This window comes from Nocardia sp. NPDC058705 (genome assembly GCF_042749305.1).
Lineage (GTDB): Bacteria > Actinomycetota > Actinomycetes > Mycobacteriales > Mycobacteriaceae > Nocardia.
Map to the genome: position 1 here is coordinate 1 of NZ_JBHYRN010000023.1, position 56610 is coordinate 56610.

Here is a 56610-nt window from a genome sequence, read left to right on the forward strand (position 1 = left end):
CTTGGCGCATGCGCAACGGCGGCTAACTCGCGGCCGGGCCGCTACCGCCGCTGCGCGGCGGACCCTCCCCAGGGGTCGGGTGTGCGGGGCTGGGAGTGCGGTCATGGCGGGTTCGGGGTGTGCGTTGTGGCTGGGAGTGCGGTGGTGGTGGATTTGGGGTGTGGGGTGCATGGTGTGGGTGGGGGTGTGGTGGTGGTGGATTTGGGGTTCACCTCTGTGTCGGGAGTGTGGTTGTCGTTCAGGTGGCTGATGCCCGGGGGGTGGGCTGGTTCGTGGCGCGCATAGAGTTGGGGCGTGCCTGGTTTTGCTGATGTTGCCGCTGGTCCGCATACTGCCGCGCGTGTGGGGGGGGAGGCGGGGTTTCCGTTCTCGGCTGTGGTGGGGCAGGAGCGGCTGCAGTTGGCGTTGATCTTGTCGGCTGTGCATCCGGGGATCGGTGGGGTGCTGGTGCGGGGTGAGAAGGGGACGGCGAAGTCCACTGTGGTGCGGGCGTTGGCGCAGTTGTTGCCGCCGGTGGTGGATGAGACCGGGGCTCGGCCGGCTCGGCTCGTCGAGTTGCCGGTGGGGGCTACCGAGGATCGGGTGGTCGGGTCGTTGGATCTCGAGCGGGTGCTGAGGGACGGGGAGCAGGCGTTTCGGCCCGGGTTGCTGGCGGCGGCGCATCACGGTGTGCTCTATGTGGATGAAGTGAACCTGCTGCACGATCACCTGGTTGATGTGTTGCTGGACGCGGCGGCGATGGGGCGGGTGCACGTCGAGCGTGACGGTGTTTCGCATTCGCATCCGGCGCGGTTCGTGCTGGTCGGGACCATGAATCCCGAAGAGGGGGAGTTGCGGCCGCAGTTGTTGGACCGGTTCGGGCTCACTGTCGATGTGGCGGCTTCGCGTGAGGTGGATGTGCGGATGGCGGTGGTGCGTCGTCGGCTCGACTACGAAGCTGATCCCGACGCGTTCGCTGCCCGCTATGTCGACGCGGATCAGGTTGTGGCCGAACGGATTCTGACCGCGCGGGACCGGCTGCCCGAGGTCGCGCTGGACAATTCGGAGCTGCGGCGGATCGCAGCGCTGTGTGCGTCGTTCGATGTGGATGGGATGCGGGCGGATCTGGTTGTGGCCAGGACCGCGACCGCGCATGCGGCGTGGCGGGGGCGCGATCGGGTCACCGAGGACGATGTGCGGATCGCGGCGGAGTTGGCGTTGCCGCATCGGCGGCGGCGGGATCCGTTCGACGAGCCGGGGATCAGTGAGCAGCAGCTCGACGAGGCGATGGAGGCTGCGGCCGCCGAGGTCGAAAAGGCTTCGGGGGATGAGGAATTCGATGGTCCAGGCGGATCCGGGAACGGGCGTCACCGTGCCGACGACGAACTCGATGCCGACGGTCCGGATGGGTCTCGCGGGCGTATCGACGAGAGCAAGGGGCGCGGAGGCGTAGATCCAGACGGTCGGGGGCTGGATCGCGGGGATCCCGACGGCGGGCCGGACGACCAGGGGCCCGGCGATGGTGGTCCTGATGGGCGAGGTCCCGATGACGGTGGTCCCGACGATGGGGGGCCGGACGGCGGTGGTCCCGACGATGGGGGACCGGATGGCGGTGGTCCCGACGATGGGGGACCGGATGGCGGTGGTCCCGAAGGTGGTGGGCCCAACGGCTCTGGTTCCGGCGGCGACCGCTCGGACAGCTCGAGTGCCGACGGCGCCGGCAACGGTTCGCGCCCTGGACCCGAAAGGTTCTCGGGCACACCGACTTCGGCGGCGAAGCCCATCCCACGCTGGGAAGTACCCGGCATCGGCGAAGGCGCACCCGGCCGACGTTCGCGCGCCCGGACTCGAACCGGCCGCACTGTCCGTGCCGACGCTGATCCGACTACCGGTCTGCACCTGCTCGGCACCGTATTCGCCGCCGCCCCCAAGCAATTCGAGCGCGGTCGGCTCAGTGGTCCACTTGCCTTGGCCGCCGAAGATCTGCGTGGCGCGTATCGCGAAGGGCGAGAAGGCAACCTGGTCGTCTTCGTTGTCGACGCCTCCGGCTCGATGGCTGCCCGCGACCGCCTCACCGCGGTGACCGGCGCCATCGTCACCCTGCTGCGCGATGCCTACCAGCGCCGCGACAAGGTGGCCGTGATCAGTGTCCGCGGTAGCGAAGCCGAACTCGTCCTGCCGCCGACGTCCTCGGTCGACATCGCCGTCCGCCGCTTGGCCGGTATGCGCACCGGCGGTAAAACCCCCCTCGCCGCAGGTCTGCTGAAGGCCCGCGAAGTGATCGCCCGCGAACACGTCCGCGACCCGCGCCGTCGCCCGATGCTCGTCCTGCTCACCGACGGTCGCGCCACCGGCGGCACCGACCCCCTCCCACGCGCCCGCACCGCCGCGAAGCTACTGGCCGCCGAAGGCCACACCGCGATGGTCATCGACTGCGAACGCGGCATGATCCGCCTTGGCTTGGCCGGCGAACTGGCCCGCGACCTGCGCGCCCGCTACCTGCGACTCAACGAACTCACCGGCGACATCGTCGCCGACGTAGTCCGCGCCACCGGCCGGCCCCGTGCGGCGTAGCCCGGCGTAATCGACCAATTGGCGCGTTCAGAATCAGTTTTCTGACACCGAGGCGTCGAAGTGGGCGATTACGCCGGGCCACAGGCGCGCGAGGAGATTCCGGCGCTGCTCACCGTGTCGGGGTCACCGGGTGCGCCCTGATAGAAATGGTGGCGGACCGGCGTGGCCGCTACGAACGGATATCGACCGCGAGGTCGAGGAACGCGCACACGGCGTGCGTCGAGAAGAGGAGTTTTCTGTGCCCAAAGGTGTTCCGGAGAGCGTCCCCGAGGACGGTCTGACCACTCGGCAGCGGCGTAATCAGCCGGTGCTGGCCGTGCACACCGGGCCGGGCAAGGGCAAGTCCACCGCGGCGTTCGGGATGGCGTTGCGGGCCTGGAATCAGGGCTTCGACGTGGCGGTTTTCCAGTTCGTGAAGAGTGCCAAGTGGAAGGTCGGCGAGGAAGCCGCGTTCCGCACGCTCGGCACCCTGCACGAGGAGACCGGTGTGGGTGGGGCGGTCGAGTGGCACAAGATGGGCGAAGGCTGGTCCTGGACCCGCAAGCACGGCACCGAGGAAGATCACGCGGCCGCCGCGCTGTCGGGCTGGCAGGAGATCTCCCGCCGTCTCGCCGCCGAACAACACCGCTTCTACGTCCTCGACGAGTTCACCTACCCGCTGAAGTGGGGCTGGGTCGACATCGACGAGGTCGTCGAAACCCTCACCAACCGCCCCGGCAACCAGCACGTCGTCATCACCGGCCGCGACGCACCCCCGGCGCTGATCGAGGCCGCCGATCTCGTCACCGAGATGACCAAGGTCAAGCACCCCATGGACGCGGGCCGCAAGGGCCAGCGCGGCATCGAGTGGTGACTGTGACGGCCGCCCGGACGGTCGTGGTCGTCGGCGCGCACTACGCCGTCGGTGCTGTCGGTCGGCGCGCGACGGATCGCGCGGCTCCCTCTGCCGCCGCGTCGTCCAGCCCGAATCTTGCGCGTTGCCGTCGAATCGCTGTGGGTGGCGTCATCGGCGAGGTGCGGTGATGAGCGCTCCCGCGGTGGTGATCGCCGCACCGGCATCAGGCAGTGGGAAGACCACCTTGGCGACTGGGCTGATCGGTGCGCTGCGGCGGGCCGGGCACCAGGTGGCGCCGTTCAAGGTGGGGCCGGACTACATCGACCCGGGGTATCACGGGCTCGCCGCTGGACGGCCGGGGCGCAACCTGGATCCCGTGCTGGTGGGCGAGGATCGGGTGGTGCCGCTGTATCGGCACGGCGCGCAGGGTTGCGATATCGCGATCGTCGAGGGCGTGATGGGCCTGTTCGACGGGCGGATCGACGAGAACCGCACCGACGCGATAGCCGAGGGTTCCACCGCGCAGGTTGCGGGCTTGCTCGGTGCGCCGGTGGTGCTGGTTGTCGACGCTCGTGGACACTCCCAGAGCCTCGCCGCCCTGCTCCACGGCTTCGCCACCTACGACTCCTCGGTCCGGCTCGGCGGGGTGATCCTCAACCGGGTCGGTAGCGAACGCCACGAACAAGTCTTGCGCGCAGCCTGCGACCGCGTCGGGCTTCCGGTCCTCGGCGCCCTCCCTCGCATGACCGAATTGGAAGTCCCCTCACGCCATCTCGGCCTGATCCCCGCCGTCGAACACGGCAGCGCCGCCACCGCCGCCGTCGACGCGATGACCGAACTCGTTGCGGCACACGTTGATCTGCGCGCGATCGTCGCGATGGCGGGCGGCTCGGTCAGTGGTGACGCCTGGGATCCGGTAGCCGAACTCGCTGCCGCCGAGCATTCCACGCGTGGGGTAGAGCTGGTGCGGACGGTCGACTCCGCCTCGCACGAAGCGCGAACGTCGCAGGCACCTGATCGTCTCGCCGCTGCGGGACTGCCACCGAAATCCGCACCCCTTGCCCTGTCCGATACCTCGCTGGTCGGGATGGCGGGTGGCCTGCCGGCCGAACCCACGCGCTTTGCTTCCGAAGGTCCGTTGGTCGCGGTGGCGGGCGGTCCGGCCTTCACCTTCGGTTATGCGGAGCATCGGGAACTCCTGGACGCGGCCGGTGCTCGGGTGGTGGTTTTCGATCCGCTGTCCGACGAACTTCCTGTCGGCACAGGCGGATTGGTGCTTCCAGGCGGCTTCCCCGAGGAGCACGCCGGGCAACTGTCAGCCAACGAGCGTCTACGGACCGCAGTGGCTGAGGGTGCGGCGCGGGGCCTGCCGATCCACGCCGAATGCGCGGGGCTGCTCTACCTCACGCGGTCCCTCGACGGCCACCAGATGGCGGGGGTCGTCGACGCCGACGCCGAATTCGGGCCGCGCCTGACGCTGGGGTATCGCGACGCCGTTGCCCTGCATGATTCGGTGCTCTGGCGTGCTGGTGCCCGTGTGCGCGGTCACGAGTTCCACCGGACCCGCTTGGTACGCGCCGGAGGCGAGAGCGCCGCATGGGGTTGGCGCACAACGGGTTCTGTCGCCGAGGGTGCCGTGGTCCGGCAGGTCCATGCCTCCTACTTGCACACCCACCCGGCTGGAAACCCCGACGCGATCGCCCGATTTGTCAGCGCCGCACGACATTTCAGCCGCTGATGGCGAGCAATCGATGACGGAAGGTGCACCGTCGGTTTCGGCGGAGAACCCGGGTTCGGCGAGCGCCGCCTCGACCAGTTCTTCGGGAAAGCGGCAACCCACCGGAGATTCTGCGGCCGTTGATGATTCGCCACGTCCGATCGGCAGTGTGGCTGTCGGTATCGGCATCCGGCCGGGGACCGACCGCGAGCGCATCGTCCGGGCCATCGAAGCAGTGGTCGGCGACCTCACCATCGCCTGCTTGGCGACGCTCGAGCGACGAGCCACTGAACCCGCAGTCCGCGCCGCCGCAGCCTCCTTCGGGGTGCCCGTCATCGCCTTCTCCGCCGAGCAGTTGGCCGAGGTCGAGGTCGGGCACAGTTCCGAGCGGGTAGCGTCGGCGGTCGGTACCGCCAGTGTCGCCGAAGCCGCGGCATTGCTCGCGGGCAGTGGTGAACTCGTGCGTGGCAGAACAATTGTCGAAGGGATAGTCGTCGCTGCTGCCTCGGCGTAGCAGGGCGAATTGATCATGTGCGGATGCGAGGCCAGAAACGGGCCAAACCGTCGGACCCGCCCGTCGGCGTGTGCTGGAAATGAAGCTCACCGAGTTGCGACCGACTGCTGCGTGGTTGGCTGGTCTGTTGGAGGGCGAAGGGTCATTCCTCATGATCAGGAACAGTCCGGGCGCAGATAACCGGTTCAAGGGCGGCGCAATGGATGATCGATCTGTACCCGTGGCTCGGTGAACGTCGACGTTCAAGGATTGACGAAGTCTTGGCGGAGTATCGGGCGCAGGAGCCGACCCAGGTTCGCCGCCAGCGAGCGTGCTTTGAGGCTGCGGCCAAGCGCCTGAGGAGCAATTCCAACGGACAATTCGTGGCTGTCACCATGCTGGACGTTTGAGGCGGTGCCGTCGCTAATTGCCGACTCGCCATTGCCGCATAGGAACACGGCCGCACAATAAATCGGAGCCGCCGCGACCTCGTTGTCGCGGCGGCGCCTTTTCTTCTCGCGCGAGAAGCTCCGTCAAGGGGCGACGGAGGACCAATCGGCGAAACCTGTGGGGTCGTGGCGACCCATGGAGGCGTGTTCGAACAGGCCCCAGCCTTCGGCGTCACCGCAGCGGGCGTGGCCGATGTGGTCGATGACGCCGTAGGGGGTGCGGGCTTTGATCGCGGGGTCGGTGAGGTCGTAAGTGCTTGACAGCGACCAGTTCTCGCCCATCCAGCGCCCGTGGGTCCAGTCGGGGTCGGCGCCGTAACCGCAGCCCACGTGCAGGGCGATGCCGGGGCGCGATTCGATCTCGACCTCGATGGGTTTGCCGTCGGGGGTGGTCATGTCCAGGCGCACCGACTTCGGGTGCCGGGTGCCGGATTCGTAGGTCCAGTGCATGCGGGGCCAGCCGAGTTGTTCTTTGCGGCCGTCGTTCCAGATCCGCACCGCGTTGTTGAGGGTGCGAGTGCCGTCGGGTTCTTCCTGCACGATCACCACGATCGAGAAGTCGGCGAACCGCAGCGGCGCGTACAGCCACCAGAAACCGTCCATGCCGGTCGGTCGGCCTGCGGGTTCGGGCTCGCCGGAGGGTCGGATGCCCCACGAGCGGTCGCGGCTGCCAGTCCAGACCGCCGGGTCGATCGTGTAGTCGATGCCGTCGACCGCGAGAGTGCCCTCCCACGAACCCAATTGGGCGAAGCGGGAGGCCTCGATGATCGGGCGGGTGCCCGACAGAATCAGGTGCGGCTGCTCCTGTACAGGAGCCTGCGCGCCGGTCCAGGTGAGATCGAACCCGAGATCGTCGTGCTCGCACACCACACGCAACTTCCGCAGCGGCTCGATCACCTCGATCCGATAGCCACCGACGGCGGTGTTCAGATCGCGTGTGGTGAGCACGTCGGAGAACCGCACGCTGCGCTGGACGTCGCCGTGGCGCACGGTCGCGAACGCGTCGACCGCACCGAGGTTCGGGTACACGCCGAAACCGGTGATCAGCATCGTGTCACCGGCGGGGTCGAAGGCGTTGAAGTAGTAGCGGTCGTAGAAGTTCCGGTCGCTGGTGGCCACGCGGGCCAGTGACAGCGGGGTCTGGTGGACCGGGTATTCGTCGAGGGGGACGGGCATTGTCGCGTTCATCGGTCCCACTCGTAGGTGCCGTCGAGCAGCGCCTCGAGGCTGAGGCGATGCATCACGTAGTCATCGAGTTCGGCGGGCACGGTGTCCTCGCCGAAGTGGATCATCCGGCACTTGATCCTGGCCATCACGATCGCGTGTCGCAGTGCCGCGTAGATGATGTAGAAGTCGAGATCGCGGACCGAATATCCGGTCAGCTCTTTGTATTTCGCTACGACCGCGTCACGGCGCAGGAAGTCCGGGAGACCCGGCTGGTCGAAGCGGGTGGCGATGTCCTGGAAGAACCGGTGGATGAAGATGATCCACCCCAGATCCAGTTCGCGCGGTGCGAACGTCGCCATCTCCCAATCCAGCACCGCGGCCGGGGTGAACCCGTCGAACAGGATATTTCCGGGGCGGGCGTCGCCCCAGTTCAGCACCTCGGGTCCGGGATCTTTCGGCCAGTTCGCCTCGAGCCAGTCGAAAGTCCGCTCGATCAGCGGCACTTCGACGTCGTGGTCGGTCAGCGCCCACTTGTACCAGGCGCGCTGCGCCTCGAAATGCCTGCGCAGGCCGGTACCTTCGCCGTCGAGCAGCGGAAAGCGTTGGGTCACTGCGTCGATCGCGTGCACCTGGGCGATCACCTCGATGGTCGCGTCGGCGATCAGCGCGCGCTCGGCGACGGTCGCGTCGAACAACCAGCCGAAGAAGACATACGGCGGATTGTCCGACGGCGCCCTGCCCTCGACCCGCTCCATCACGAGGAAGGGCGAGCCGAACACGGACTCGTCGAGTTCCAGCCAGTGCAACGGCGGAACAGCGACTGTCGACGCCGCGCCGACACCGGCCATCACCTCATACTGCATCGCCAGGTCATAAGACTCGAACACCGGAAACGAGCTGTCCTCGGGCGCCATCCGGATGACAAACGACCCCTGCTCGCTGCTCCCGTCCGCCGACCACTCGGCGTCGAACAGAATCGTGGTGCTCGACATGCCGCCGGCGGACGGCTTGTCCAGATTGCTGACCGCCACCTCCGCACCGACCTTGCCGCTCAGCCAACGCGCCAGCTTCCCCGCGAACTCGTCCAGATCCCGCTCACTGACCGTGAGCGACATCTGAGCGGCCGGATCCTGATCCTCGGACATCTGCGCGGGTACCCCTGTCGGCAAAACTGTAACGTGTGTCACCTCTGGGTACCGGAAGACCGCCCGGAATGTAAGCCCCGCGTCGGTGAGTGGGACCCGGCTTGACAAACCGTCGTCGATTGAAACGCGGCACAGGAAGGGCTCGGCGAGTTCAGGGTTGACGGGGGTGAAAGTCAGGGTTGTCCCGGACGCGCTGGGCAGGGTTCGCCGATTAGGTTCGGTAACAATCGAACTCGACGGGGAGGCAACAGGTGGCCGTGACGTCCATGGAGCTCACGCACGACGACATCGCGAGCCCTGCGCCACCCGCTGCGGCCTGGCGACCGGTCACCCGGATCGCTTTCCGGTTCACCGTTGCCTACCTGGGGCTGTTCTGTTTGTGGATGGCGCAGATCACCTTCGTTTTCCTCGGTGTTTTCGCGCTGAAGGTGCCCGAGGAGGCCATTCTCTGGCAGATGATCGCGCTCGATCCGGTGAGCACCTGGATCGGCGAGCAGGTGTTCGGGGTGCGGGCGGAATTGACCATGAACGGCAGTGGCGATCAGGCGGCGATCTGGATCCAGTGCGGTCTGATCCTGGTGGTCGCGGTGCTGATCACGGTCGTCTGGTCGGTGCTCGACCGACGTCGGCGCGCGTATCCACGGTTGTGGAGTTGGTTTCTCACCGCGATGCGGCTGTTCGCCGGCGGGCAGATGCTGTTCTACGGATTCGCGAAACTGATCCCCACCCAGATGCCGGAACCCTCCCTGATCGCTCTGCTGACTCGGGTGGGCGATCTGACACCGATGGCGATGCTGTGGACACAGGTCGGATCGTCGCCCGCCTACGAAATCGCTTTGGGCGCAGCAGAAGTACTCGCCGGTCTGCTGCTGTTCTGGCCGCGCACCGCGACGGTGGGCGCGATGTTGTCCGTGATCAGCATGGCGCAGGTGTTTCTGCTCAACCTGACCTTCGATGTGCCGGTCAAGATGCTCGCCGGGCACCTACTGCTGATGGGATTGGTGCTGCTGGCGCCGCAGGCCCGCAGGTTGGCGAATTTCCTGATCCTGGAACGGGACTCGGGGCCGGCGGTTCAGCCGCCACTGTTCTCCACTCGGCGCGCGAACCGCTGGGCCGCGGTGGTGCAGATCGCCGCCGGACTGTGGATCGTCGCGGGGTGCCTCACGGTCGGGATCCAAGGGTGGAACGAATACGGCGGTGGCGCAACGAAACCCGAGCTGTACGGCATCTGGGAGGTCGGTGAGTTCACCGTCGACGGGACCGCGATCCCACCGCTGACCACCGACCAGGTGCGCTGGCAGCGTCTCGTCATCGACGTGGGTGCGGCGGGCTACCAGCGGATGGACGACACGATCGTGCCGGTACAAGCCACCACCGACCCGACGTCCATCACGCTCGTCGCGGCACCGCAAGCCTCGAACGAAACACCCGAGCCCTACGCGACATTCACCGTCGAGCGCACCTCCGACGACGCGCTGACCCTGCGCGGTGAACTCGAAGGCCGCCCCGCGACGGTCACGCTGAGCCGCCTCGACCTCGAGCGATTCCCGTTGCGCAGCACCGGGTTCCGCTGGGTGCAGAACCAGCCGCACTTCGGCTGAGTTCGCCGCCACCGGATCACCCATGGGGCGAGGATCAGCTGACGGTGATGGCATCCAGGCGGACGCGCAGGAAGTCGGCCGACACGACCGGCGGGCCCGGTGCCACCTGCCCGATCGGCGGTGCCAGCGGAGTGACCACCGCATCGTGGTCGAGTTCGTAGAAGTAGATGAGCGAGACCAGGTCCTCCTCGGGGGCGTCGGGCTGCGGCGGGAGGACGCGATGGCGCCCGGACGGCCAGCGCTCGCCGCTCCAATAGGCGAGCAGGTCGCCGATGTTCACCGTCAGCGCCGCCGGATCGTAGGGGGCGTCCGCCCATCCCTCGGCCTCGGTGTACACCTGCAACCCGCCCGCGCCGGGTTCGCGGTCGAGCACGGTGACGGTGCCGAAATCGGTGTGCGGGCCGATGCGGAACTGGCCGGGTTCCGGCGCGCCGACCTCCGACATCGGCGGGTAGTGGTTGATGTTGCAGGTCCAGGTCGGTCGTGCGGCCAGGTCGGCGAACGGGTTGGCAGGCAGCGCGAGGGCCGCGGCGAACAGGGCGAGCAGTTCGTCCGAGAGCGTGCGCACGGCGGCGGTGTACTCGGTGAGCAGTGTCCGCAGCTCGACGACCTCGGCGGGCCAGACATTGGGCAGGAACCACACCTCGTCGACCGTGGGATCGCCCGTCGCGGTGTCGGCGCCGACGGCGAAGGTCTCCTTGAGGTCGGGCGGGGTCTCGGTGCCCTCGGCGTAGCCGTTGGCCTCGCGGCCGGGACCGATCCAGCCGCGACCACCGACCGTCACCGCGTAGCGCTGCTTGACCGAATCGGGGAGTGCGAAGAACCGGCGTGCGGCCGCCCGGACCGCGGCGGGTAGCGCGGGATCGATGCCGTGGCCGTGCACCAGGAGGAACCCGGCCCGCCGCAAGCCTTCGTCGACCTCCTGTTCCACGGCGCGGGCCGCGTCGCCGCCGGCGCGCCAGCGGGCCAGGTCGACCGAGGCGATGGTGCTCATGCGGGGGTCTCCTTTGTCGGTGCGACACCGATGTCCTCGAACCACAGGTCGGGTCGCTCGGCGATGAAGTCGGTCATCAGGGACACGCAGCGCGGATCGTCGAGGACGAGAACCTTCACCCCGTGTTCGGCCAGCCAGTCGTGGCCGCCGTGGAAGGTCCGTGCCTCGCCGATGATCACGGTGCCGATCCCGAACTGGCGGACCAGACCGCTGCAGTACCAGCACGGGGACAGCGTGGTGACCATGATCGTCGGCCGGTAGTCGCGGCGGCGGCCCGCGGCGCGGAAGGCGTCGGTTTCGGCGTGCACGCTCGGGTCGTCGTTCTGGACGCGGCGGTTGTGGCCGCGCCCGAGCAGGGTGCCGTCAGCGTCGAACAGGGCGGCGCCGATCGGGACACCGCCCTCGGACAGCCCGCGCAGGGCTTCGTCGTAGGCCACGTCCAGGAGTGCGTGCGGCTGGGTCATGGCCTCCACTGTCCTGCCCGCGGGCCCGCTCGGCAACGTACATTTCGTCCGTACGCGCGCGGTCGATCAGTGACAGGATGACCGCATGTTGCCCACCGTCCGTCAGTTGCTCGCAGACCAGTTCCTGGCCGCCGACCCGCTGGTGCTGTCCGGGCGCTCCTCGCTCGACCGGGCCGTGCGGTGGGTGCATTCCAGTGAGATCTTCGAGATCAGCCCGTTGCTCTCGGGCGGTGAGCTGCTGCTCACGACGGGGCTCGGGCTCGCCGGGGTCGACGCCGGAACCCGACGCCACTACCTGCGTGAGATCGCCGATCGTGGGGTGGCCGGGGTGGCGATCGAGTTGGGCCGCACCTTCGATACCGTCCCGCCGGACATGGTCGCGGAGGCCTCGCGCGCCGGGCTTCCGCTGATCGCGTTGCGCAGGGTGGTGCCGTTCATCGAGCTGTGCCGGGCGGCCAACACCGAGATCGTGTCGCGGGAGGTGGGGATGCTGCGCGTGGTCGATCGGTTGACCCGCGACCTGCTCGCCGAACTCGTTGCCGGACACGGGCCCGCGCCGATGCTATCGAAGATCGGTGCGGTGACCGGATGCCCGGTGGTGCTGACCGCGGCCGGTGGGGCGCTGGTCGCCGCGCACGGTGTCGACGATGACCGATCCGCCTGGGCCGCAGTCGAATCCGCCGCCGCGTCGGCGCCGATCGTGGTGCGCGAGGGCCACTGGGGGACGCTCACCGCCGGACCCGGCTCGCCCCTTGACCCCACCACGTTGGCGGAAGTGCTGACGCGGGCAGTCGCCGCGCTCGGTCCGTCGCTCGCGCAGTCCGCCGCGCCGACCGGTCGACCGCGCCGAGCGGCCACGCGACTCCTCGCGGATCTGTTGGCGGACAAGCAGATCCGCTCCGCTGACCTGCGCGCACGGTTGGTCGCGGCAGGGGCAGGCACGGCGGCCGGGCTACGGTTGGTGCCGGTGGCGATCGACGCTCCCGACGCCAGAATCGCTGTCCGCCTACTCGACGGGGCGGTCAAGGAACTCAGCAGACCGGGCTTGATCGGGGAGGTGCACGCCACGGTGTATGGGGTTCTCACACCGGATCCCGCGGCGGTGGACCCTGTCGCCGAGATCGCGGGCCTCCTGCGAAAAGTGTGTGCCACCAACAGCATCGACGGTGTCACGCTGGTCGTCGGTGACCCGGCCGAGTCGACCGCGGTGAGCCTGTCCGCCGCACTCGTCGCGACGGGCCCCGCTCTCCGGCTCGCCGTCCGCTGCCGCCGCGACCGCTCCGGCCGCAACGGCCCGGTGACCACCCGGCGCGAATGGGCCGGAGATCTCCTCGTCGAGGCCATGCCCGCCGCCGAGCGAACCCGCCTCGTCGAAACCACCCTCGCCCCGCTGATCGCCTGGGACACAGCACATCACAGCGAACTGACCCACACCCTCGAGGTGTTCCTACGTCACGGCGCCAGCGCCACCAGCTGCGCCACTGCCCTCCACATCGGCAGACAATCCCTCTACCAACGCCTCGACCGCATCAAATCCCTCCTCGGCTTCGACCCCGCCACCCCAGAACTCACAGCCACCCTCCTCCTGGCCCTCGCGGCACACCGTGTGCATTCCACTGGCAGCGGCGAGTAACCCGAACGCGCTCAACGATGGCAGTCCACGCAGCTGATCGTGGTGTCGTCGGGCAGTCGGGCTATTTCCTCTTCAACGAAGGTGCGCCACTGCATGATTCGCTCCTCGCCGACGTCGCAGGCGTAGCCGAGGTCGCCTCGCTCGTACCAGACGCCGTCGATGACGAGGAACGTCGGATGCCAGCTGCGTTGCGCCACGAACTGCTCACGGGTGAGGTCGCCGATGATTCTGGTGGTCAACGAGTCCGACTGGCCGGTCGCGACCTTGCTGCGATGTTCATCCCACCGCTGACCAGCTTCGGCAACGGCGCGCGTACGCATCGCATCGAAGTCGACACTGCCTTTGATCGCCTCCGCGTCATACCGCAGGGTCGTCCCCTTGATGATCAGATGCTCGGACCAGCGGCCGCCGAGGGTCCAGTAGTCCCACCTGGCTCGCCAATTGTCTGTGGTCCAGAAGAACCAGCCCGTCTCGTCGTGACCGATCTCGGCACCACTCGCGCCCCAACGCACGACCGCCGCGGCATCCGAGGGGTCGACACCGTCCACCGGGTGTTCGCGCAGGACCCGTTGGTCGACTTCCAGCTCCGCGGGGGAGACATAACGTCGGTACGGGGGAAGCGTCGCGCGGTCCCCGTATGCTGCCAGCTGATGTTCGACATCGGCCCCGAGAACCAGCACCAGGAAATGCATGGTGCTGAGACTAGTTCGAAGGCGGTCCGGCTACTGCCTGCTCGGCGATCGGGGCGCGGACCCAAGGGTCAGGCCGGTGCGGTTGACCGGTTGGGTGTGATCTGGCGGCGTGCCAGGAGTAGGTACAACCCGCCTGCCAGTGTGAAGCCGACGAAGACCGTGATGTCGCCCAGGTTCGGGAATTCGCGGACCAGGTAGCCGGTGAATTTCGCCTGGTTGGAGAACAGGAGGACCGAGACCACCAGGCCGGTCGCGAAGGCTGCGACGCCATTCCAGTTGGTGTAGGCGCGGTTGTAGAGCAAGGGGCGGATGTCGGTGCCTCGGCGTAGGTATTGGTCGGCGAACATCACGCCGAGCCAGGGGCCGATCCAGTAGGCCACGATCAGCAGGAACGCCTCGTAGCCGACGGCCGCGTCGGGCAGTGCCCACCAGGCCACCAGGAAACCGGTGACGCCGAACACCGCCGAGACGAGTGCGCGCTGGGTGCGTACCGGCAGTTTCACGCCGATCGTCACGAATGCCATCGCACCGGAGTACACGTTGAGCGCGTTCGCCGCTATCGCGCCGAGGGTGATCGCCAGCAGGGTCAGATTCGCCAGCGCGCCGGGCAGACTCGCGGTGAACACATCGGTGGGGCTGCCGGTCGCGGTGCTCACGATCGTCGCCGAGGCTGCGCCGAGCGCCGACAGCCACAGGCACGAGACGAACAGGCCGGTCGCCGCGTATCCGCCGGTCGCGACCTTCGACACCGCGGTCGGCAGGTAGCGGGAGTAGTCCGCCGCGTAGGGGTTCCAGCCGCCCGCGTAGCCGAACGCGGTGCCGACGGTGAGCAGGAACCCGGCGATGCCGCCCACGCCGCCCGCCGGAGCGGCCCCACCGAGATCGGCCTTGCTGAAGATCACCACGGTCACCAGCACGAAAACCACTGCGAGCAACGGGAACACGAACCGTTCGAAGGCGTGCACGAGATTGTGTCCGAAGACCGCGAACCCGGTCTGCAACACCACGATCAACACCAGCGACGGCACCTTCGGCAGCCCGGTCAGCGTGTTCAGCGCGAACGCACCCGACACGCTGTTGGTGGCGAACCAGCCGACCCCGCACATGATCGCCATGAAGGTGGCGGGCAACGCGTTACCCCGATATCCGAAAGCCGTGCGCCCCAATACCATCTGCGGCACGCCGTACTCGGGCCCCCGCGCGGACAATACGAAATGCGCACCGGCGCCGAGCCCGATGCCCACCGCGAGTCCGAGCGCCGCCTGCCAGAAATTCATGCCGAACACGGTCACCGACAGCACACCGATGAAGATCGTCGCGAACTCGAGGTTGGGCGAGGTCCAGGTCCACAGGAGCTGGCGTGGGGTGCCGTGCCGGGCGGACTCGGGGATGGTCTCGTTGCCGCCCGGCTCCACCGCGATCACGCGATCGGCGTAGCTCGCGGCAGGCGCGTTGTCTTCGGTCGTAGCCATTCTTGAACATTCGTCGGGTCCCGCACCGCGGACAACCGACGGAACGTCCGTCATGACACCTGCGTGGGCGGACAGATCGTCGACATTCTCGCCAGGCATGGGCCCATTCGGGCCGCATCGGACCAGGAACTAGGCTGGGACACTGTGCCGAACACCGTTGACACCGCATCGACCCCGCCCGCAGGCGACCCGAACTACCTGGTCGGGCTCGATCTGCGAGGACGCAGAGTGGTGGTGGTCGGCGGTGGAACCGTTGCCCAGCGCAGGCTGGGGTTGCTCGTGGCCGCCGGTGCCGATGTGCACGTGGTCAGCCGGGCGGTCACGCCTGCCGTCGAAGGGATGGGGACGGCGGGGCAGTTGAGCATCGAACTGCGCGCCTATGCCGACGGGGATCTCGACGGCGCCTGGTACGCGATGGCGTGCACCGATGAACCCGAGACCAATGCCGCCGTGGTCGCCGAGGCCACCGCCAAGCGGATCTTCTGCGTGCGCGCCGACATCGCTCGCGACGGCACCGCAGTCACCCCCGCGACCGCGCGCTACGACGGGCTTTCGCTCGGCGTGCTGGCCGGTGGTGCCCACCGCCGCTCGGCTGCTGTGCGCAACGGGCTGCTCGAAGCGCTGCAATCCGGTGTGGTGACCGATGATTCGGAACCGGTGACCCCCGGCGTCGCGCTCGTCGGCGGTGGTCCCGGCGATCCCGACCTGATCACTGTGCGCGGTCGCAGGCTCCTCGCACGCGCCGATCTGGTCGTCGCCGACCGGCTCGCCCCGCCGGAACTGCTTGCCGAACTGGGACCGCACGTCGAGGTGATCGACGCCGCCAAGATCCCCTACGGCCGGTCGATGGCGCAGGAGGCGATCAACCTCGCGCTCGTCGAGGGCTACAAGGCGGGCAAGTTCGTGGTCCGGCTCAAGGGCGGTGACCCCTATGTCTTCGGTCGCGGTTACGAAGAACTCGAGGCCTGCACCGAAGCGGGCATTCCGGTGACGGTGGTGCCCGGCATCACCAGCCCGATCTCGGTGCCCGGTGCGGCCGGTATCCCGGTGACCCATCGCGGGGTCACCCACGAGTTCGTTGTCGTGAGCGGACACGTCGCCCCCGATCACCCGGACTCCCTCGTCGACTGGTCGGCGCTGGCGAAGCTGCGCGGCACCATCGTGCTGATGATGGCGGTCGAGCGGATCGACAAGTTCGCCGCCGCCCTGCTCGCCGGTGGGCGCCCGAGCGACACCCCGGCCGCGGTCATCCAGGAGGGCACCCTGCGCACCCAGCGGGTGGTGCGCGCCGACCTCGCCACGGTCGCCGACCGGGTCAAGGAAGAGGGCATCCGTCCGCCCGCGATCATCGTCATCGGCCCCACGGCGGGCTTCGGGCTGGACTAGCTTCGTGGGCCGCGCGCCCTCACGTTGCCGTCGCGCCAATTACACTGCCTCGTTGTGCTCGATAAACCCGCTGCGACGATGCAGTATCCGGTGACGGGGCGGGCCTTCGGTCTCGCCATCCTTGTTCTGAGCGGCCTGCAGTTCATGGTCGTGCTCGACGGTACTGTCGTGATCTTCGCGCTGCCGCGCCTGCAGGAAGAGATGGGGCTGTCCAGTTCGGGCAGCGCCTGGACGGTGACCGCCTACGGCCTGACCTTCGCGGGATTGATGCTGCTCGGCGGCAGACTCGGCGACGCCTACGGACGTAAACGGATGCTGATCATCGGCGTCGGGGTGTTCACCGCGGCGTCGCTGGCCTGCGGTCTGGCCAACGGCGAGGCGATGCTGCTCATCTCGCGCGCCTTCCAGGGCGCCGGTGCGGCGATCGCGGCCCCGACGGCGTTCGCACTGGTCGCGACCACCTTCGCGCCGGGCCCCGCCCGCAATCAGGCGATCGCGATCGTCGGTTCGATGGCCGGAATCGGCTCGGTCGGCGGTCTCGTGGTCGGTGGTGCGCTCACCGAGTTCTCGTGGCGGTGGATCTTCCTGATCAATGTGCCGATCGGCGCGCTGATCGTGGCGGGCGCGGTGTACAAACTGCACGACACCGAACACCACCGCACGCCCCTCGACATCAAGGGCGCCATCCTGGGCACCGTGGCCTGCGCGACGATCGTGTTCGGCGCCACCGAGGGCCCGGCGATGGGCTGGACCAGCCCGATCATTCTCGCCTCGCTGATCGGCGGGTTCGCGCTGCTGGTGATCTTCGTGATCACCGAACGTCGCGAGGCCGATCCGTTGCTGCCGTGGTCGCTGTTCGACAGCCGCGACCGAGTCGCCACCTTCGCGCTGATCTTCCTGGCCGGTGCGATCCTCGGCGCGATGACGTTCTTCGTTGCCCAACTGCTGCAGAACGTGCTCGGCTACAGCCCGCTGCAGGCCGGTATCGCGTCGATCCCGTTCACCATCGGCATCGGTGTCGGTGGTGCGGTCGCGTCGAAATTGGCGTTGGTGTTCGCGCCGCGCTGGCTGCTCGCCGCCGCCTCGGTCGTGCTCGCCGTCGGGCTGCTGTTCGGCTCGACGCTGGACCGGCACGTGCAATACCTGCCGACCCTGCTGTGCCTGCTGGTGGTGATCGGCTTCGGTGTGGGTGTCGCGATGGTGCTGGCGCCGCTGTGCGTGCTCGTCGGGGTGCCGCAGTCGAATATCGGCCCGCTCGCCGCGGTCGGCCAGATGTTCATGAACCTCGCGACCCCGATCGCGATCGGCCTGCTGAGCCCGATCGCCGCATCGCGCACCCTCTCGCTCGGCGGCACCGACGGCCGGGCCGCGGACATGTCACCGACCCAGATCGACGCACTGAACAGCGGCTACACCCTGGTCCTGTTCGTGTGCGCGATCCTGGCGGTACTCGCCGCGATCGTCGCGCTGACCTTGCGATTCACCCCGCAACAGTTGGTGCAGGCCCAGCACGCGCAGGAAGAAGCCCAGCGCAGCTGATTCGGCCGGTCACGCGCCCGGACAACGCCGCACGGCCCGCGCAATTCCGCGCGGGCCGTGAGGTCGAAAGATCCACTCCTGTCCGGGCTTTCAGCGCGGACTGACCCTGATCAGGCGTCGACGGTGTGCGCGTCGGCGACGCTCAGCGCCTGATCGAGAATGGCCAGGCCCTCCTTGGCCTCGGCCTCGGTGATCACGCACGGGGGAACCACGTGCAGCCGGTTGAAGTTGACGAACGGCAGCATCCCGCCCTTGCAGCAGGCGGCGACCAGTTCGTTCATCGCGGGGCTGGTGCCGCCGTAGGGGGCGAGGGGTTCGCGGGTGGTTCGGTCGCGGACCAGCTCGAGGGCCCAGAACACGCCGAGGCCGCGGACTTCGCCGATGCTCGGGTGCCGCGCCGCCAGTTCGTGAAGGCCAGGGCCGATGACTCGTGCGCCGATGTCGGCGGCGTTCTCGACGATGCGTTCCTCGGTCATCGCGTTGATCGTCGCGACGGCGGCTGCGGTCGCGAGGGGGTGGCCTGAGTAAGTGAGGCCGCCGGGATACGGACGGTTGTCGAAGGTCGCCTTGATGGCGGCACTGATCGCGACGCCGCCGAGGGGGACGTAACCGGAGTTCACGCCCTTGGCGAAGGTGATCAAGTCCGGGACGACGTCGAAATTGTCGATGGCGAACCACTTTCCGGTCCGGCCGAAGCCCGCCATCACCTCGTCGGCGATGAAGATGATGCCGTGCTTGTCGCACAGTTCGCGCACCCCGCGCATGTACTCGGGGGTCGGCACCATGATGCCCGCGGTGCCCGGCACCGATTCCAGGACGATCGCGGCGATGGTGGCCGGACCTTCCATCTCGATGGTGCGTTCGAGGTGGGCCAGCGCTCGCTCGGTTTCCTGCTTCTCGTCGGTCGCATGGAATTCCGAGCGGTACAGGAACGGTCCGAAGAAGTGCACCGTCCCGGTGTTGCCGTGGTCGTTGGGCCAGCGGCGTGGGTCGCCGGTGAGGTTCACCGCGGTCTCGGTGCCGCCGTGGTAGGAGCGGTAGCGCGAGAGCACCTTGTAGCGGCCGGTGTGTAGGCGCGCCATTCGGACGGCGTGTTCGATCGCGTCGGCGCCACCATTGGTGAAGAAGATGGTGTTCAGGTCGCCGGGGGTGCGCTCGGTGATCAGGCGGGCCGCTTCCGAGCGGGCGTCGTTGACGAATTGTGGTGCGACAGTACAGAGTTTGGCCGCCTGCTCCTGGATTGCGGCGACAACCTTCGGATGCTGGTGGCCGATATTGGTGTTCACCAGCATCGAGGAGAAATCGAGCAGGCGGTTGCCCTCGCCGTCCCACACATAGCAGCCCTCGGCGGCGGTGAGCACGGTCGGCGTGAGAGTCGCTTGCGCGGACCAGGAATGGAAGACATGGCGGCGGTCGAGCTCGTAGGCGCGAGCGGCCTCATCGGAAAGCGTCACAGCGAGGTCTCCTCTGTTGTGTCGGCGGACGGCGACTCGAGAACGGTCATTTGTTCTGTGGGAAGCCGAGTTCCAGTCCACCGTGGCTCGGGTCGAGCCAGCGGGTGGTGACCGCCTTGGTGCGGGTGAAGAAGTGCACGCCGTCGGTGCCGTGCGCGTGTGAGTCGCCGAACAGGGAGTTCTTCCAACCGCCGAAACTGAAGTAGGCCATCGGAACCGGGATCGGGACGTTGATGCCGACCATACCCACCTCCACCTCGTGCTGGAACCGGCGTCCCGCGCCACCGTCGTTGGTGAAGATGGCGGTGCCGTTGCCGTAGCGGTTGGCATTGATCAGCGCCACTGCCTCCTCGTAGGTGTCGACCCGCACGACCGAGAGCACGGGGCCGAAGATCTCGTCGGTGTAGACACTCATGGTGGGGGTGACTTCGTCGAGAATTGTCGGCCCGAGCCAGAATCCGTCCGGCGCGCCGTCGACAGTGAGGCCGCGTCCGTCGAGAACTACACGGGCACCGGCGGTTTCGCCCGCGTCGATGTACTCGGCCACGCGGTCGCGGTGGGCGCGGGTGATCAGCGGACCCATCTCGGCGCCACTGGTGCCGTCGCCGGTGACGATGCCCGCGGCCCGCTCGCTGATCTTGGCGACCAGCTCATCGGCCACCCCGCCGACGGCCACGACCACGCTGATCGCCATGCACCGCTCACCCGCCGACCCGAAACCGGCGTTCACGGCGGCGTCGGCGGCCAGGTCCAGATCGGCGTCGGGCAGCACCACCATGTGGTTCTTCGCGCCGCCCAGTGCCTGCACTCGCTTGCCCGTCGCGGTGCCGCGCTGGTAGACGTACTTGGCGATCGGGGTCGAGCCGACGAACGAGACCGCCTTGATCCCCGGGTTGTCCAGCAGTTCGTCGACGGCGACCTTGTCGCCCTGCACGACATTGAACACACCGTCGGGCAGCCCGGCCTCCTGCCACAGCCGCGCCAACCACAGCGCCGCCGACGGATCCTTCTCGCTCGGCTTGAGCACCACCGTGTTGCCCGCGCCGATCGCGAGGGGGAAGAACCACATCGGCACCATCGCCGGAAAGTTGAACGGCGCGATGATCGCGACGGGGCCGAGCGGCTGACGAATCGAGTAGATGTCGACATCGGTCGAGGCGTTCTCGGTGAACGCGCCCTTGAGCAGATGCGGGATGCCACAGGCGAATTCGACGATCTCGAGGCCGCGGGTCACCTCGCCGAGCGCGTCGGCGGCGACCTTGCCGTGTTCGGACGTGACGATCGCGGCCAGCTCGGACCTGCGCTCGGCGAGCAATTCGCGGAAACGGAACAGCACCTGGGTGCGGCGGGTGAGCGAGGTGTCGCGCCAGGACGCGAAGGCTACCGTCGCGGCGTCGATCGCGGCGCGGGTATCGGCCACGTTCGCCAGCGCCAGCTCGCCGGTGACGACGCCGGTGGCGGGATTGGTCACCGGCGCGGTGTTCTCGCTGGTGCCGCTGACGGATTTGCCGTCGATCCAATGGCCGATGGACTGCATGAAAGCCTCGCTTCGCCGGTGGGTGTGGTGCCTCTACCTTGGTCCATTCCGAGCCCGGGTAGGCGCGACGATTCGTACACAATTGCGGGTTTCGTATTACGATTCGTAGGTGCTGTTGACCGTGGCTGATGTGCTCGCGACTCCCGTGATGCAAGCCGGGCAGCCCGAGGTCATCTGTGCCACGAACCTGGACCGTCCGGTGCGCTGGGTGCATGTCAGCGATCAGGCCGCGGTCGCCGATCTGTTGGTCGGCTCGGAACTCATCCTGACCACCGGGCAGGCACTCGCCGCACCCGAGCAGGCCCGGATCGCCTACCTGCGGTCCCTGTCCGCCGCAGGCATCGCCGGACTGGTCGTGGAACTCGGCAGTTATGTGAGCGAGCTCGGTCCTGTCGTGGCCGCGACGGCCGCCGAACTGGGGCTGCCGGTGATCGTGCTGCACCGGGTGACCCGCTTCGTGGAGATCACCGAAGCCGTCCACCGGGCGATCGTCGCCGACCAGTACGCCGAACTCGAATTCGCTCGTACCGTGCACGAGACCTTCACCGAGCTGAGCGTGCGCCGCGCCGCGCTCGCCGAGATCGTGCAGACCGCCGCCACCATGCTCGACGCATCTGTGGTGCTCGAAGACCTCTCGCATCGAGTGCTTGCCGCCACCGCCCGGCACACGAGTTCGGCTGCGCTGCTGGATGATTGGGAGTCCGTGTCGCGGATGCTGCCCGCCGGGCCGGGGGTGGTCGGTGTCGGACCGCACACGCAGCGCTGGGGCCGGTTGATCCTGCGCTCCGAACGGGCACAGACCTCCCGGGTAAGCATGGTCCTGGAGCGCGCCGCGCAAACCATCACCCTGCACCGGATGATCGACAAGGACCGCTTCGGTCTGCACCGGCAAGCCCAAACCGGCTTGATCGCCGACCTGGTGGAAGGGCGGGTGACCGATGAACGTGACGCGCAAGCGCGAGCTGCCGCACTCGGTCTGCACCGGCGAGCCCGCTATGTGCCCCTGGCACTCGAGATCGAGACCGGCGCCGCCTCGGATCCTGTCGCGGCGCAACGACGGAGCGCGGCGATCGTAGAAGCGGTGACACACGGGCTCGGCCTGGTTGACGCCTCTGCGTTGAGTGCCGCCGAACACCGGCCTGGACGACTCCGTTCCAGTGGGGCGCGGGGCGCTGTGAGTGAGTCCGCCAGAGCCGCACCAGCGCGCGGTCGCGGAGCCGAGCCTGATGCGGCGATCCCTTCGACGGCGGCGCTTCCCGGACGACTGCGGGGTGGTGCAGACGGGGAACGGATCATGGTGATTCTCGGGGTGACCCGCGGCGGGGAACTCGATGCACGTCTGACGGAAGTCTGTGCGGCGGTGCTGGGTGAGGTTCGCCGGGTCGACGGGGTGCGCCGAGCTGTCGCAGGCGTCGGTCCCGATTCGGATTCGCTCCTCGACGCCGCGGGCAGGCTCGCCCATGCCACGGGCGTCGCCGAGGTGGCACTGTCCATGATCTCGGCGCCCGCCCGAATGTTCTTCCGCAGCGCGGATATTCGCCTGCGCGGCCTGCTTTCGCTGATCCGCGACGAGCCCGGTGTGCAGAGCTTCGCCGAGGCCGAACTCGGCGCGCTGCTGCGCTACGACATCCGCCAGACTACCGATCTCACCGGCACCCTGCGTCGCTTTCTCGACCTGGCGGGCAACAAAACCGAACTGGCGAAAGCTCTCGCGATCAGCCGACCCACTCTCTACGACCGCCTCGCCCGCATCGAACGCGTCCTCGCCGTCGACCTCGACGACGGCGAATCGCGCACGTCACTGCACGCCGCGCTGCTCGTGCGCGACCTCACCGGCGACAAGCTCTAGGTTCGTAGCTCAGTCTTTGCGCCCGGTGAGCGCCAGTGATGTGCCGAGCCCGATCATGACCAGGCCACCGGTGCCGCCAACGGCGGCGAGACGGCGCGGCGACCGCGCGAACCAGGACCGCGCCGAACCCGCCGCGAATGCCCAGAGCGAGTCGAAGATCAAACCGAACACGGGGATACAGAGCCCGAGGATCAGCATTTGCTGTGGCACCGAACCACGTGTGGTGTCCACGAACTGTGGCAGCAGCGCTGCCAGGAAAACAATGGTTTTCGGATTGGCGGCTCCGACAACGAAGCCGTCGCGCAGTGCCGCGGCGGGGCTGTGCGAGGTCACGTCCTGTTCGGCATGGAAAGCCGTTTGCAGCTCACCACGATGCCGAAACGCTTGCACGCCGAGGAAGACCAGGTAGGCGGCGCCGACCAGCTTGATCGCCGTGAACACCGCCGCCGAGGTCGCGACCACCGCGCCCAGCCCGAACGCGACGGCGACAACCTGGCCGTACACCCCGATCGAATTGCCGAGCACAGTCAGCAGCGCCGAACGCCGCCCGACGGTGAGCGCCCGGCCGATAGTGAACAAAACGCTCGGCCCGGGCACGATCACCAGCAGAAACGCCAACCCCGCGAACGAAGCCAGATGAGCCGAAGACACCATCGCCCCACGCTATCGGGCAGCTGGACCGGTGGCAATGGGCAGGATATCGGGGGGTTGTGGGTGTCGGTGTGGACGACGAAACTTGTTGTATGAGTGCGTTGTCGCAGAATCTCCTGGACCGGTGGACCGCGTTGGCCGGGGTCGAGGCCGAACAAATCGGGGCGGGTGTGGTGGGGCGCTACAACGAACCGCACCGGCGCTACCACACCGTCACGCATCTGGCGGTGATGCTCGCGGCGATCGACGAATTGGCCGATGCCGCAGACGATATCGATGCTGTGCGGTACGCGGCCTTCTTCCATGACGCGATCTACGCGGTCGCGCGGGCCGACAACGAGGAGCGCAGCGCCGATCTGGGCCGCGATATCCTCGAATCGCTCGGTGCCGCACCGGAATTGGTCGAGGAAGTGGTGCGGCTCGTGGTGCTGACCCGCGGGCACAAGCCGCAGCCGGGCGATGCCAACGGCGCCGTGCTCTGTGATGCCGACCTTGTCGTCCTCGGCGGTACCCCTGAGGAATACGCCGCCTACACCGTTGCGATCCGTGCCGAATACGCGCACGTCCCCGACGACTTGTTCCGGGCCGGGCGCGCCTCGGTACTGCGCAATCTGGCCGACCAGCCGCGTCTTTTCCGCACCGACCTCGCCCACGACCGTTACGAGGCCGTCGCCCGTGCCAACCTCGCGGCCGAACTGGCCGAACTCACCGCCGCGATCGGCTGAGGGGACCGGCGTAATCACGCAATTCGACGTCTTTCGGTCAAATATCTGACTGAAACGAGGCCGATTGCGTGATTACGCCGGTACTTCAGAGGGCGGCGAGTATCTCGGCGGCCAGCGGCGCCGCGGACGCGGGGTTCTGGCCGGTGTAGAGGTTGCGGTCGACCTCGATGTGCGGCGCCCACGGGTCACCCTCGCGGTAGTCGGCGCCGAGGGCGACCAAGCGGTCCTGGAGCAGCCACTTCGCCTTGTCGGCGAAACCCGCCTGGGTCTCCTCGGCATTGCTGAAGCCGGTGAGTCGGTAGCCGGCGAAGGGGGAGGGGCCCGCTTCGCCGGTGGCGAGCAGGGCCGCGGGGGCATGGCAGACGATGCCGAGCGGTTTGCCCGAGGCGAGGGCGTCGTTGAGAAGGGCGCCGGAGACGGGGTCGACGGCGAGGTCCTGCATCGGGCCGTGTCCGCCGGGGTAGAAGACGGCGTCGTAGTCGGCGAGGTCGACCTTGTCGAGCGGGATCGGGCTCTGCAGTTCGGTTGCGCCCGAAACGATTTCGGCGACCGCAGCCGCACCTTCGGCTCCGCCGTTGACCTCGGGCGCCAGGCTGCCCTGGTCGACCGGCGGGACCACACCGGCGGGCGTCGCCACGGTGACGGTGTGGCCCGCGCTGATGAATGCCGCATACGGCGCCGCGAATTCCTCGGCCCAGTACCCGGTGGGATGTTCGGTGCCGTCGGCCAGTGTCCAGTGGTCGGCGCCGGTGAGAACGAAGAGGATGTGTGCCATGGGAACCACGCTAGGGTCGATGGCATCTCCTGACCAATAGACTCGCCTATATGAGACATAGGTCAGCCGATGGGTCGATGGATCTGGTGCAGTTGCGGACCTTCCTGGCCGTCTTGCGGACCGGTTCGCTCACGGCAGGGGCGGCCCAGGTCGGGCTGTCCCAGCCGACCGTGACCACGCAGATCCAGGCGCTCGAACGCCACCTCGGCCGACCCCTGTTCGAACGGTTGCCCCGTGGCGTGACGCCGACCGCCGCCGGACACGAACTCGCCGCCCGGGTGAGCGGCCCGCTCGACGCGCTGGAAACCGTCGTCAGTGGCGCGGCGGCAGACCGTGCGACGCCGCCCGAACCGCCGGTGCTGCTCGGCGGCCCGGCGGAAATGCTCGCCGCCAAGATCGTGCCCGCGCTCGCGCCGTTGGTCGCCGACGGTGTGCGGCTCACCGTCAGCACCGGGCTCACCGACGACCTGCTTGCCCGATTACATTCGGGCGCACTGGATCTGGTGTTCGCCACCAGTCGCCCGCGGGGGCGGACGGTGTTGGCCGAACCGCTCGTCGACGAGGAATTCCTCCTGGTCGCCGCCCCGTCGATCGCCGACCGGATCGACGCCGAGCGGCTGCGCACCGAAGGCCCGGTCGCGTTCGCCGGCATCCCGCTCGTCAGTTACGCCGCCGACCTGCCGATCCTGCGACGGTACTGGCGTCACGTCTTCGATACCCGTCTGGAAACCGCACCGGCCCTGATCGTCGGCGACCTGCGGGCGGTGCTCGCCGCGGTGACGGCCGGGGCGGGAATCAGTGTGCTACCGCACTACCTGTGCGGTAGGGAGCGGGCCGACGGCACGCTGGTGACGCTGCTCGATCCCGCGGATCCGCCGATCAACACCGGTTTCCTGGCCCGCAGGGTCGGTGCGCCGTCGCGACCGCACGTCGACCTGGTCCGCGCTCGGCTGGTCGAGGCGGCGCGAGGGTGGCGGGCGGGGTGCGCTTGACAGGCAAGTGATGACTTGCCTATGGTTCGGGGGAGCGACAGGAGTGCCCCGTGACCGACATCTTCACCGCACTGGCGGATTCGACACGACGCGCACTTCTCGACGAACTCGCCGATCGCGACGGGCAAACCCTGTTCGAACTGTGCGCCCGCCTCGTGAGCAAGCACGACATCAGCTCGTCGCGGCAGGCGATCACCCAGCATCTGGGAGTGCTCGAAGAAGTCGGGCTCGTCCACACCCGCCGACAAGGTCGATACAAGTTCCATCACGCCGATTTCACACCGCTGCAGGCGGTTTCGACGCGATGGCCCATCCCCAAGGAGGACTCATGATCCGCATCGGAGTGACCAGCGTCTTCGTCGACGACCAAGCCAAGGCCGAGGCCTTCTACACCGACGTGCTCGGCTTCCAGGTCAAAGACAAGGTCCCCGTCGGTGAATTCGACTGGCTCACCCTCGTCTCACCCGCCGACGTCGACGGCATCCAGCTCCTGCTAGAGCCCGACCAGCACCCGGCCGCCAAGGCCTACAAGACGGCGCTGAGCACCGAAGGCATTCCCGTCATCGTCTTCACCGTCGACGACCTCGACGCCGAGTACGCCCGCCTCGTCGACCGCGGCGTGTTCTTCACCCAGCCGCCTGTCGTCATGGGCCCGGTCAGCACCGCGGTCTTCGATGACACCTGCGGCAACCTCATCCAGCTGATGGCCCCGATCGCCGAGTAGTTCAGCGGGTCGCTTCGATCGCCGACGCGATCACGTCCGCGACGCCGCGCTGTCCGGCGAGCGTCGGGTGGTAGGGGAGCAGGGTGCGGTCGGCCACCAGAGGGTCGAACCAGCGCGTCGCCGGGTCGGCGCACATCCCGAAGTCCTTCGACGCGGCGACGGTGTCGATGTACACGGCCCCATGGTTTTCGGCTTCCCGGGCGACCACGGAATTGAGGCGCTCGAACTTGGACTGGATATAGGCGGCGTCGGCGGGCAGCAGGCCGAGCATCGCCGGGCAGCTGGTGTCGGTCAGGTAGGTCGGCCAACCGTCGACGAAGACTGTGGCTTTCGGTGCGCGGCGGGCGATTTCGTCGAGCGCGACGGCGTAGGCGGGGGCGATCGCATCGATATCGCTGTCCCACCGCGGGTCTGCCACTGCCGCACAGCCGCCGGGTTTCGCGTGGCAGTGACCGAGGATGTATTCGGTCATGTCGGCGTCGTTGGCGCCGATGTGCAGGGTGACGATCTCGGTGGCGGGCCCGAGCGCGTCCAGCTGCGGTGCCACACCCGCGCCTTGCGAGCGATACAGGTCGGGGATCTTCGCGGCGCTACAGGTTCGGTCGTCCAGTGATAACCCGAGTCGTTGCGCGACCAACTTGGGTGCGTTGGTCGTCGAGCGCACGCAGCGCAGGGGTGCGGTGAGATCGAGGTTGACCGCGCCGGTGGTGGCGGCCCCGGAATCACCGAGAGCCACGTAGCGTGCCCCGGCCTCGGAGGTCGGTTGGCCGTGCACGGCGGCAGGAGTGATCGCGGCTGTCGCGATCATGGATGTCGTCGCGATCGCGCGCAGCCAGTTGTTCATCGAGAGTCCTGATCATCGGGGTGGCCCGGCTTGGGCGGTAGGGCCACTGTGCCCCAGACAGTCGGCAGGCGTCGGCGTTGACGCCGAGGTTTGTGCGCGACAACAATCTCCGCCGACCGCCGGGACGGTTATTGAGTGATGCTGAGCAATTCGTCGGTGCTCGCCGAGTAACCGGGGAACAACCGTCGGGTGCCGCTGGTTGTCCCCGCACATGACGACAATCGGATTGATCGGCAGCGGACACATCGGCTCCACCGTCGCACGATTGGCGGTGGACGCGGGCTACGACGTGGTGCTCAGCAACTCACGCGGCCCCGAGACCCTGGCGGACCTGGTCGCCGACCTGGGTCCACGCGCGCGAGCGGCCACCCCGGCCGAGGCGGCCGAAGCGGGCGACTACGTGGTGGTCACCGTGCCGTTGAAGGCCTATCGCGAAGTCCCGGTCGCACCGCTCGCGGGCAAGGTCGTGTTCGATACCAACAACTACTACCCCGACCGTGACGGCGCCTTCCCCGAACTCGACGCCGACGAGACCACCACCAGCGAACTGCTGCAACGCCACCTCCCGGAATCGAAGGTGGTCAAGGCGTTCAACAACATCGTCTACGCCAACCTCGCCGAACTGGCCCGCCCCGCGGGCGCCGCCGACCGCTCCGCCCTGCCCATCTTCGGCGACGACCCCGACGCCAAGAAGCTCGCCACCGACCTCATCGACACCATCGGCTACGACGTGGTCGACGGCGGTTCCCTCGCCGAAAGCCGCCGCTCCCAACGAGACACCCCGGTCTACGTCCACCCCTATGCCGTTGCCGACGGCAACTGGCCGCCCGCCGCCAAGCGCGGCAGCGCCGAGGATGTCCGCGCGGCCCTCGCCGCCGCCGAGGTCTAGCCGCTCGGTGCCTGCCCGCCGCCCGCATCCGGTCGAGCGTCGCCCGGTCGGGGTGATGCTCGGTGGAAAGCTGTGTTCAGCCCGTAGGACGTCGATCCATAGAATCGATGTCGCATCCCGGGGGCGGGTCAGGTGATGATGAGAAGTTCGGTGGGGGAGGCGATTTCGGCTCGGAGGCCTGCCTTGGTCGCCACTCGGGCTACCGCGCGGATGTCGGTGGGGTCGGCGCGGGTGAGGACCAGGGCGCGGGCGAGTAGGCCCTTGTGGTGCTTGTTGAAGTGGCTGACGACGGTGCGGGTGCCGTCGGGGTGTTCGGTGAGGACGTTGGCGGTGATGGCGTCGGGGACTCGGCCGAGTTGCTGGTAGGTGCCCGAGCGCAGGTCGATGACGAGCTCGCCCGCGGCCTCGGCGTAGAGGGCATCGGGGAGCACGTCGCGCCATACGGCCGAAAGTGTCGGCAGGCCTGGGAGTTTGGTGCCGCCGGAGAGTCGGTAGGCGGGGATGGGGTCGGCGGCGCGGACGGCGCCGAACAGGGCCGAGCCGATGCCCAGGCGGGCGTAGGCCTTCGTGCGCTGTGCCTTGGTGAAGGACTTCGCGTCGAGTGCGTCGTAGAGGACGCCGGTGTAGCGCTCCAGGGCGGGGCGCGTCGCCGAGGTGCGCAGGTTCGCGTTGCGGGCGACCTCGGCGTCGGCGCCTTTGCCCAAGCCGAGCACGGCGGCCGACTGCGCGGGGTCGGCCGCGAGCTGCACGACCTCGGTGATCAGCTTGTCGCGGACCGCGCTGAGCTGTGGCATCGCGAGATCGTCGAGGTTCAGCGGCGCGCCCGATCCGCCGTCGGACTTGGTTTCGGAGGGAGGCAGCAGCACCAGCACGATCGTCAACGGTAATCGCCGCCGGAACCGCCACCTCGCCCCGCCCCGTCGCGGCCTGTCCTACCGAGCGCCCTTCGGGCATCCGCGCTGTGCGGCCCAGCACTCGCCGACTGCTTTCAGCGCACCGCCTCGAGGAACTTGCGCGTGCGCTCATTGGTCGGTGCCTCGAAGATCTGCTCCGGCGGGCCCTGTTCGATGATGCGCCCGGAATCGAACATCAGCACCCGGTCCGACACCTCGCGGGCGAAGCGCATCTCGTGGGTGACGATCAGCATCGTGATGTCGGTGGTTTCGGCGATGGTGCGCAGCACGTCGAGGACGTCGCCGACCAGTTCCGGGTCGAGCGCCGAGGTCACTTCGTCCAGGAGCATCACCTTCGGATCCATCGCGCAGCAGCGCGCGATCGCCACCCGCTGCTGCTGACCGCCGGACAGTTGCGAGGGGTGGGCATTCGCCTTGTCCGACAGGCCGACGATGTCGAGCAGGTGCCGGGCACGTTCGCGCGCTTCATCTTTCGACTTGCCCAGCACGTGAATCGGTGCCTCGGTGATGTTTTCGAGCACCGTCATGTTCGGGAACAGGTTGAACTGCTGGAACACCATGCCGATTTTGGTCCGCACCTGGCGAAGGTGTTTTTCCTTGGCGGGCACCAGTTTTCCGTTGCGCTGGGTGTGGGTGAGCGGTTCACCGTCGACCCAGATCACGCCGTCGCTGATTGTCTCCAGGGTCATCAGCAGCCGCAGGATCGTGGTCTTGCCCGACCCGGACGGCCCGATCAGCGTGACCTTCTCCCCGCGGCCGACGCTGAAATCGAGGTGGTCGAGCACGGTGAGGTCGCCGAAGCGTTTGACCACCTGATCGAATCGGATCATCTCGTCAGTAGTAGGCAAGGCGCTTCTCCAGTCTTCTGATCAGCACAGACGTCGGGTAGCTGGCGACAAGGAAGAACACGCCCGCCAGGGTGATCGACTCCAGGTACGCGAAGTTGCGCGCCCCGAATTGCTGTGCGGCGGTCACCAATTCGACGACCGAGATGGCGAAAAGGAACGGTGTGTCCTTGAACATCGAGACGGCGTTGGTGCCCAGCGCGGGCAGGCTCGCCCGGATCGCCTGCGGCAGCACCACCGCACCCCAGGTGCGCACCGGCGGCAACGACAGCGCGCGCGCCGCCTCCCACTGGCCCTTGGGCACCGCCTCGATCCCGGCCCGATACACCTCGGCCAGGTAACTCGAATAGTGGATGCCGAGCACCACGATGCCGATCTGCAGCGCCGAGAACTGGGTCAACAGGGTGTAGGCGAACAGCAACTGCACGACCAGCGGGGTGAGCCGGATGAACTCGCTCACCGCGTGCACCGGCGCGGCGATGGCGCGCGGCATCGTGCGCCGGATCAAAGCGATCACCAGCCCGAGCACCGCGGCCAGCGCGAAACCGAGCACCGTCGCCAGCAGCGTGATCTGGAAGCCGTCCCACAGCACCGGCAGCGCCTCGCGGGCGCGCTCCCAACTCCATTCCGCTGTCATGGGGCCGCCTTCGTTTCTTCGGGCGCCAGGCTCAGAACGTCCTTGAGCGAGGCCCCGCGACCCAGCTTGGTCTTGGCGCGGGTTTCCAGCAGGTTCATGCCCAGGGTGAGCAGGTAGCCCAGGACGAAGTAGATGAGCAGGCCGACACCGAAGGAGAACAGGGTGTCGCTGGTGTCCTTGCGCAGGTCACCGATCTCGTAGGTCAGATCGTGCAGCGTGATGTAGGACGCCACCGCGGTGCCTTTGAGCAGGTGGACCAGCAGGTTGGTCAGCGAGGGCAGCATCAGCGCCCAGGCCTGGGGAAACAGCACCCGCCGCATGCGCTGCCAGGGACTGAAGTTCAGTGCCACGGCCGCTTCGAACTGCGCGCGCGGCACCGCGTTGAGCGCGCCACGCACCACCTCGGCACCGTAGGCGCCGTAGTTCAGGCCAAGCGCCAGGATGCCGCAGAACAGCGGGTCGAGCTTGTAGCCGAGCAGTGGCAGCACATAGAACAGCCAGAAGATCTGCACCAGAAGCGAAGTGCCACGGAAGAATTCGATCATGACCCTGGCACTGCCGCGCGCGGCGAGATTGCGTACGCGGGCGGTGGTGCCGAGGACCAGGGCGAGGACGAACGCGAGCAGCGCGCCGCCGATGGTCAGCTCCAGCGTGACCACGATGCCCTGCCACAACGAGGGCAGGGCATCGCGGACCGCATCGATATTGCTCATGCGTGAATCAGATTTCGCCCTTGCACAGCTTGGCCGTCGTGTACTTCGGATCGGGCAGCTCGCGTTCGGTGAAGCCGAACTTGCCGACGATCGACAGGTACTTGTCCTTGTCGCCGGTGATCTTGGCCAGCTCGGTGTTGTAGGCGGCCAGCAGATCGGGATCGTTGGTGCGGAACACGGTGCCGCCCGCGCCGACCTGCGGCTTGCCGTCGATGACGGCGACGAACGACGGCGTCACGTCGACCGCGGCGTTGGGGGTGTGGCTCTTGAGCCAGTTCAGCGAGATCGCGGTGAGCGCGAACACGTCGGCGCGCCCGGAGGTCACCGCGTCCATCCCGTCCTGCGGGGTGCCGACCTGGGTGGCGTCGATGCCGAGCGAGTCCGCGTAATCGGATTCGATGGCGCCGGTCATCGCGGCCATTTTCGCGCCGCTGGCCTGGATCGACTGCATATCCGTCAAATTCATCGGATTACCGGGTTTCACCATCAGCGCGGTGGTGTACATGAATTCCGGTTCGCTGAAAGAAGCCTGTTCACAGCGTTTCGGCAAGATCGACATTCCGGCGCTCACGGCGTCGAATCGATTGGCCTGCAGGCCGGGGATCAGCGCGCCGAACTCGGTCTGCACACCGTCGACGGTCTTGATGCCGAGGTTGGCGAAGATCTCCTTGTGCAGGGCCACGGTGGCGCCGGTGAGCTGGCCGCCGTCTTCGAACGAATAGGGCGCCTCACCGGCGAAACCCACGGTGATCGTGCCCTTGTCCTTCAGCGACTGCAGCAGTTGGCCGCTCTCGGTGGTCTCGGTCTTGGTGCATCCGGCGAGGGCCGCGGCCACCATCGCGGCACCGGCGAACACTGCTGTACAGCGCTTCGACATGGATTTCGTCTCAGCCATTGTGACCTCTCGCAAGGGCAGCGTGTCCGCCGCCAATTTTCTGTTGTAAGTGAATAATTGACCTATAGAGAAAATCTAGTCAACTCATAATTCTCAGGAGCGTTACGTTATCAGGTTGTTATCTGATGATTCAAACGGAATTATAATGGGTAACCTGATATGCGCTTTTCTCTTCGGGCCGGTTTTCGGGGGTCGGCGAGCGTCAAGGAGGTAATCGGCTGTCGCCGCCGCCGGACCAGGGACTACCCTGTGCATCCGTGATCACCCGCCTCTCCCGCCTGTTCCTGCGCACCCTGCGAGACGATCCCGCCGACGCCGAGGTGCCAAGCCACAAACTGCTCGTTCGCGCCGGCTACGTCCGCCGCGTCGCACCGGGCGTGTACTCGTGGTTGCCGCTCGGACTGCGCACGCTGCGCAAGATCGAGGACGTGGTGCGCCAGGAGATGGACGCCACCGGCGCCCAGGAGATCTCGCTGCCCGCGCTGCTGCCGCGCGAGCCCTACGAGACCACCAACCGGTGGACCGAATACGGCGACGGCCTGTTCCGCCTCAAGGACCGCAAGGGCGGCGACTACCTGCTCGGCCCCACCCACGAGGAGCTGTTCGCGCTCACCGTGAAGGGTGAGTACAACTCCTACAAGGATCTGCCGGTCACCCTGTACCAGATCCAGACCAAGTACCGCGACGAGGAACGGCCCCGCGCGGGCATCCTGCGCGGGCGTGAGTTCACCATGAAGGACTCCTACTCCTTCGACCTCACCGACGAGGGTCTGGCCGACAGCTACGCCACCCACCGCAAGGCCTACCAGGCGATCTTCGCCCGGCTCGGCGTCGAGTACGTGATCGTGGCCGCCACCTCCGGCGCCATGGGCGGCAGTGCGTCCGAGGAATTCCTCGCCGTCAGCCCCGTCGGCGAGGACACCTACGTGGCCTGCGCCGAATCCGGGTACGCGGCCAACGTGGAAGCCGTGGTCACCCCCGCGCCCGCGCCGCTGCCCATCGAGGGCCAGGCCGCCGCGGTCGAAAACGACACCCCGAACACCCCCACCATCGCGACCCTGGTCGACTGGGCCAACTCCGCCGACGTCCTCGGGCGCACGGTGACCGCCGCCGACACGTTGAAGAACGTGATGGTGAAGCTGCGCCACCCCGACGGCAAGACCGAGATCCTCGGCATCGGCATCCCCGGTGACCGCGAGGTCGACGACAAGCGCCTCGGCGCGGCCGTCGAACCTGCCGAGGTGGAACTGCTCACCGAGGCCGACTTCGCCGCCAATCCGTTCCTGGTGAAGGGCTATATCGGTCCGAAGGGCTTGCAGGCCAACGGTGTTCGCTACCTCGTCGACCCCCGCGTCGTCGAGGGCACCGCCTGGATCACCGGCGCCGATGTGCAGGGCAAGCACGTCGTCGGTCTGGTCGCCGGGCGTGACTTCACCCCCGACGGCACCATCGAGGCAGCCGAGGTCCGCGACGGCGATCCTTCGCCCGACGGCGCGGGCCCGCTGGTCTCCGCGCGTGGCATCGAGATCGGTCACATCTTCCAGCTCGGCCGCAAGTACACCGACGCCTTCGACGTCGACGTCCTCGGCGAGAACGGCAAGCCCGTCCGCCTCACCATGGGCTCCTACGGCATCGGCGTCTCCCGCATGGTCGCCGTCATCGCCGAACAGCAGCACGACGAGAAGGGCCTGCGCTGGCCCGCCGAAGTCGCCCCCTTCGACGTGCACGTCGTGATCGCCAACAAGGACGCCGCCGCCCGCGACGGCGCCGAACATGTGGTCGCCGGCCTGAACGCCGAAGGCCTCGACGTCCTCTTCGACGACCGCACCGCATCCCCCGGCGTGAAGTTCAAGGACGCCGAACTCCTCGGCATGCCGTGGATTCTCGTCATCGGCCGCGGCTGGGCCGAAGGCAAGGTGGAGCTGCGCAACCGCTTCACCGGCGAAGCCGAGGAGATCCCGGCCGAGGACGCCGTCAGCGCGGTCACCGCCAAGGTCCGCGGCTGATCTCCTCGCATGAATCGCGCTGTCCCACTTGATGTGGGACAGCGCGATTGCTGTCTCGCGCGCGGAGGGCGGCCGAATCGCGCCCACCATCCGGAGGACGAGCTGGCGCATCCCGCGCTCCGGATAGGCGAAGAGGCGAGATCCGGTCTGCGGGCACGACCTCACTAGGAGTTGTGGTGGGTAGGTTTCGGAGTACGTCCGATTTGCCGCTGCCGGCGGAGTGGCAGCGCAAGGCGTTCGGGGCGTATCGCTATGCGGTGTTGCCGTTTGCCTGTGCGGTGGTCTTGTGGCCGGTGGTGCTGGGGCTGGTCGGAAATCCCGCGAGTCGCTCCGGTGGTCGCTGATATTCGTGTCACCGAAGACGGTCCGGCGCTGGTGCTGCCGGTGACGCGGCCGTCTTCGACCGGGAGCTCGGTAGCTATAGCGTTCGGGGTGGCTGTGCTCGGGGCTGGGATGTGGCAGTTCATCGCGTCGTTGGGCGACGACTGGTCGACCGGCGCCGCGCTCTTGTTCCTGATGTCGCTGCCTGCGTTGGTCGCCCTGCTCCTCGGCTTCGGCACGTATCACCCTCGCAAGGGCCTCGGCAACGACGGCATCCTGCTCAGTCCGAACTACATCGCGATCGATTACGGCAAGGGGCCGACCAGAGTTGCCTGGGAGGATGTCTCGGCGGTCGGGGCCCGCAGCCGACGAGAAGCGTTCCGGTTCGGTAGTGGAACCAACGTGATCAGCCTCGTCACCGGCGATGCCGACTCCGGCTACCGAACCATCGACATCGTCCACACGGACCTCGAGACCGACCCGACGCGGACGTATCACCTGTTCGTCTTCTACGTGCGCAACCCGGAGAAGCGAGCGGAGCTCGGCACCGAAAGCGGTCTGGAACGCTTCCGGCGCGGCGGGTACCTACGGGAACACGCGAGCCCGCTGTCCGGGGAACCTACGCCTACGTAGGCGAAAGTGCAGGTAGCGGGCCTGAGAGTCGGCGTGGGCGATCCGCGGCGCTGCTAAGTTAACGGGCATGACGAGTTCGCCCAGCCTGTTGTTCAACCCTGCTACCTACGACCCGCAGCACTTCGATGCTGAGACGCGACGGCTGCTGAAGGCCACTATCGAGTGGTTCGAGTCCAAGGGCAAGGCGCAGTTGCTGGTCGAGGATCGCGATGCGGTGTGGACTTCGGAGTTCTTGGAGTTCGTGGGGAAGGAGAAGCTGTTCGCTACCTTCCTGACGCCGGCCGCTTATGCCGATGGGGATCCGAACAAGCGCTGGGATGCGGCGCGCAACGCGGCGCTGTCGGAGATCTTCGGGTTCTACGGGCTCGCGTATTGGTACGCCGAGCAGGTCACGATTCTGGGCCTTGGCCCGATCTGGCAGAGCGACAACGAGATCGCCAAGCGCAAGGCTGCCGCTGATCTCGAAGACGGCCAGGTGATGGCGTTCGCGCTGTCGGAGCGCGATCACGGTGCCGACATCTACAACACCGACCTGATCCTCACCCCGAGCGAACCGGGTAGTGCCGACGCCGAAGCGGGAATTCTGTTCCGCGCCAACGGGGAGAAGTACTACATCGGTAACGGCAATGTGGCCTCGATGGTGTCGGTGTTCTCCCGGCGCGGTGATGTCGAAGGGCCAGAGGGGTACATCTGGTTCGCCGCCGACAGCCGTCACGACAACTACCACCTGGTCGAGAGCGTTATCCACGGGCAGATGTATGTCAGCCACTTCCGGCTGGAGAACTACCCGGTGACCGCCGCCGACGTGCTTCATGAAGGGCCGGAAGGCTTTTCGGCTGCGCTGAACACGGTGAACGTGGGCAAGTTCAACCTCTGCCACGGCAGCATCGGCATGGTCGAGCACTCGTTCTTCGAGGCCATCACCCACGCCAACAACCGCATCCTCTACGGCAACCCGGTCACCGACTTCGGCCACGTGCGCGGCAACTTCGTCGACGCCTACGCCCGCCTGATCGCGATGAAGCTGTTCAGTGATCGCGCCGTGGACTACTTCCGCAGCGCCTCCCTCGAGGACCGCCGCTACCTGCTGTTCAACCCGATGACCAAGTCCAAGGTCACCTCCGAGGGCGAAGTCGCGATGACCCTGCTGCTGGATGTGCTGGCGGCCAAGGGATTCGAGAAGGCCACCTACTTCGCGCAGGCTTCGCGCTACATCAACCACCTGCCGCGCCTCGAGGGCACCGTGCACGTGAACGTGGGCCAGATCCTGAAGTTCATGCCGAACTACCTGTTCAACCCCAAGGAGTACCCGGCGATCGGCACCAAGCTCGAAGCCGGTGACGAGGCGTTCTTCTGGGCGCAGGGCCCGGCTCGCGGCGCGGGCAAGGTGCAGTTCGCGGACTGGACCCCGGCCTACGAGCAGGCCTCGGACGTGCCCAACGTCGCCCGGTTCTACGAGCAGGCCAAGGCGCTGCAGGCGCTACTGCTCACCGCGGCACCGGATGCGGACCAGCAGAAGGACCTGGACTTCATGCTGACCATCGGCCACCTGTTCTCCACGGTGGTCTACGGCCAGCTGATCCTCGAACAGGCCGAGCTCACCGGCCTCGACCGTGACGTGCTCGACCAGATCTTCGACTTCCAGATCCGCGACTTCAACACCCAGGCGTCGGCACTGCTCGGCAAGCCGTCGGTCACCGAGGCGCAGCGCGCGTGGGCGATCGGGGCACTGCGCAGCCCGGTGGCCGATAAGGAACGCTTCGATCGGGTGTGGCAGCAGGTGGAGGCCTACGACGGCGCGTACGCGATGCGCCCGTAGCAGTGTAGCCCCGGCATGATCACGCAAAACGCGTCGCTCCAGTCAGTTCTCTGACTGAACGACAGCGTTTTACGTGATTACGCCGGATGAGTCGGCGGTTTACGCACGCCCGGGGAAGGCGACGGTCCACGGGCCGGTACCCAGGATCGACTGCCAGCGGGCCCGGCGAATAGCGGCTTCGGTGAGCGCTTCGGTCGCCGTAGCACGCACTGCGGCGTCGGTGGCGTTCTCGACAACGGCGTACCACGCTGCGGCGCAATCGGATTCGACGCTGACCGCGAGGTGGGCGGCCGGGATCGGGTCGTCGACCGGTGCGGGCGGGTTGTAGGCGGCGGCGGGCGCCTCGGGTGCGGTGCCGTCGGCCTCGAGCAATTCGATCGTGGCGTCGCGGCGAGCGCGATGCGCGGCGCTGAACTCGGCGACCAGGCGAGCCCGGTCGACATTGGCGTACGCGGCGATCAGCCCGTAGGAGTAGACGGCGGCGTACTCGGCGTCCAGGGCGTTCTGGAGGGACTTGCGTTGGTCGGTCATGTCAGCAGGACTCCTGCCTGGGTGGCGCAGGCCGCACTGATCGACGCGAGTAGCCCTGCGCGATAACCGGATTCGGTGCGAGCCAGCTCGGCGGCGGACTGCTGGGAGCGAACCAGCTGATCGCGCAACTGTGCGACGGTCGTCGGCTGCGCGGACGCGGTCTCGACCTCCGCGGCCGGTACCGGGGAACCGTCGGGGCCGGGCACAGTCAGTGCGCCGGTTCGACGCACGGGCGTGGTGCCGTCACCGTAAACGCCGATCACCCGGTCGATTTCGGTGCGCAAAGCGTCGGCGTGCGCGGTGCGCTCGGTGGCGATCGTGCTCAACGCGGCGTTCGACTGCGGCGCCAAAGCGATCGCGGCGGTCGCGGCGGCGGCATCGGCGCGGGCCAGAACTTCTTGTGCGGCAAGAGGATCCGGGGCGTGCACGGTATCGTCCTCGGCGCAGGCGGTCAGCGTGGCTATCGCCGGAATGCCGATCGCGCTCGCACCGGCGAGCCGGAGCAAGGTGCGGCGGCGCCAAGTGTTGGTCGAATGGCGGTGCGCGGCGGTGGGCTCGAGCCTCGAGAGAGGTGGTTCGTGCCGGTCGGGGCGCATGCCGGAAGGTCGCCCGGCGCTCGGCGGGACGGTATGGCGGTGGGGCACGTGCACCATCGTGCCAGATCGCGCGCGGGGAGTTCGCGCGCGTGGCGACACGCACCGGGCACGCCGTGCCGGACCGGTGCGTGGTGCTCGGCGCCTGGTCCTTTACACTCTCTGAGCGCGTTACGCTAGACCTTCGGCGTAGATATTTCCGATCGCGTCACAACTGAACCAGGAGCCGCCCATATGCCGATGCCCACCGAGGAAAGGGTGAGCCAGCTAGTCGCTGAGCTCGTCGCACGCCGGGGATTCGACCTCGAGGGCGTTGCGATCGTGGCTGCAGGCAATGGTGAGTTGGCTCCGGTTCGGGTGAAGGTGACCGTCGACAGCGACGGCCCCGCCGACCTGGACGCCATCGCCGCACTGAGTCGCGATATGTCCGAACTTCTCGATGCCGCAGGCGATTTCGGCGAATCCGCCTATCTGCTCGAAGTGACCACGCCCGGCGTGGATCGCCCGCTGCGCACCGAACGGCATTGGCGCCGCGCGCAGGGCCGCAAGGTCCGCGTGAAACTGGCCGACGGTGCCGAGCGGATCGAAGGCAAAGCCCGTTTCGACGCCCGCGTCGGCCAGTTCGCCGATGACGCCACCACCATCGCGCTCGTGCTCGGCGGCAAGATCAAGCCGCATCGCGTGCACGTTCCGCTCACCGATATCGCCGAGGCTGTCGTCCAGGTCGAGTTCAACGCACCGGGTGCCGCCGAACTCGAACTCGCGGGCGGCATCGCGCCGGGCCGCCCGGTACCGGGCGAAGAGCCGGCCGACCTCGCCGCACCAGGACAGCACAGTGACACTCCCACCGAAGGGCTTGCGGAATGAATATTGAAATCGAAGCCTTGCGGGCGATCGTCGCCGACAAAGGCATCTCGATCGAGACCGTGATCTCGGCGATCGAGTCGGCACTGCTCACCGCCTACCGGCACACCGACGGCCACGAGGCCAACGCGCGCATCGACATCAACCAGAAGACCGGTGTGGTGCGGGTGATGGCGCGCGAACTCGACGCCGACGGCAACCTCGTCTCCGAATGGGACGACACCCCAGAGGGTTTCGGCCGCATCGCCGCCACCACCGCCCGCCAGGTGGTGCTGCAGCGGCTGCGTGATGCCGAGAACGAGAAGTCCTTCGGCGACTTCGCCACCCACGAGGGTGAGATCGTCGGCGGTGTGGTCCAGCGCGACGCCAGGGCGAATGCCCGCGGCATCGTGGTGGTGCGCATCGGCAGCGAGGCCAACGGCGCCGAGGGTCTGATCCCGCCCGCCGAGCAGGTGCCCGGCGAGACCTACGAGCACGGTGACCGGATCAAGTGCTACGTCTACGGCGTCTCGCGTGGCCCGCGTGGCCCGCAGATCCAGCTCTCGCGCACCCACCCGAACCTGGTGCGGCGGCTGTTCTCGCTCGAGGTGCCCGAGATCGCCGACGGTTCCGTCGAGATCGTCGCGGTGGCGCGCGAGTCGGGGCATCGCTCCAAGATCGCCGTGCAGTCCACCGTGCAGGGCGTGAACGCCAAGGGTGCGTGCATCGGCCCGATGGGTCAGCGCGTGCGCAACGTGATGAGCGAACTGGCCGGCGAGAAGATCGATATCATCGACTACGACGAGGATCCGGCCACCTTCGTCGGCAACGCACTCTCGCCGTCGAAAGTGGTATCGGTCACTGTCGTCGATCCCGATGCCAGGGCGGCCCGCGTGGTCGTGCCCGACTTCCAGCTCTCCCTCGCCATCGGCAAGGAGGGCCAGAATGCCCGCCTGGCAGCCCGTCTGACGGGCTGGCGGATCGATATCCGCAGCGACGCGGCTCCGATACCGGACGAGTCCGCCCGGCCGTAGCGCGCACCGTAGCTGATTCGAGAACGTCGAATCCCTGCCCGCGGATGACATCTTCGTAACTTCCGGAGGGGAGGGGTTCGTCGTTATGACCGGGTCACCGGTAGAGTGGGTACAGGACCGGCCCGCGCAATCCGTTCGCACCTGTATCGGATGCCGTCAGCGCGAGTCGTCTGCCGACCTGTTGCGGATCGTGGCGCAGCATCGGAGTACCGATGTCGCGATTGTTCCCGATCCGCGGCGCAGACTTCCCGGACGGGGTGCCTGGCTGCACCCCGTTTCAGTTTGTTTGCGTTCCGCAGAGCGGCGCCGAGCATTCGGCAGAGCCCTACGAGTGTCCGGAAATCTGGATATCTCAGCCCTGGATAAGTACCTCGAGAACAGGCACGAGCACTCATGAGCACACCGTGAAGCACCAACGATGAACGTCCGTCGGAGATAACCCGAGGTCGTGCGGGCCCGCCTTACCTAGGCGGCGTCACTGCTCGGCCTCTCAGTGAGGAGAGCAGTGGCAGGCAAGGCCCGCGTGCACGAGTTGGCTAAGGAACTCGGTGTCACAAGCAAGGAACTACTCGCGAAGCTCAAGGAGCAAGGCGAGTTCGTGAAGTCGGCGTCGTCGACGGTGGAAGCACCCGTCGCCCGTCGTCTGCGCGAATCACTGGCGTCGAAGTCCGCTCCGGCGGCCGATGCCAAGTCGGCGGCCCGTCCCGGCCCGTCGTCGGCAGCAGCCTCAGCCCGCCCGGCTGGCGCCAAGCCCACCCCCGGTGGCCCCCGCCCCGGTCCGCGTCCGGCTCCGGCCGCGCCCGCCCCGGCAGCTCCTGCCGCACCGGTCGCGCCCAAGGTCGAGGCCGCTCCGGTCGAAGCCAAGCCCGCTACCCCGGCACCCGCGAGCCCCGCTCCGGCCGCCGCACAGCAGTCGGCTCCGGCCACCAAGCCCGCAGGCGCTCCGGCGCCCGGCCCCCGTCCGGCTCCCGCGCCGCGTCCGACCCAGGCTCCAGCCGCCGGTCAGACCCGTCCGGCCCAGACAACTCCCGGTGCCGCAGCTCCGGGCCCGCGTCCGGCCGGTCCCGGCCCGAAGCCGGGCCCCAAGGCTCCGCGCGTCGGCAACAACCCGTTCAGCTCGGCCCCCGATCGTGAGCGTCCCGCGCCGCGTCCGGCCGGTCAGGGTCAGGGTCAGGGCGGCACTCGCCCGACTCCGGGTCAGGGCGGTCCCCGTCCGGCTCCCGGTCAGGGTGGTCCGCGTCCGGCTCCCGGTCAGGGCGGTCCCCGCCCCGGTCAGGGTGGTCAGGGCCAGCGCCCGGCCGCCGCGCAGGGCGGTGCCCCGCGCCCCGGTGGTCCCCGTCCCAACCCGGGTTCGATGCCTCCGCGTCCGAACCCCGGTGCCATGCCCGCCCGTTCGGCACGTCCCGCCCCCGGTGGCGGCGCGGGTCGTCCCGGTGGCGGCGGTCGTCCAGGTGGCGCTCCCGGCGGTGGCGGCGCAGGCCGTCCCGGTGGTGGTGGCGGTGGCGGTTACCGCGGTGGCGGTGGCGGTGCCCCCGGCGCTCCGGGTGCAGGTGCTCCCGCGGCCGGTGGTTTCCGTGGTCGTCCAGGTGGCGGCGGCGGTCGTCCAGGTGGCCCTGGTGGCCGTGGTGGCGCAGCCGGTGCGTTCGGTCGTCCCGGCGGTGCTGTCCGTCGTGGCCGTAAGTCGAAGCGGGCGAAGCGCGCCGAGTACGAGAACATGCAGGCTCCCGCCGTCGGTGGCGTGCGTCTGCCCCGCGGCAACGGTGAGGTCATCCGCCTCGCCCGTGGCGCCTCGCTGTCGGACTTCGCCGAGAAGATCGATGCGAACCCCGCAGCTCTCGTGCAGGCCCTGTTCAACCTCGGCGAGATGGTCACCGCCACTCAGTCGGTGAACGACGAGACCCTCGAGCTGCTCGGCGGCGAGATGAACTACGTCGTCCACGTGGTCAGCCCCGAGGACGAAGATCGCGAACTGCTGCAGTCGTTCGACCTCACCTACGGCGAAGACGCCGGCGGCGAAGACGACCTCGAGCACCGTCCGCCGGTCGTGACCGTCATGGGTCACGTCGACCACGGTAAGACCCGACTGCTGGACACGATCCGTAAGGCCAACGTCGCTGAGGGCGAGGCCGGTGGCATCACCCAGCACATCGGTGCCTACCAGGTGCTCACCAACCTCAACGAGGAAGAGCGTCTGATCACCTTCATCGACACCCCGGGTCACGAGGCGTTCACCGCCATGCGCGCGCGTGGTGCGAAGGCCACCGATATCGCGATCCTCGTGGTCGCGGCCGACGACGGCGTCATGCCGCAGACGGTGGAAGCGATCAACCACGCTCAGGCAGCGGATGTGCCGATCGTTGTCGCGATCAACAAGATCGACAAAGAGGGTGCGAACCCGGACAAGATCAAGCAGCAGCTCACCGAGTACGGCCTGGTCACCGAGGAATATGGCGGCGACACCATGTTCGTCAACATCTCGGCCAAGCAGGGCACCAACATCGATCAGCTGCTCGAAGCAGTGCTGCTGACCGCGGATGCCTCGCTCGACCTGCGGGCCAACCCGGACATGGACGCCCAGGGTGTCGCCATCGAGGCGCACCTCGACCGCGGCCGTGGCCCGGTTGCCACCGTGCTCATCCAGCGCGGCACCCTGCGTGTCGGTGACTCGATCGTGGCGGGCGACGCCTACGGTCGCGTCCGTCGCATGGTCGACGAGCACGGCGCGGACGTCCACGCGGCGACCCCGTCGCGTCCGGTCCAGGTCATCGGTTTCACCTCCGTCCCCGGCGCCGGTGACAACCTGATCGTGGTCGAGGAAGACCGCATCGCCCGTCAGATCGCCGATCGCCGCAATGCGCGCAAGCGCAACGCACTGGCCGCTCGCAGCCGCAAGCGGATCAGCCTGGAAGATCTGGATGCCGCGCTGAAGGAGACTTCGGAGCTCAACCTGATCCTCAAGGGCGACAACTCCGGTACCGTCGAGGCCCTCGAAGAGGCGCTGCTCGGTATCGAGATCGACGACGAGGTGCGTCTGCGCGTCATCGACCGCGGTGTCGGTGGCGTCACCGAGACCAACGTCAACCTGGCGTCGGCCTCCAACGCGATCATCATCGGCTTCAATGTCCGCGCGGAGGGCAAGGCCACTGAGCTGGCCAACCGCGAAGGCGTCGACATCCGGTACTACTCGGTCATCTACCAGGCGATCGACGAGATCGAGAAGGCCCTCAAGGGCATGCTCAAGCCGATCTACGAAGAGGTCGAGCTGGGCCGCGCGGAGATCCGCGCGATCTTCCGCTCGTCCAAGATCGGCAACATCGCCGGTTGCATGGTGCAGTCGGGTTCGGTCAAGCGCAACGCCAAGGCGCGACTGATCCGCGACGGTCGAGTGATCGCCGAGACGATGACCATCTCCTCGCTCAAGCGGGAGAAGGACGATGCCACCGAGGTGCGCGAAGGTTTCGAGTGCGGTCTGACCGTCACCTACAGCGACATCAAGGAAGGCGACATCATCGAGGCTTACGAGCTTCGTGAAAAGCCGCGCGACTGATAAACGCAACACCGCTCCGCACGCCGCATCCGATTCTCGGGTGCGGCGTGCGGGCGTACACATCCGAACAATTCACAGGAGGTGAGCACCGCTGTTCATTGGTGCGCTCGAATTCGATCTACTGCTCGGTGACGTGCATTCGCTCAAGGAGAAGCGGTCGGTGATCCGGCCGATCCTCGCTGAGCTGGGAAAACGCTTCGGTGTGAATGCCGCGGAAGCCGGAGATCAGGACCTACACCGCCGGGCATTGCTCGGCGTGGCCATGGTCAGTGCGGAGACGGGACACCTGAACGAGGTGCTCGACAAGTGTGAGCGGCACGTTGCCGCGCGTCCGGAGATAGAGTTGCTGGCAGTACGCCGCCGGATCTTCGGACCCGAAGACTGAGGGCGCGGCACGGGTGTCAAGGCCCGGAGGCGGAAGCCTGCGTAACCACGTAGGGCCTCACCCGTGCCGCCGAAGAGAGGAGCACTCCCATGGTGGATCAAGCCAGGGCACGCCGACTCGCCAAGCGGATTTCCGCGATCGTGGCTACCGCGATCGAATACGAGATCAAAGATCCGCGACTGCGGTTCGTCACCGTCACCGATTGCAAGGTGAGCGGCGATCTGCGCGAGGCGAACGTGTATTACACGGTGATGGGCGAAACCATCGACGCCGAACCCGACTACACCGAAGCCGCCGCAGGGCTGGACGCGGCCAAGGGTGTGTTGCGGTCCAAGGTGGGTGCGGGAACCGGCGTGAAGTTCACCCCGATCCTGTCGTTCACCCTCGACAAGGTGCCCGAGGTGGCCCGCGAGATGGAAGAGCTGCTGGCCAGGGCTCGGGCCATCGACGACGAGGTGGCCAAGGTCGCCGCCAACGCCAAGCACGCGGGCGAGGCCGACCCGTACAAGGTCGATCGCGACGACGAAGACGAGTAGGCAAGCATGTCCGGTCATCGCCCGGTAGCTCGAGTGACCACGCGGGGTGCGCAATCGCGCCCGGTGGGCACCGTCTTGTCAGGCCGAGGACCGGTGGACGCCCGATGACGAGCGTCCGCGACGGGACCGAACTGGGCGCGGCCGTCGCCGCAGTGGCGGCGGCGCGTTCGGTGACGATCCTGTGCCACGTGCAGCCCGACGCCGACACCGTCGGCAGCGGACTGGCGCTGGCCTTGGCACTGCACCGCCGCGAGGTGCCGGTGTGCGTATCCTTCTCCGAGCCCGCTGAGCTGCCAGCCTCGTTGCGCACGCTGCCCGGCGTGGAGCTTGTCGTGCCACCCGCGCTGGTGCCCGACGAGGTCGACCTGTTGATCGTCGTCGACTGCGGGGCACGCAGTCGGCTCGGTGCGCTCGCCGACCGATTACCCGGCGCGACAACGACATTGGTGATCGATCACCACCGCGCCAACGACGGCTTCGGCACCGTCGACCTGATCGACGAATCCGCGGCCTCGACCACCGAGCTCGTCACCCGCCTGCTCGACGCCTGGGGCGTGCCGATCGACGCCGCCATCGCCCATTGCCTGTTCGCGGGCCTGGTCACCGACACCGGCTCGTTCCGCTGGGCCCGCCCCGGCAGCCACGCCATGGCCGAGCGCCTCCTGGCGACCGGCATCGACGGCACCGAGATCACCCGGGTCCTGCTCGACACCCACCCGTACGCCTGGCTGCCGATGCTGTCGAAGGTGCTGTCGTCGGCGGTGGTCGTGCCGCAGGCCGCGGGCGTCGGCCTCGTCTACGCGCTGGTCCGCGCCGCCGACACCCACGACGTGGGCCCCGAAGAGGTCGAAAGCGTCATCGACGTCATCCGCACGACTTCGGAGGCGGGTATCGCCGCCGTCTTCAAGGAAGCCCGCGGCCAGAACGACCGCTGGACCGTCTCCCTGCGTTCCCGCGACTCCGCACCCGGCCTGACCGACGGCGTCGACGTCGCCGCGGTGGCCAGCGGGTTCGACGGCGGCGGCCATCGCTTCGCCGCCGGCTACACCACTTATGGCGACCCAGAAGGTGTTGTGCGCGCGCTGATTACCGCGTTGGGCTGATTCGCGGGGTGGGAAACCGCGCTGAGCGGACAAAACTTCGCTGAACGGTCGAGAATTCGACCGTTTTCGCGATTAGTGGGCGCTCAGCGCGGTCCGTTGGTCCGCAACCGAAGCGCGAGGGGCACACCCAGGATCGTGGTGGCGGCGCAGAGAACGAAAGCCCAGCCCGTGGTGTCCACCAACAGGCCGGTGAGGCCCGCCACGACCAGGCCGCCGAGGTTGCCGGTCATCCAGATCAGGCCCGCCGCGGTGCCTTCGGCGGAGCCGGTGTGGCGTTCGGCCATGGACAACACGATCGGGAGGGCGGGGAGCAGGGTCGCGCCGATGAGGGCGAAGGCCAGGAATCCTGTCGCCAGCCCGGGGGCGACGGCGACGAGCAGACAGGCGGCGGCGCTGGCGGTGAGGCCGACCATGACGGCGGGCAGTTCGATGCCGCGGCGCAGCACCGCGACCGGGATCACCGCGCAACCGACCACGCCGGCCAGCACGTTCACCAGCAGCACGATGCTCGCTGCGTCGGCGCTGACACCGGCGGGTTCCAGCAGTGCCTGGCCGAAGGTCGCCAGGGCGACGAAGGTGCCGAAGGGGAAGAACACGGTGGCGCAGAGCCGCCGCACGTACGGGTCGCCGATGGTTGCGCGCAGGGCGGCGAGCGAGGTCGAGGTGCTCGCCGCGGGGCCGCGACCAGCGCGCATGAGCTCGACGGTCAGCGCGACGGCGGCCACGGCGGCGAAGATCGTGCCGATGGCGGTGAGCGTGGTCAGCTGGCTCTGCGCGGGGAACGCGGCGCCGAGGACGAACGCGGCCGCCATGCCCGCGAAGGTGCTCGCGGTGCCGATCGCGATACCGGTCGGGCGGTCCTTCTCGTCGAGATAGTGCCCGGCGATGCCGGTGATCGCGTTGAGCACCAGCGGTTGCGCGATCGCGACGACGGTCTGACCGATGAGCACGATCGCGAACCCACCGTCGAGCAGGCGCAGCGCGGCGCCGATCGCGGTGAGCACCGCACCCGCGATCAAGCTGGGCCGGAACCAGCGATCCAGCATGATGCCCGCGGGAACGGCGAGAACGACGTAGAGCAGCGGGAACATGTTGGCCAGCCACCCGATCGCGGACTCGGAGACCCCGAAGTGCTCGGCCGCCACGGTCGTCACCGGCGCGTAGGTGAGCCACACCAGCTGCGTTGCCGCTCCGACCAGGGCGAACGCCGTGATCACCCGCCATCGCTGCACAAACACCATTGGTCGATCCTGAGTTGTCCGGGCGAACGGAGTCCGCGGCGAGGAGCCCGAGCTGGGCAGGCGACCAGTATTGCGGTTCGGGTGGCCGCCGTCCACATTTCGGGCTGACGATCTCGGCAGCGTGTGCGAGGGGCTGCGGTTGGTTAGGGTCGAAGCTGACTGATGGAGGCGATGTGGTGTCGAGAGTGCTCGGGGTGGCGTTGGCGGCGTTGCTGGTCGCGCTCGGTGGGTCGGTCGCGCAGGCCGCGCCGAATTCGTCGGAGGAGTTGCTCGGGCGGGTGGCGCTGGAACCCGGTTGGGGGACCTGGAAGCGTGCGTCGATCATCGAGTACCGCACGGAAGGGCCTGTCGGCGAAGCGGTTTCGGCTTCGGGATTGCTGTTGTTGCCCGATTCGCCCGCTCCTGCCGGTGGCTACCCCGTGGTTGCCTGGGATCACCCGACCATGGGGTTGGCCGGGCACTGCGGCATCACGACGTCTCGTGGTGTCCAGGAGCAGGCGTTCATGCAGGCGGCGCTCGATCGAGGATGGGCCGTTGTCGCACCCGATTACCTGGGTCTGACGCCGGGTTCGGCGTTCCCGCACCCGTACCTGCATACGCGCACTGAGGCGACTTCGACCCTTGATCTGGTCCGCGCGGCCCGTGCCGCCGAACCCGCGTTGGCGCCGACCTGGGCCGTGGCCGGGGCATCGCAGGGCGGACATGCCGCGCTGGCCACCGGCAGCATCGCGCAGCAGTACGCACCGGAGCTGGATTTTCGCGGAACCGCCGCGCTCGCACCGGAATCCAACTTCGAAACACTGTTCGCGCAGATGGGCCCGGCGACCCCGCATTTCCCGATGGAGGACAAGCTGATCGGCCCCTTCGCGGGGATTCTGGCAGGGCTGCGGCTCACTCGTCCCGATGTCGATGTGAACAGGATTCTCACGCCCACCGGCCGCGCGCTCGTCGACGCCATCTCGTCCAGTTGTGTCGAGGATTTCGACCGACTCGCCGCCGGAATCACTTTCGCCACGATGCTCGCCGCGCCGGTTTCCGAGATCGGCGATGCGCTGCGGGCCTATATGGCCGCGCCGACGAGCTTCGAGCAACCGTTGCTGATCACGCACGGGGCCGCGGACCTGGTGGTGCCGATTCCGATGACGTTCGCCTACCTCGCCCAATTGCGCTCGGCGGGAACCGTTTACGAGTTCGACCTGCACACCGTGGGGCACAAGGAGATCGAAGAGGTCTCGCGGAACGCGGTGCTCGAGTTCCTCGACAAGTCGTTCGGCAGTTCCTGACCACGGTTTTTGTCGGTGGGGTGTGCCACCATCGGCGGGGTCGGCAGTGTTCGCTCCGGTAGGACGGTGGGTGGTGTGGGGTCTGCGAAAGTGATCGACGACGCTGCGGGGTCGGTCGGCCCTCGACGCATTCTCGGGATCGCCGTGCCCACGCTGGGGGTGTTGGTAGCCGAGCCCTTGTATCTGCTGTTCGATATCGCGGTGGTCGGCCGGCTGGGTGCGTTGGCACTGGCCGGGCTGGCGGTGGGCGCGGTGATTCTCGGGACGTTGAGTACGCAGCTCACGTTCCTGTCCTATGGGACGACGGCGCGCGCGGCACGCAGGCACGGTGCGGGCGACCGCGACGGTGCCGTCGAGGAAGGTGTGCAGGCCAGCTGGGTGGGGCTGGCGGTCGGTGCGGTGATCGTCGCGGTGGTCCAGGTGTTCGCGATGCCGCTGTGTTCGGTGCTGTCCGGCGGTGGGGAGATCGCCGGGGAAGCGGTGGTCTGGGTGCGGATCGCGATCTTCGGGGTGCCGTTGATTCTGCTGTCGATGGCGGGCAACGGGTGGATGCGCGGTGTGCAGGATGTGCGCAGGCCGTTGACTTATGTGGTTGTGGGACTAGCGCTTTCGGCCGTGTTGTGCCCGGTGCTCGTGTACGGATTACTCGGCGCGCCGCGCATGGAACTGGCCGGTTCCGCGGTGGCGAACCTCGTCGGCCAGTCGGTCTCCGGTGTCCTGTTCGCGTATGCGCTGCTGCGCGAACGAGTTCCGTTGCGACCCCGACTCGCGGTGATGCGCGCCCAACTCGTTCTCGGTCGCGACCTCATCGTCCGCAGTCTGTCCTTCCAGATCTGTTTCGTCTCCGCCGCCGCGGTGGCCGCCCGCTTCGGCGCTGCGTCCGTCGCCGCCCACCAGGTGGTTCTGCAGCTCTGGAATTTCCTTGCCCTGACCCTGGATTCACTCGCGATCGCCGCGCAGACTCTGGTCGGCGCGGCCCTCGGCGCGAACAATTCCGACGGCGCCAAGAAGATCGCGCGCCGCGTCACCGCCTGGTCCGCCGCCTTCTCCCTGCTCCTGGCCGCCGCCTTCGCCGCCGGCGTCGGCGCGATTCCACTCCTGTTCACCGACGACGCCCAGGTCCTCGACCGCATCCACGTCATCTGGTGGTTCTTCGTCGCCATGATCCCCGTGGCCGGCGCCGTCTTCGCCCTCGACGGCGTCCTGCTCGGCGCAGGCGACGCCGCCTACCTGCGCACCACCACCCTCGCCGCCGCCCTCATCGGCTTCCTCCCCCTGATCTGGCTGTCGCTGATCTTCGACTGGGGCGTCGCGGGAATCTGGACCGGCCTGGTCGCCTTCATGCTGCTGCGATTGGTCGCGGTGGTCGCCCGGGCGAGGTCGGGCCGGTGGGCGATAGCGGGCTCAGAGGTTCCGAGCGGGGCAGCGTAGCCGGGCGGGGGGTCAGGCTGCGGGTGACAGGGATGCTGGTGCTCGATCACCGAGCTTGCGGGCGATCAGCGAGCACGCGATGAGCTGCATCTGGTGGTAGATGATCACCGGGATGATGACGACGCCTGCGAGCGGGCCGGTGAACAGGATGGCCGACATCGGGAGCCCGGTGGTAAGGCTCTTCTCGGACCCGCAGAACGTGATCACACTGCGGTCGGCGATGGCGAAGCCGAGGGCGCCCGAACCTAAATATGTGGTGGTGAGCGCGATCGCGAGCAACGTGGCGCACACACCCGCGACCACCAGCAACTCGGTTGCGGGCAGTCGCTGCCAGACCCCACCCGCTATCGCGGCACCGAAGGCGGAATAGACGATCATCAGCACCGCACCGCGGTCGATCCACCGCACCGCCACAGCATGTCGGCCGGCCCAGTTCCCGAGCCTGCTGTGCAGCGCCTGACCGAGCGCGAACGGCAGCAGGATCTGCACCAGTACCTCGGCGACCTGACCGATCCCGATGCCGGCGTAGGAACCGATCGTCACCAGCACCAGCAGCGGCGTCGCCAGCACGCCGATCAGGTTCGACAGCGAGGCCGCGCAGATCGCCGCGGCGGTGTTGCCGCGCGCCATCGACACGAAGGTCACCGAGGTCTGCACCACCGACGGCAGCGCGCCCAGGAACAGCAGTCCGGTGACCAGTTCCCGGTTGACCACCTGCGCCGCGAGCAGGGCGAACAACCCCGCCACCACCGGCAGGAAGACGAATGTCACCGCCAACGTCAGACCCTGTAATCGCCACGCCTTCACCCCTTTCCAGGTAGCGGAGGGGGAGATACGCAGGCCGGCCGACAGGAAGACAACGGCGATGATCACACCCCGCACGTCGTCGAGGAACTCGGCGAACCAGCCGACCGGGGGCAGCACCGCGGCGACGCCGAGGGTCAGCAGCAACAGCGCTACGAAGGGGTCGAGCCACCGGGTCAGAAATCGCCTCATGAATGACTACTGTAGACACTTTGTCCGTTAGTCGCGTTAACCACCCGTAAAACTTCGCGGGGATGACTTCTGTAGACAGTAGTCTGAACGCATGGTGGTTCAGGAGAGTCTGGTCGCGATGGCGGCCGCGGATGTCCGGCGTCTGATCGTCACCGGTGCGCTCGCACCCGGAGCGCGGGTGCACGAGCCGCCGCTCGCCGAGCAGCTCGAGATCAGTCGTCCGCCGCTGCGGGAGGCCTTGCGGATCTTGGAGAGCGAAGGACTGCTCAAGCAGACGCCGCGTCGTGGGTATCGAGTGGTCGAGATGACCGAGCGCGATGTGGAGGAGATCTACAGTCTGCGTCGCGCACTGGAGATGTTCGCGCTCGATGTGCTTGTCGCCGACTACGACTCGACGGTGTTCGACCCCCTCGACGAGGTGATGACGAGAATGCGCGCGGCCGCCGCCGACAACGATCACCCGGCCGTCGTGCAGTGCAATATCGACTTCCACCTCGGTGTCGTCGCGGCCACCGGCCACTCGCGACTGCTCGATGCCTATCGCACGCTGATGGGTCAGATGCAGGTGTCGATGGCGGCGAACCTCGCCACCGAGGCGAAATCGGCGGGCGACCTCGCGCACGGTTGTGAACGCCACGAACGGCTCCTGGACAGCCTGCGCTCGGGTGACCGGGAGCGGATCGTCAAGGATTTCGAGGAGCACGGCGAACGCGACTACCTGAACCGGCCGGGTACCGAGTGAGCTCGCTGCTCGCCCGCCTCAACACCGATTTCGAGGATGCGACCGCCACTGTCGACGCGCTCCGCACCGGACGCGTCACCGCGACGCAGGTGCTGGAGTGCGCACGCCGAGCCGCCGAGTCCGGGCGTTCGATCAACGCGTTCGTCACCGAAGATTGGGAGGGTGCCGAGGTGGTGGCCGCCGCGATCGACGCGCGGCGGGCCGCGGGGGAGTCGCTGGGTGTGCTGGCAGGGGTGCCGTTCAGTGTGAAGGACGTCATCGCAGTGGCGGGTCTGCCGGCGACAGCGGCGTCGAAGGCATTCGCGGATTCGATCGCGGCGGTGACTTCGCCTGTCGTGCAACGATTTCTGGATGCCGATGCGGTGCTGATCGGCAAAACCAACTGTCCCGAGTTCGCCTTCGGGACCACCTGCACCAGCCCGCTGCTCGGCGCGACCGCCAACCCGAGGTTCCCCGGGGTTTCGCCCGGCGGCTCGAGTGGTGGTGAGGCCGCTGCCCTCGCCGCGGGCATCTCGGCGTTCGGCATCGGCACGGATTTCGGCGGCTCGCTGCGTTGGCCCGCCCAATGCGTCGGCATCACCGCGCTGCGCCCGACCGCCGGCCTACTCGCAGCGCACGGGCAACTACCTGGTGCGGGCGGCGATATGGGGCATGACCTGAATGCCGCTCCGACCGGCATCCAGGGCTGGTTGCAGACGATCGGCCCACTCGCGCGTTCCGTACGAGATCTGACGATGCTCTTCGAGGTGATGACCGACGCACCGTCCACGGAACCTCCTGTGGGCGATCGGCTTCGGGTCGCGTGGAGTGATGGGACGGCGCTGGGTCCGGTGCGCCGCGAATTCATCACCCTCATGGGCGAACTCGCGGAGGCGCTGTCGGCGGCCGGTCACCAGGTGAGTTCCGTACCCGATGTTTTCGCGGACTGTCTGTCCGCGTACAACCATCTGCGTGCGGTCGAGCCGATGGTCGATCATGTCGCCGCGATCACCGGTGTCGCCGATCTGATCAGTGCCGCGAACAGACGCACGATCGACGATTCGCTGCGGGCATCGCCCGCCGACGTGGATGCGGCCGCATGTGCCGCGAGATCAGCGCAGACGGCTGCCCGCACCATTTTCGCCGACCATGACATCGTCCTGCTTCCGGTCGCGGGCGGCCCCGCTTGTGACCCGGACGGACGCCTCGACATCGACGGCAACACCCTCGAAGGCTGGGAATTGATGGGCCAGTGCCGCGCGGTCTCCCTCGTCGGAGCCCCGGTCGTCTCGCTACCGGTCGGCCTGTCCGCTAACGGATTACCGCTATCAGTGCAGGTCATCGCCGCGCCGGGGCATGATCGCCAGGCCCTCGCCTTCGCCGCTGTCCTCGAAAACCTCACCGGCGAGTGAGGTATACCGCTAACTGTCTACAGAATACAATTTAACAATTCGGACATCAGCGATGACGTCTTCCGTCACATGCGCTCCCTAATTTCAGAGCTGCTCGAAGTCGCCCGATCATGTGGAGTAGCTGATGTTCCGATGGAAGAACAAGGTGGCCGCCGCCACCACCATGGCAGTGTTGTCCCTGGTCGCCACGGCGTGCGGCGGCGCCGATGAGCCCGCTTCGGGCAAGCAGAAACTCACGATCGCGACCAGCGGTACGTTCCGCCCGATCACCTTCTCCGAGGGTGGCAAGCTCACCGGCTACGACATCGAGGTGGGCACCGAGATCACCAAGCGTGCGGGCTATGACGTGGAGTTCGTCTCCGGGCAGCTCTCCGGCCTGCTGCCCGGCCTCAACGCGGGCAAGTTCGACGCGGTCATGTCGGGCCTGACCATGACCGACCAGCGCAAGCAGTCGATCACCTTCTCCGAGCCCTACCTGGCCGACGGCACCGTGGCGGTGGTCAAGGCGAGCAACACCGCCGTCACCGACATCACCCAGCTCGGCGGCCTCGTCGTCGGCGTGATCGGCGGCTCGGCGACGCAGACGGTGATCCAGAAGGTCGGCGGATACGCCGAACTGAAGGAATACCCCGGCGCCCCTGAGGGATTCGCCGATGTGGCCGCGGGTCGAGTCGAAGTGTTCGCGGCAGGCCGGATCGCGGCTCAGGACTTCATCAAGAACTCGCCCAAGGGTTCGGAGCTGAAGATCGTGGGCAATGTGCACGCGATGATGCCCGCGGGTGTGGGTCTGCCCAAGGAGGACAAGGCAGGCCTGAAGGCGAAGTTCGACGCGGCGATCGCGGCCATGTGGTCCGACGGCACGCTGAAACGCCTGCAGGAGAAGTGGTTCGGCTACACCGTCGACCTGCCCAAGGCGTAAGCGCGATGGACTACGAACCCGGATCGGTCGCCCGCGAGTACCTGCCGTATCTGCTCGAAGGCGCGTGGACCACGCTCACCATCGTGGCCTCGGCGATCGTGTGCGCCACCCTGCTCGGCTACCTGCTCGCCCTGGCACGACTGTCCAGATTCCCGGTGCTGCGCACCTTCGCGGCGACCTACGTCTGGTTCTTCCGTGGTCTGCCGCTGATGCTTTCGCTGTTCTTCTTCTACTACACCCAGCCGTTCGGGCTGGTGTTCGACGCCTTCACCGCGGGCCTCATCGCGATGAGCCTGAACTCGGCGTCGTTCTTCTCCGAGATCATCCGGGCGGGGCTCGGTGCGGTGGACCGCGGGCATCTGGAGGCGGCCGAGTCGATCGGCATGAATCCGTTCCAGAAGTTCCGCCGGGTCACCGCACCGGAAGCCCTGCGCCTGATGACACCGCCCTACATCAACAACTGCGTCATCATGCTCAAGGAGTCGGCGCAGGTCTCGGTGATCACCGTGCCCGACCTGATGTTGCAGGGGCAGAAGGCATACAACGCCACCTACAACGTCACCGAGACCCTCGGCGTGGTCGCGGTGCTGTACATGGCCATGACGAGCCTGCTGATGGGTCTGCAGGTCGTCGTCGAACGGCGCACCGGACGGAAGATGGGCGCCGCCGCCTCCGAGCGCATGACGTTGGGAACCCCCGCATGATCGAGATCTCCGACCTGACCAAGAGTTACGGCAGCACCACCGTGCTGTCCGGGCTGAGCCTGAAAGTGTCGCGCGGCGAGGTGGTCGCCGTGATCGGTCCGAGCGGTTCGGGCAAGAGCACGCTGCTGCGCTGCATCAACATGCTGGAGGTGCCCGACAGCGGCACCATCGAAATCGGTGGTCGCACAGTCGCTTACACGCCGAACAAGCGCGGCAAACTGGGGCTGTTCGATCAGTTCCGGTTGACCTGGTTGCGGCGCGAGATCGCCATGGTGTTCCAGCAGTTCAACCTGTGGCCGCACCGCACCGTGCTCGGCAACCTGCTCGAGGGCGCGGTGATCGTGAACGGCCGCAAGCGGGACGAGGCGGTGGCGGCGGCGCTGGCGAAACTGAAGTCGGTCGGGTTGGCGGAGAAGGCGCACGCCTATCCGTCGGATCTGTCGGGCGGGCAGCAGCAGCGGGTCGCGATCTGCCGGGCGCTGATGATGGAGCCCAAGGCGATCCTGTTCGACGAGCCGACGTCGGCGCTGGATCCCGAATTGGTCGGCGAGGTACTGGAATTGATGACCGCGCTGGCCCGATCCGGGATGACGATGATGATCGTGACCCACGAGATGAAGTTCGCCAGGGAGGTCGCCGATCGGGTGATCTTCATGGAGAACGGTGGCATCGTCGCCGAGGGGCCGCCCGATGAGGTGTTCGATCATCCACGGCTGCAGTCCTATGCGGCGCGGCTCAGCCACTGACCGTGCGAGCCACCCTGAATTTCGCACCGGTGCTGGGTGATTCGCGTCCCAGCTGTCTGTTGCCGACGGGTGTGGTGCTGCCGGGTTCGCTGATCGGCATCGGCCACAACTATCGCGACACCGAGGAGCGCGAGCCGAGGTCGAATGATCGAATCCCGTTGATATTCGGGAAGTTCGCGAACAGTGTCATCGGAAACGGCGCGCCCATCGTCGTTTCCGATGCGCTGTCGGACGACGTCGTGTGCGAAGGCGAGCTGGCGCTGGTGATCGGCACGACCGTGCGCGCGGTGGACTCCGAGCGGGTCGCGCTGCATGCACTCGCCGGAGTCTGCCTGGCCAACGATGTCTCCGCGCGTGACCTCCAGGCAGCCGACGGCCAGTCGACCCGGGGCAAGAGCCTGGACACGTTCTGCCCACTCGGCCCGGAACTCGTTGCGCTCGAAGAGATTCCGAACCTGAGCGCGCTGGAACTGACGACCCGGATCGACGATGAGATCGTGCAGCGAGCCCGCGTCGCGCAGATGTGGTTCTCGCCCGCCGAGCTGATCATGTTCTGCTCGGAGTTCATGACGCTGTACCCGGGCGACGTCATCCTCACCGGTACACCGGCGGCACCCGACGATCGTTTGCGGATCCGGCCGGGACAGACCGTCGAGGTGAGCGCACCCGGGCTCGGCACCCTGCGCAATCCGGTGGTGGCGGGGTGAATGATCGCGTGCCCGATGGCTGGCTGATCAGCGCCTACGTGGCCGCGCCACCGGTCTGGGATCGCGGCGAGCACGCGCGCTACTACGACGCCATCGCCGAGCTGGACGGCGTCGCCGGGTTCGAGATCCCCTTCTCCGGTTCGCTGCATCCCCACGACGAGGCGTGGTTCCTGCGCCGCGTGACCGCGCGCCACGCGTACACGATCACCACCATCCCCGACACGATGCACCAGCTCGCCCATGATCCGATGTTCGGACTCGCCTCCGTCGACGCGGCAGGACGAGCTGCCGCGATCGCGCGAACCGCACGGACCGCCGCGGCCGTGCGCCGGTGCAACGATGCCGCCGGTGCGCGCGTGGTCCGGGCGGTAACCCTGTACTCCGCGCCGCGATCTCGGGAGAAGCGGTCCGACGGTGCGCGGTTCGCCGAGTCCTTGGCAGCGGTTACCGAATTCGATTGGGACGGTGCGCGCGTGGTCATCGAGCACTGTGACGCGCCGGTGGCCGATCGGCGG

The 56610-nt window shown here is 67.7% G+C and carries 53 protein-coding genes (1 of these 53 only partly in view); 33 read left to right on the forward strand and 20 right to left on the reverse strand.

Translation table 11 applies throughout. The features are described 5' to 3' along the window. Positions 1 to 342 precede the first annotated feature (342 nt). The 4 genes from ACFW6D_RS23440 (at position 343) to ACFW6D_RS23455 (ending at position 5619) form a co-directional block, all read left to right on the forward strand. Positions 343 to 2553, forward strand: coding sequence for a magnesium chelatase subunit D family protein (locus ACFW6D_RS23440; protein WP_379331544.1), 2211 nt, complete (start codon positions 343 to 345; stop codon positions 2551 to 2553). A gap of 238 nt (positions 2554 to 2791) precedes the next feature. Beyond that, positions 2792 to 3406, forward strand: coding sequence for a cob(I)yrinic acid a,c-diamide adenosyltransferase (cobO, locus tag ACFW6D_RS23445; protein WP_266291327.1), 615 nt, complete (start codon positions 2792 to 2794; stop codon positions 3404 to 3406). 169 nt (positions 3407 to 3575) lie between these two features. Further along, the gene (locus tag ACFW6D_RS23450; protein WP_379331402.1) at positions 3576 to 5126 is read left to right on the forward strand and encodes a cobyrinate a,c-diamide synthase; all 1551 of its coding nucleotides are present in this window, start codon (positions 3576 to 3578) and stop codon (positions 5124 to 5126) included. A 148-nt stretch (positions 5127 to 5274) separates the two neighbouring features. Then, positions 5275 to 5619, forward strand: coding sequence for a cobalamin biosynthesis protein (locus tag ACFW6D_RS23455; protein WP_379331404.1), 345 nt, complete (start codon positions 5275 to 5277; stop codon positions 5617 to 5619). Between the two features lie 512 nt (positions 5620 to 6131). On the opposite strand, the gene ACFW6D_RS23460 is transcribed toward ACFW6D_RS23455, so the two are convergent. After that, positions 6132 to 7235, reverse strand: a complete 1104-nt coding sequence (locus ACFW6D_RS23460; RefSeq protein ID WP_379331406.1) for a hypothetical protein — start codon at positions 7233 to 7235, stop codon at positions 6132 to 6134. Next, entirely contained in the window at positions 7232 to 8359 is a 1128-nt protein-coding gene (locus tag ACFW6D_RS23465; protein WP_379331408.1) for a phosphotransferase family protein, read from the reverse strand. The genes ACFW6D_RS23460 and ACFW6D_RS23465 overlap by 4 nt, the downstream gene beginning before the upstream one ends. Before the next feature lie 251 nt (positions 8360 to 8610). On the opposite strand from ACFW6D_RS23465, the gene ACFW6D_RS23470 reads away from it, so the two are divergent. Then, the gene (locus tag ACFW6D_RS23470) at positions 8611 to 9960 is read left to right on the forward strand and encodes a DoxX family protein (RefSeq protein ID WP_379331410.1); all 1350 of its coding nucleotides are present in this window, start codon (positions 8611 to 8613) and stop codon (positions 9958 to 9960) included. Positions 9961 to 9994: 34 nt separating this feature from the next. Here ACFW6D_RS23470 and ACFW6D_RS23475 read toward each other — a convergent pair whose 3' ends face one another. Continuing rightward, positions 9995 to 10954, reverse strand: a complete 960-nt coding sequence (locus ACFW6D_RS23475) for an isopenicillin N synthase family dioxygenase (RefSeq protein WP_379331412.1) — start codon at positions 10952 to 10954, stop codon at positions 9995 to 9997. Next, on the reverse strand, positions 10951 to 11418 hold the full coding sequence (locus ACFW6D_RS23480; RefSeq protein WP_379331414.1) for a nucleoside deaminase: 468 nt from the start codon (positions 11416 to 11418) through the stop codon (positions 10951 to 10953). The genes ACFW6D_RS23475 and ACFW6D_RS23480 overlap by 4 nt, the downstream gene beginning before the upstream one ends. 85 nt (positions 11419 to 11503) lie before the next feature. On the opposite strand from ACFW6D_RS23480, the gene ACFW6D_RS23485 reads away from it, so the two are divergent. Further along, the gene (locus ACFW6D_RS23485) at positions 11504 to 13051 is read left to right on the forward strand and encodes a PucR family transcriptional regulator (protein WP_379331416.1); all 1548 of its coding nucleotides are present in this window, start codon (positions 11504 to 11506) and stop codon (positions 13049 to 13051) included. A gap of 11 nt (positions 13052 to 13062) precedes the next feature. Here the strand turns inward: ACFW6D_RS23485 and ACFW6D_RS23490 are convergent, their stop codons facing one another. Beyond that, positions 13063 to 13743: a hypothetical protein gene (locus ACFW6D_RS23490; protein WP_379331418.1), complete on the reverse strand. Its 681-nt coding sequence runs from the start codon at positions 13741 to 13743 to the stop codon at positions 13063 to 13065. Between the two features lie 68 nt (positions 13744 to 13811). After that, positions 13812 to 15215 carry a purine-cytosine permease family protein gene (locus ACFW6D_RS23495; RefSeq protein WP_379331420.1) on the reverse strand — a complete coding sequence of 468 codons (1404 nt, stop codon included), beginning with the start codon at positions 15213 to 15215 and terminating at the stop codon, positions 13812 to 13814. A 144-nt stretch (positions 15216 to 15359) separates the two neighbouring features. On the opposite strand from ACFW6D_RS23495, the gene cobA reads away from it, so the two are divergent. Beyond that, positions 15360 to 16601, forward strand: a complete 1242-nt coding sequence (gene cobA, locus ACFW6D_RS23500) for a uroporphyrinogen-III C-methyltransferase (RefSeq protein ID WP_379331422.1) — start codon at positions 15360 to 15362, stop codon at positions 16599 to 16601. Between the two features lie 78 nt (positions 16602 to 16679). Further along, complete coding sequence (locus ACFW6D_RS23505) at positions 16680 to 18140, forward strand: MFS transporter (protein ID WP_379331546.1); 1461 nt, start codon at positions 16680 to 16682, stop codon at positions 18138 to 18140. A gap of 110 nt (positions 18141 to 18250) precedes the next feature. Here ACFW6D_RS23505 and ACFW6D_RS23510 read toward each other — a convergent pair whose 3' ends face one another. Together ACFW6D_RS23510 and ACFW6D_RS23515 are read right to left on the reverse strand one after the other, a co-directional pair. Beyond that, positions 18251 to 19594, reverse strand: coding sequence for an aspartate aminotransferase family protein (locus ACFW6D_RS23510; protein WP_379331424.1), 1344 nt, complete (start codon positions 19592 to 19594; stop codon positions 18251 to 18253). A 46-nt stretch (positions 19595 to 19640) separates the two neighbouring features. After that, the gene (locus ACFW6D_RS23515; RefSeq protein ID WP_379331426.1) at positions 19641 to 21131 is read right to left on the reverse strand and encodes a CoA-acylating methylmalonate-semialdehyde dehydrogenase; all 1491 of its coding nucleotides are present in this window, start codon (positions 21129 to 21131) and stop codon (positions 19641 to 19643) included. Positions 21132 to 21240: 109 nt separating this feature from the next. Here ACFW6D_RS23515 and ACFW6D_RS23520 point away from each other — a divergent pair, with 109 nt between their 5' ends. After that, positions 21241 to 22980 (forward strand): PucR family transcriptional regulator, encoded by a 1740-nt coding sequence (locus ACFW6D_RS23520; RefSeq protein ID WP_379331428.1) that lies wholly within the window; start codon positions 21241 to 21243, stop codon positions 22978 to 22980. A gap of 9 nt (positions 22981 to 22989) precedes the next feature. Here the strand turns inward: ACFW6D_RS23520 and ACFW6D_RS23525 are convergent, their stop codons facing one another. Then, positions 22990 to 23634 (reverse strand): LysE family translocator, encoded by a 645-nt coding sequence (locus tag ACFW6D_RS23525; protein ID WP_379331430.1) that lies wholly within the window; start codon positions 23632 to 23634, stop codon positions 22990 to 22992. A gap of 89 nt (positions 23635 to 23723) precedes the next feature. On the opposite strand from ACFW6D_RS23525, the gene ACFW6D_RS23530 reads away from it, so the two are divergent. After that, the gene (locus ACFW6D_RS23530) at positions 23724 to 24356 is read left to right on the forward strand and encodes a metal-dependent phosphohydrolase (protein WP_379231789.1); all 633 of its coding nucleotides are present in this window, start codon (positions 23724 to 23726) and stop codon (positions 24354 to 24356) included. Positions 24357 to 24441: 85 nt separating this feature from the next. On the opposite strand, the gene ACFW6D_RS23535 is transcribed toward ACFW6D_RS23530, so the two are convergent. Beyond that, entirely contained in the window at positions 24442 to 25131 is a 690-nt protein-coding gene (locus ACFW6D_RS23535) for a type 1 glutamine amidotransferase domain-containing protein (protein ID WP_379331432.1), read from the reverse strand. Between the two features lie 50 nt (positions 25132 to 25181). Here ACFW6D_RS23535 and ACFW6D_RS23540 point away from each other — a divergent pair, with 50 nt between their 5' ends. From ACFW6D_RS23540 to ACFW6D_RS23550, 3 genes are read left to right on the forward strand one after another with little or no spacing between them, the layout of a single operon-like run. After that, positions 25182 to 26123: a LysR family transcriptional regulator gene (locus tag ACFW6D_RS23540; protein WP_379331434.1), complete on the forward strand. Its 942-nt coding sequence runs from the start codon at positions 25182 to 25184 to the stop codon at positions 26121 to 26123. Positions 26124 to 26173: 50 nt separating this feature from the next. After that, positions 26174 to 26455 carry an ArsR/SmtB family transcription factor gene (locus ACFW6D_RS23545; protein WP_379331436.1) on the forward strand — a complete coding sequence of 94 codons (282 nt, stop codon included), beginning with the start codon at positions 26174 to 26176 and terminating at the stop codon, positions 26453 to 26455. Beyond that, a complete protein-coding gene (locus ACFW6D_RS23550; protein ID WP_379232305.1) occupies positions 26455 to 26847 on the forward strand; it encodes a VOC family protein in 393 nt (130 codons plus the stop codon). The genes ACFW6D_RS23545 and ACFW6D_RS23550 overlap by 1 nt, the downstream gene beginning before the upstream one ends. Position 26848: 1 nt before the next feature. Here ACFW6D_RS23550 and ACFW6D_RS23555 read toward each other — a convergent pair whose 3' ends face one another. After that, complete coding sequence (locus ACFW6D_RS23555) at positions 26849 to 27691, reverse strand: SGNH/GDSL hydrolase family protein (RefSeq protein WP_379331438.1); 843 nt, start codon at positions 27689 to 27691, stop codon at positions 26849 to 26851. Between the two features lie 211 nt (positions 27692 to 27902). Here ACFW6D_RS23555 and ACFW6D_RS23560 point away from each other — a divergent pair, with 211 nt between their 5' ends. Next, positions 27903 to 28580: an NADPH-dependent F420 reductase gene (locus tag ACFW6D_RS23560; RefSeq protein ID WP_379331440.1), complete on the forward strand. Its 678-nt coding sequence runs from the start codon at positions 27903 to 27905 to the stop codon at positions 28578 to 28580. Positions 28581 to 28708: 128 nt separating this feature from the next. Here ACFW6D_RS23560 and yaaA read toward each other — a convergent pair whose 3' ends face one another. From yaaA to ehuB, 5 genes are all read right to left on the reverse strand, one after another. Further along, a complete protein-coding gene (yaaA, locus tag ACFW6D_RS23565; protein WP_379331442.1) occupies positions 28709 to 29452 on the reverse strand; it encodes a peroxide stress protein YaaA in 744 nt (247 codons plus the stop codon). 116 nt (positions 29453 to 29568) lie between these two features. Beyond that, positions 29569 to 30324 carry an ectoine/hydroxyectoine ABC transporter ATP-binding protein EhuA gene (ehuA, locus tag ACFW6D_RS23570; protein WP_379331443.1) on the reverse strand — a complete coding sequence of 252 codons (756 nt, stop codon included), beginning with the start codon at positions 30322 to 30324 and terminating at the stop codon, positions 29569 to 29571. Positions 30325 to 30328: 4 nt separating this feature from the next. Continuing rightward, positions 30329 to 30976: an ectoine/hydroxyectoine ABC transporter permease subunit EhuD gene (ehuD, locus tag ACFW6D_RS23575; protein WP_379331445.1), complete on the reverse strand. Its 648-nt coding sequence runs from the start codon at positions 30974 to 30976 to the stop codon at positions 30329 to 30331. Continuing rightward, positions 30973 to 31689 (reverse strand): ectoine/hydroxyectoine ABC transporter permease subunit EhuC, encoded by a 717-nt coding sequence (ehuC, locus tag ACFW6D_RS23580; RefSeq protein WP_379331446.1) that lies wholly within the window; start codon positions 31687 to 31689, stop codon positions 30973 to 30975. The genes ehuD and ehuC overlap by 4 nt, the downstream gene beginning before the upstream one ends. A 7-nt stretch (positions 31690 to 31696) precedes the next feature. Further along, entirely contained in the window at positions 31697 to 32584 is an 888-nt protein-coding gene (ehuB, locus tag ACFW6D_RS23585) for an ectoine/hydroxyectoine ABC transporter substrate-binding protein EhuB (protein ID WP_379331447.1), read from the reverse strand. Positions 32585 to 32841: 257 nt separating this feature from the next. Between ehuB and ACFW6D_RS23590 the strand changes: the two genes are divergently transcribed. The 3 genes from ACFW6D_RS23590 to ACFW6D_RS23600 all read left to right on the forward strand — a co-directional run bounded on the left by ACFW6D_RS23590 (position 32842) and on the right by ACFW6D_RS23600 (position 37363). Next, on the forward strand, positions 32842 to 34590 hold the full coding sequence (locus ACFW6D_RS23590; RefSeq protein WP_379331448.1) for a proline--tRNA ligase: 1749 nt from the start codon (positions 32842 to 32844) through the stop codon (positions 34588 to 34590). Positions 34591 to 35022: 432 nt separating this feature from the next. Next, the gene (locus tag ACFW6D_RS23595) at positions 35023 to 35544 is read left to right on the forward strand and encodes a hypothetical protein (RefSeq protein WP_379331450.1); all 522 of its coding nucleotides are present in this window, start codon (positions 35023 to 35025) and stop codon (positions 35542 to 35544) included. Positions 35545 to 35611: 67 nt separating this feature from the next. Then, a complete protein-coding gene (locus tag ACFW6D_RS23600) occupies positions 35612 to 37363 on the forward strand; it encodes an acyl-CoA dehydrogenase family protein (protein ID WP_379331451.1) in 1752 nt (583 codons plus the stop codon). Between the two features lie 99 nt (positions 37364 to 37462). Here the strand turns inward: ACFW6D_RS23600 and ACFW6D_RS23605 are convergent, their stop codons facing one another. Both ACFW6D_RS23605 and ACFW6D_RS23610 read right to left on the reverse strand, forming a co-directional pair. Then, positions 37463 to 37894, reverse strand: coding sequence for a ferritin-like domain-containing protein (locus ACFW6D_RS23605; RefSeq protein WP_379231805.1), 432 nt, complete (start codon positions 37892 to 37894; stop codon positions 37463 to 37465). Next, positions 37891 to 38538 (reverse strand): hypothetical protein, encoded by a 648-nt coding sequence (locus tag ACFW6D_RS23610; protein ID WP_379331453.1) that lies wholly within the window; start codon positions 38536 to 38538, stop codon positions 37891 to 37893. Before ACFW6D_RS23610 ends, ACFW6D_RS23605 begins: the two co-directional genes overlap by 4 nt. A 183-nt stretch (positions 38539 to 38721) precedes the next feature. Here ACFW6D_RS23610 and rimP point away from each other — a divergent pair, with 183 nt between their 5' ends. The 7 genes from rimP to ACFW6D_RS23645 all read left to right on the forward strand — a co-directional run bounded on the left by rimP (position 38722) and on the right by ACFW6D_RS23645 (position 45935). Then, positions 38722 to 39354, forward strand: coding sequence for a ribosome maturation factor RimP (gene rimP / locus ACFW6D_RS23615; protein ID WP_379331455.1), 633 nt, complete (start codon positions 38722 to 38724; stop codon positions 39352 to 39354). Then, complete coding sequence (nusA, locus tag ACFW6D_RS23620) at positions 39351 to 40364, forward strand: transcription termination factor NusA (protein ID WP_379231808.1); 1014 nt, start codon at positions 39351 to 39353, stop codon at positions 40362 to 40364. The genes rimP and nusA overlap by 4 nt, the downstream gene beginning before the upstream one ends. Positions 40365 to 40449: 85 nt before the next feature. Beyond that, on the forward strand, positions 40450 to 40761 hold the full coding sequence (locus ACFW6D_RS23625; protein ID WP_379331457.1) for a YlxR family protein: 312 nt from the start codon (positions 40450 to 40452) through the stop codon (positions 40759 to 40761). 108 nt (positions 40762 to 40869) lie between these two features. Further along, the gene (gene infB, locus ACFW6D_RS23630; protein WP_379331459.1) at positions 40870 to 43911 is read left to right on the forward strand and encodes a translation initiation factor IF-2; all 3042 of its coding nucleotides are present in this window, start codon (positions 40870 to 40872) and stop codon (positions 43909 to 43911) included. Between the two features lie 91 nt (positions 43912 to 44002). Continuing rightward, complete coding sequence (locus ACFW6D_RS23635) at positions 44003 to 44296, forward strand: DUF503 domain-containing protein (RefSeq protein ID WP_378628258.1); 294 nt, start codon at positions 44003 to 44005, stop codon at positions 44294 to 44296. Between the two features lie 89 nt (positions 44297 to 44385). After that, on the forward strand, positions 44386 to 44832 hold the full coding sequence (rbfA, locus tag ACFW6D_RS23640; protein ID WP_379331461.1) for a 30S ribosome-binding factor RbfA: 447 nt from the start codon (positions 44386 to 44388) through the stop codon (positions 44830 to 44832). 104 nt (positions 44833 to 44936) lie between these two features. Further along, on the forward strand, positions 44937 to 45935 hold the full coding sequence (locus ACFW6D_RS23645; protein ID WP_379331463.1) for a bifunctional oligoribonuclease/PAP phosphatase NrnA: 999 nt from the start codon (positions 44937 to 44939) through the stop codon (positions 45933 to 45935). A gap of 83 nt (positions 45936 to 46018) precedes the next feature. On the opposite strand, the gene ACFW6D_RS23650 is transcribed toward ACFW6D_RS23645, so the two are convergent. Then, positions 46019 to 47176 carry an MFS transporter gene (locus tag ACFW6D_RS23650; protein ID WP_379331464.1) on the reverse strand — a complete coding sequence of 386 codons (1158 nt, stop codon included), beginning with the start codon at positions 47174 to 47176 and terminating at the stop codon, positions 46019 to 46021. Positions 47177 to 47349: 173 nt separating this feature from the next. On the opposite strand from ACFW6D_RS23650, the gene ACFW6D_RS23655 reads away from it, so the two are divergent. Further along, positions 47350 to 48459: a lipase family protein gene (locus tag ACFW6D_RS23655; protein ID WP_379331466.1), complete on the forward strand. Its 1110-nt coding sequence runs from the start codon at positions 47350 to 47352 to the stop codon at positions 48457 to 48459. Positions 48460 to 48534: 75 nt separating this feature from the next. Beyond that, positions 48535 to 49890, forward strand: a complete 1356-nt coding sequence (locus ACFW6D_RS23660; protein ID WP_379331468.1) for an MATE family efflux transporter — start codon at positions 48535 to 48537, stop codon at positions 49888 to 49890. A 12-nt stretch (positions 49891 to 49902) separates the two neighbouring features. On the opposite strand, the gene ACFW6D_RS23665 is transcribed toward ACFW6D_RS23660, so the two are convergent. Next, entirely contained in the window at positions 49903 to 50886 is a 984-nt protein-coding gene (locus ACFW6D_RS23665; protein ID WP_379331470.1) for a bile acid:sodium symporter family protein, read from the reverse strand. 91 nt (positions 50887 to 50977) lie between these two features. Between ACFW6D_RS23665 and ACFW6D_RS23670 the strand changes: the two genes are divergently transcribed. The 7 genes from ACFW6D_RS23670 to ACFW6D_RS23700 form a co-directional block, all read left to right on the forward strand. Beyond that, positions 50978 to 51628, forward strand: a complete 651-nt coding sequence (locus ACFW6D_RS23670) for a GntR family transcriptional regulator (protein WP_379331472.1) — start codon at positions 50978 to 50980, stop codon at positions 51626 to 51628. Beyond that, complete coding sequence (locus tag ACFW6D_RS23675; RefSeq protein WP_379331474.1) at positions 51625 to 53019, forward strand: amidase; 1395 nt, start codon at positions 51625 to 51627, stop codon at positions 53017 to 53019. The genes ACFW6D_RS23670 and ACFW6D_RS23675 overlap by 4 nt, the downstream gene beginning before the upstream one ends. 124 nt (positions 53020 to 53143) lie before the next feature. Continuing rightward, on the forward strand, positions 53144 to 53938 hold the full coding sequence (locus tag ACFW6D_RS23680) for a transporter substrate-binding domain-containing protein (RefSeq protein ID WP_379331476.1): 795 nt from the start codon (positions 53144 to 53146) through the stop codon (positions 53936 to 53938). Positions 53939 to 53943: 5 nt separating this feature from the next. Then, positions 53944 to 54642 (forward strand): amino acid ABC transporter permease, encoded by a 699-nt coding sequence (locus ACFW6D_RS23685; protein ID WP_379331478.1) that lies wholly within the window; start codon positions 53944 to 53946, stop codon positions 54640 to 54642. Next, positions 54639 to 55388, forward strand: coding sequence for an amino acid ABC transporter ATP-binding protein (locus tag ACFW6D_RS23690; protein ID WP_379331480.1), 750 nt, complete (start codon positions 54639 to 54641; stop codon positions 55386 to 55388). Before ACFW6D_RS23685 ends, ACFW6D_RS23690 begins: the two co-directional genes overlap by 4 nt. Positions 55389 to 55390: 2 nt before the next feature. Beyond that, complete coding sequence (locus tag ACFW6D_RS23695) at positions 55391 to 56095, forward strand: fumarylacetoacetate hydrolase family protein (protein WP_379331481.1); 705 nt, start codon at positions 55391 to 55393, stop codon at positions 56093 to 56095. Next, positions 56092 to 56610: the 5' portion of a DUF4862 family protein gene (locus tag ACFW6D_RS23700; protein ID WP_379331483.1), read on the forward strand. 447 nt of this gene lie beyond the right edge of the window; only the first 519 of its 966 coding nucleotides appear in the window; its start codon is at positions 56092 to 56094; its stop codon lies beyond the right edge, outside the window. Before ACFW6D_RS23695 ends, ACFW6D_RS23700 begins: the two co-directional genes overlap by 4 nt.

Bases quoted from the DNA above. Each gene is read 5' to 3' on its own strand.
- ehuD (WP_379331445.1), bottom strand. From the start codon at position 30,976: ATGACAGCGGAATGGAGTTGGGAGCGCGCCCGCGAGGCGCTGCCGGTG.
- ACFW6D_RS23525 (WP_379331430.1), bottom strand. From the start codon at position 23,634: ATGGTGTCTTCGGCTCATCTGGCTTCGTTCGCGGGGTTGGCGTTTCTG.
- ehuC (WP_379331446.1), bottom strand. From the start codon at position 31,689: ATGAGCAATATCGATGCGGTCCGCGATGCCCTGCCCTCGTTGTGGCAG.
- ACFW6D_RS23460 (WP_379331406.1), bottom strand. From the start codon at position 7,235: ATGAACGCGACAATGCCCGTCCCCCTCGACGAATACCCGGTCCACCAG.
- ACFW6D_RS23540 (WP_379331434.1), top strand. From the start codon at position 25,182: ATGAGACATAGGTCAGCCGATGGGTCGATGGATCTGGTGCAGTTGCGG.
- ehuA (WP_379331443.1), bottom strand. From the start codon at position 30,324: ATGATCCGATTCGATCAGGTGGTCAAACGCTTCGGCGACCTCACCGTG.
- ehuB (WP_379331447.1), bottom strand. From the start codon at position 32,584: ATGGCTGAGACGAAATCCATGTCGAAGCGCTGTACAGCAGTGTTCGCC.
- ACFW6D_RS23490 (WP_379331418.1), bottom strand. From the start codon at position 13,743: ATGCATTTCCTGGTGCTGGTTCTCGGGGCCGATGTCGAACATCAGCTG.
- ACFW6D_RS23555 (WP_379331438.1), bottom strand. From the start codon at position 27,691: ATGAACAACTGGCTGCGCGCGATCGCGACGACATCCATGATCGCGACA.
- ACFW6D_RS23690 (WP_379331480.1), top strand. From the start codon at position 54,639: ATGATCGAGATCTCCGACCTGACCAAGAGTTACGGCAGCACCACCGTG.
- ACFW6D_RS23485 (WP_379331416.1), top strand. From the start codon at position 11,504: ATGTTGCCCACCGTCCGTCAGTTGCTCGCAGACCAGTTCCTGGCCGCC.
- rbfA (WP_379331461.1), top strand. From the start codon at position 44,386: ATGGTGGATCAAGCCAGGGCACGCCGACTCGCCAAGCGGATTTCCGCG.
- ACFW6D_RS23475 (WP_379331412.1), bottom strand. From the start codon at position 10,954: ATGAGCACCATCGCCTCGGTCGACCTGGCCCGCTGGCGCGCCGGCGGC.
- ACFW6D_RS23625 (WP_379331457.1), top strand. From the start codon at position 40,450: ATGACCGGGTCACCGGTAGAGTGGGTACAGGACCGGCCCGCGCAATCC.
- nusA (WP_379231808.1), top strand. From the start codon at position 39,351: ATGAATATTGAAATCGAAGCCTTGCGGGCGATCGTCGCCGACAAAGGC.
- rimP (WP_379331455.1), top strand. From the start codon at position 38,722: ATGCCGATGCCCACCGAGGAAAGGGTGAGCCAGCTAGTCGCTGAGCTC.
- ACFW6D_RS23685 (WP_379331478.1), top strand. From the start codon at position 53,944: ATGGACTACGAACCCGGATCGGTCGCCCGCGAGTACCTGCCGTATCTG.
- ACFW6D_RS23515 (WP_379331426.1), bottom strand. From the start codon at position 21,131: ATGCAGTCCATCGGCCATTGGATCGACGGCAAATCCGTCAGCGGCACC.
- ACFW6D_RS23530 (WP_379231789.1), top strand. From the start codon at position 23,724: ATGAGTGCGTTGTCGCAGAATCTCCTGGACCGGTGGACCGCGTTGGCC.
- ACFW6D_RS23680 (WP_379331476.1), top strand. From the start codon at position 53,144: ATGTTCCGATGGAAGAACAAGGTGGCCGCCGCCACCACCATGGCAGTG.
- ACFW6D_RS23665 (WP_379331470.1), bottom strand. From the start codon at position 50,886: ATGAGGCGATTTCTGACCCGGTGGCTCGACCCCTTCGTAGCGCTGTTG.
- ACFW6D_RS23450 (WP_379331402.1), top strand. From the start codon at position 3,576: ATGAGCGCTCCCGCGGTGGTGATCGCCGCACCGGCATCAGGCAGTGGG.
- ACFW6D_RS23495 (WP_379331420.1), bottom strand. From the start codon at position 15,215: ATGGCTACGACCGAAGACAACGCGCCTGCCGCGAGCTACGCCGATCGC.
- ACFW6D_RS23650 (WP_379331464.1), bottom strand. From the start codon at position 47,176: ATGGTGTTTGTGCAGCGATGGCGGGTGATCACGGCGTTCGCCCTGGTC.
- ACFW6D_RS23505 (WP_379331546.1), top strand. From the start codon at position 16,680: ATGCAGTATCCGGTGACGGGGCGGGCCTTCGGTCTCGCCATCCTTGTT.
- ACFW6D_RS23560 (WP_379331440.1), top strand. From the start codon at position 27,903: ATGACGACAATCGGATTGATCGGCAGCGGACACATCGGCTCCACCGTC.
- ACFW6D_RS23600 (WP_379331451.1), top strand. From the start codon at position 35,612: ATGACGAGTTCGCCCAGCCTGTTGTTCAACCCTGCTACCTACGACCCG.
- ACFW6D_RS23645 (WP_379331463.1), top strand. From the start codon at position 44,937: ATGACGAGCGTCCGCGACGGGACCGAACTGGGCGCGGCCGTCGCCGCA.
- ACFW6D_RS23480 (WP_379331414.1), bottom strand. From the start codon at position 11,418: ATGACCCAGCCGCACGCACTCCTGGACGTGGCCTACGACGAAGCCCTG.
- ACFW6D_RS23605 (WP_379231805.1), bottom strand. From the start codon at position 37,894: ATGACCGACCAACGCAAGTCCCTCCAGAACGCCCTGGACGCCGAGTAC.
- ACFW6D_RS23465 (WP_379331408.1), bottom strand. From the start codon at position 8,359: ATGTCCGAGGATCAGGATCCGGCCGCTCAGATGTCGCTCACGGTCAGT.
- ACFW6D_RS23535 (WP_379331432.1), bottom strand. From the start codon at position 25,131: ATGGCACACATCCTCTTCGTTCTCACCGGCGCCGACCACTGGACACTG.
- ACFW6D_RS23670 (WP_379331472.1), top strand. From the start codon at position 50,978: ATGGTGGTTCAGGAGAGTCTGGTCGCGATGGCGGCCGCGGATGTCCGG.